The organism is Pauljensenia sp. C0170B4, from assembly GCF_056590235.1.
In genome coordinates this window covers 230,686-288,356 of sequence record NZ_JBWPVS010000002.1, presented here as the reverse complement: position 1 = coordinate 288,356, position 57,671 = coordinate 230,686, and the positions used below count along the sequence as shown (strand labels likewise).

48 protein-coding genes and 2 tRNA genes (2 of these 50 only partly in view) are annotated in these 57,671 nt (G+C 59.4%); 38 read left to right on the top strand and 12 right to left on the bottom strand.

The features are described 5' to 3' along the window. Positions 1 to 415, bottom strand: the 5' portion of a protein-coding gene (locus AC1EJ1_RS03765) for a YbhB/YbcL family Raf kinase inhibitor-like protein (protein WP_257525469.1). 125 nt of this gene lie to the left of the window's left edge; the window shows 415 of its 540 coding nt (coding positions 1-415); it begins with the start codon at positions 413 to 415; the stop codon falls past the left edge of the window. Positions 416 to 545: 130 nt separating this feature from the next. Here AC1EJ1_RS03765 and AC1EJ1_RS03760 point away from each other — a divergent pair, with 130 nt between their 5' ends. From AC1EJ1_RS03760 to AC1EJ1_RS03740, 5 genes are read left to right on the top strand one after another with little or no spacing between them, the layout of a single operon-like run. Continuing rightward, positions 546 to 1,067: a hypothetical protein gene (locus tag AC1EJ1_RS03760; RefSeq protein WP_285014157.1), complete on the top strand. Its 522-nt coding sequence runs from the start codon at positions 546 to 548 to the stop codon at positions 1,065 to 1,067. Between the two features lies 1 nt (position 1,068). Beyond that, positions 1,069 to 2,625 carry a DNA polymerase Y family protein gene (locus tag AC1EJ1_RS03755; RefSeq protein ID WP_092648537.1) on the top strand — a complete coding sequence of 519 codons (1,557 nt, stop codon included), beginning with the start codon at positions 1,069 to 1,071 and terminating at the stop codon, positions 2,623 to 2,625. Between the two features lie 57 nt (positions 2,626 to 2,682). Further along, on the top strand, positions 2,683 to 3,273 hold the full coding sequence (locus AC1EJ1_RS03750) for a thymidine kinase (protein ID WP_285014156.1): 591 nt from the start codon (positions 2,683 to 2,685) through the stop codon (positions 3,271 to 3,273). A 33-nt stretch (positions 3,274 to 3,306) separates the two neighbouring features. Then, on the top strand, positions 3,307 to 6,468 hold the full coding sequence (locus AC1EJ1_RS03745) for a DEAD/DEAH box helicase (protein ID WP_285014154.1): 3,162 nt from the start codon (positions 3,307 to 3,309) through the stop codon (positions 6,466 to 6,468). 41 nt (positions 6,469 to 6,509) lie between these two features. Next, positions 6,510 to 9,683 carry an error-prone DNA polymerase gene (locus AC1EJ1_RS03740; RefSeq protein ID WP_285014152.1) on the top strand — a complete coding sequence of 1,058 codons (3,174 nt, stop codon included), beginning with the start codon at positions 6,510 to 6,512 and terminating at the stop codon, positions 9,681 to 9,683. Here the strand turns inward: AC1EJ1_RS03740 and AC1EJ1_RS03735 are convergent. The 3 genes from AC1EJ1_RS03735 to AC1EJ1_RS03725 form a co-directional block, all read right to left on the bottom strand. Next, positions 9,666 to 11,081 (bottom strand): AI-2E family transporter, encoded by a 1,416-nt coding sequence (locus AC1EJ1_RS03735; protein ID WP_285014150.1) that lies wholly within the window; start codon positions 11,079 to 11,081, stop codon positions 9,666 to 9,668. The two genes, AC1EJ1_RS03740 and AC1EJ1_RS03735, sit on opposite strands and share 18 nt — an antisense overlap. Next, complete coding sequence (locus tag AC1EJ1_RS03730) at positions 11,078 to 11,737, bottom strand: HAD hydrolase-like protein (protein ID WP_285014148.1); 660 nt, start codon at positions 11,735 to 11,737, stop codon at positions 11,078 to 11,080. The genes AC1EJ1_RS03735 and AC1EJ1_RS03730 overlap by 4 nt, the downstream gene beginning before the upstream one ends. 69 nt (positions 11,738 to 11,806) lie before the next feature. Next, positions 11,807 to 11,892: transfer RNA gene (locus tag AC1EJ1_RS03725), tRNA-Leu, on the bottom strand. 69 nt (positions 11,893 to 11,961) lie between these two features. Here AC1EJ1_RS03725 and AC1EJ1_RS03720 point away from each other — a divergent pair. From AC1EJ1_RS03720 to AC1EJ1_RS03705, 4 genes are read left to right on the top strand one after another with little or no spacing between them, the layout of a single operon-like run. Then, complete coding sequence (locus AC1EJ1_RS03720) at positions 11,962 to 12,735, top strand: DsbA family oxidoreductase (protein ID WP_227469308.1); 774 nt, start codon at positions 11,962 to 11,964, stop codon at positions 12,733 to 12,735. Positions 12,736 to 12,759: 24 nt separating this feature from the next. After that, complete coding sequence (locus AC1EJ1_RS03715) at positions 12,760 to 13,836, top strand: GNAT family N-acetyltransferase (RefSeq protein ID WP_480295348.1); 1,077 nt, start codon at positions 12,760 to 12,762, stop codon at positions 13,834 to 13,836. Between the two features lie 42 nt (positions 13,837 to 13,878). Further along, complete coding sequence (locus AC1EJ1_RS03710; RefSeq protein ID WP_058236623.1) at positions 13,879 to 14,976, top strand: NAD(P)/FAD-dependent oxidoreductase; 1,098 nt, start codon at positions 13,879 to 13,881, stop codon at positions 14,974 to 14,976. A 42-nt stretch (positions 14,977 to 15,018) separates the two neighbouring features. Beyond that, positions 15,019 to 15,357 (top strand): hypothetical protein, encoded by a 339-nt coding sequence (locus AC1EJ1_RS03705; protein WP_058236624.1) that lies wholly within the window; start codon positions 15,019 to 15,021, stop codon positions 15,355 to 15,357. Here AC1EJ1_RS03705 and AC1EJ1_RS03700 read toward each other — a convergent pair. Continuing rightward, positions 15,354 to 16,298, bottom strand: a complete 945-nt coding sequence (locus AC1EJ1_RS03700; protein ID WP_480295347.1) for an aldo/keto reductase — start codon at positions 16,296 to 16,298, stop codon at positions 15,354 to 15,356. The two genes, AC1EJ1_RS03705 and AC1EJ1_RS03700, sit on opposite strands and share 4 nt — an antisense overlap. A 73-nt stretch (positions 16,299 to 16,371) precedes the next feature. Here AC1EJ1_RS03700 and AC1EJ1_RS03695 point away from each other — a divergent pair, with 73 nt between their 5' ends. Then, complete coding sequence (locus tag AC1EJ1_RS03695; protein WP_480295346.1) at positions 16,372 to 17,223, top strand: undecaprenyl-diphosphate phosphatase; 852 nt, start codon at positions 16,372 to 16,374, stop codon at positions 17,221 to 17,223. A 10-nt stretch (positions 17,224 to 17,233) separates the two neighbouring features. Here AC1EJ1_RS03695 and AC1EJ1_RS03690 read toward each other — a convergent pair whose 3' ends face one another. Beyond that, positions 17,234 to 18,079 carry a RecB family exonuclease gene (locus AC1EJ1_RS03690; protein ID WP_480295345.1) on the bottom strand — a complete coding sequence of 282 codons (846 nt, stop codon included), beginning with the start codon at positions 18,077 to 18,079 and terminating at the stop codon, positions 17,234 to 17,236. A gap of 70 nt (positions 18,080 to 18,149) precedes the next feature. On the opposite strand from AC1EJ1_RS03690, the gene AC1EJ1_RS03685 reads away from it, so the two are divergent. From AC1EJ1_RS03685 to AC1EJ1_RS03615, 15 genes are all read left to right on the top strand, one after another. After that, entirely contained in the window at positions 18,150 to 19,196 is a 1,047-nt protein-coding gene (locus tag AC1EJ1_RS03685) for a tRNA (adenine-N1)-methyltransferase (RefSeq protein WP_480295344.1), read from the top strand. A gap of 50 nt (positions 19,197 to 19,246) precedes the next feature. Beyond that, positions 19,247 to 20,806 carry a proteasome ATPase gene (gene arc, locus AC1EJ1_RS03680; RefSeq protein WP_480295343.1) on the top strand — a complete coding sequence of 520 codons (1,560 nt, stop codon included), beginning with the start codon at positions 19,247 to 19,249 and terminating at the stop codon, positions 20,804 to 20,806. Next, positions 20,803 to 22,326, top strand: coding sequence for a depupylase/deamidase Dop (gene dop, locus AC1EJ1_RS03675; protein WP_480295342.1), 1,524 nt, complete (start codon positions 20,803 to 20,805; stop codon positions 22,324 to 22,326). The genes arc and dop overlap by 4 nt, the downstream gene beginning before the upstream one ends. A gap of 9 nt (positions 22,327 to 22,335) precedes the next feature. After that, positions 22,336 to 22,515: a ubiquitin-like protein Pup gene (locus tag AC1EJ1_RS03670; protein WP_058236631.1), complete on the top strand. Its 180-nt coding sequence runs from the start codon at positions 22,336 to 22,338 to the stop codon at positions 22,513 to 22,515. 1 nt (position 22,516) lies between these two features. Further along, positions 22,517 to 23,905, top strand: a complete 1,389-nt coding sequence (gene pafA, locus AC1EJ1_RS03665; protein WP_058236632.1) for a Pup--protein ligase — start codon at positions 22,517 to 22,519, stop codon at positions 23,903 to 23,905. 4 nt (positions 23,906 to 23,909) lie between these two features. Further along, positions 23,910 to 24,857: an FKBP-type peptidyl-prolyl cis-trans isomerase gene (locus AC1EJ1_RS03660; protein WP_480295341.1), complete on the top strand. Its 948-nt coding sequence runs from the start codon at positions 23,910 to 23,912 to the stop codon at positions 24,855 to 24,857. Positions 24,858 to 24,899: 42 nt separating this feature from the next. Continuing rightward, entirely contained in the window at positions 24,900 to 25,673 is a 774-nt protein-coding gene (gene hisF / locus AC1EJ1_RS03655; RefSeq protein WP_480295340.1) for an imidazole glycerol phosphate synthase subunit HisF, read from the top strand. Further along, positions 25,670 to 26,023 carry a phosphoribosyl-AMP cyclohydrolase gene (gene hisI, locus AC1EJ1_RS03650; RefSeq protein WP_092648551.1) on the top strand — a complete coding sequence of 118 codons (354 nt, stop codon included), beginning with the start codon at positions 25,670 to 25,672 and terminating at the stop codon, positions 26,021 to 26,023. The genes hisF and hisI overlap by 4 nt, the downstream gene beginning before the upstream one ends. Then, a complete protein-coding gene (locus AC1EJ1_RS03645) occupies positions 26,020 to 27,573 on the top strand; it encodes a chorismate-binding protein (RefSeq protein WP_480295339.1) in 1,554 nt (517 codons plus the stop codon). Before hisI ends, AC1EJ1_RS03645 begins: the two co-directional genes overlap by 4 nt. A gap of 76 nt (positions 27,574 to 27,649) precedes the next feature. Further along, positions 27,650 to 28,504 carry an indole-3-glycerol phosphate synthase TrpC gene (gene trpC, locus AC1EJ1_RS03640; protein ID WP_058236637.1) on the top strand — a complete coding sequence of 285 codons (855 nt, stop codon included), beginning with the start codon at positions 27,650 to 27,652 and terminating at the stop codon, positions 28,502 to 28,504. 12 nt (positions 28,505 to 28,516) lie between these two features. Further along, complete coding sequence (gene trpB, locus AC1EJ1_RS03635; protein WP_285014122.1) at positions 28,517 to 29,794, top strand: tryptophan synthase subunit beta; 1,278 nt, start codon at positions 28,517 to 28,519, stop codon at positions 29,792 to 29,794. Continuing rightward, entirely contained in the window at positions 29,791 to 30,594 is an 804-nt protein-coding gene (gene trpA, locus AC1EJ1_RS03630; RefSeq protein WP_070726672.1) for a tryptophan synthase subunit alpha, read from the top strand. The genes trpB and trpA overlap by 4 nt, the downstream gene beginning before the upstream one ends. A gap of 18 nt (positions 30,595 to 30,612) precedes the next feature. Then, on the top strand, positions 30,613 to 31,647 hold the full coding sequence (lgt, locus tag AC1EJ1_RS03625; RefSeq protein ID WP_285014121.1) for a prolipoprotein diacylglyceryl transferase: 1,035 nt from the start codon (positions 30,613 to 30,615) through the stop codon (positions 31,645 to 31,647). Positions 31,648 to 31,656: 9 nt separating this feature from the next. Further along, positions 31,657 to 33,114 carry a pyruvate kinase gene (pyk, locus tag AC1EJ1_RS03620; protein ID WP_092648555.1) on the top strand — a complete coding sequence of 486 codons (1,458 nt, stop codon included), beginning with the start codon at positions 31,657 to 31,659 and terminating at the stop codon, positions 33,112 to 33,114. A 280-nt stretch (positions 33,115 to 33,394) separates the two neighbouring features. Further along, a complete protein-coding gene (locus AC1EJ1_RS03615) occupies positions 33,395 to 33,619 on the top strand; it encodes a hypothetical protein (RefSeq protein ID WP_058236642.1) in 225 nt (74 codons plus the stop codon). A gap of 497 nt (positions 33,620 to 34,116) precedes the next feature. On the opposite strand, the gene AC1EJ1_RS03610 is transcribed toward AC1EJ1_RS03615, so the two are convergent. Next, a tRNA-Leu gene (locus AC1EJ1_RS03610) sits at positions 34,117 to 34,190 on the bottom strand. Between the two features lie 65 nt (positions 34,191 to 34,255). On the opposite strand from AC1EJ1_RS03610, the gene AC1EJ1_RS03605 reads away from it, so the two are divergent. Then, positions 34,256 to 34,861, top strand: a complete 606-nt coding sequence (locus AC1EJ1_RS03605; RefSeq protein WP_058236643.1) for an ANTAR domain-containing response regulator — start codon at positions 34,256 to 34,258, stop codon at positions 34,859 to 34,861. Between the two features lie 76 nt (positions 34,862 to 34,937). On the opposite strand, the gene AC1EJ1_RS03600 is transcribed toward AC1EJ1_RS03605, so the two are convergent. Together AC1EJ1_RS03600 and AC1EJ1_RS03595 are read right to left on the bottom strand one after the other, a co-directional pair. Then, positions 34,938 to 35,795: a YsnF/AvaK domain-containing protein gene (locus AC1EJ1_RS03600; protein ID WP_058236644.1), complete on the bottom strand. Its 858-nt coding sequence runs from the start codon at positions 35,793 to 35,795 to the stop codon at positions 34,938 to 34,940. A 154-nt stretch (positions 35,796 to 35,949) separates the two neighbouring features. Beyond that, positions 35,950 to 36,432, bottom strand: a complete 483-nt coding sequence (locus AC1EJ1_RS03595) for a PaaI family thioesterase (protein ID WP_227469353.1) — start codon at positions 36,430 to 36,432, stop codon at positions 35,950 to 35,952. 18 nt (positions 36,433 to 36,450) lie between these two features. Here AC1EJ1_RS03595 and polA point away from each other — a divergent pair, with 18 nt between their 5' ends. Beyond that, positions 36,451 to 39,312, top strand: a complete 2,862-nt coding sequence (gene polA / locus AC1EJ1_RS03590) for a DNA polymerase I (protein ID WP_480295338.1) — start codon at positions 36,451 to 36,453, stop codon at positions 39,310 to 39,312. 185 nt (positions 39,313 to 39,497) lie between these two features. Then, complete coding sequence (rpsA, locus tag AC1EJ1_RS03585; RefSeq protein ID WP_058236645.1) at positions 39,498 to 40,955, top strand: 30S ribosomal protein S1; 1,458 nt, start codon at positions 39,498 to 39,500, stop codon at positions 40,953 to 40,955. A gap of 83 nt (positions 40,956 to 41,038) precedes the next feature. Here rpsA and AC1EJ1_RS03580 read toward each other — a convergent pair whose 3' ends face one another. Both AC1EJ1_RS03580 and AC1EJ1_RS03575 read right to left on the bottom strand, forming a co-directional pair. After that, entirely contained in the window at positions 41,039 to 42,370 is a 1,332-nt protein-coding gene (locus AC1EJ1_RS03580; protein ID WP_058236646.1) for an alpha-L-fucosidase, read from the bottom strand. 40 nt (positions 42,371 to 42,410) lie between these two features. Then, positions 42,411 to 43,529: an ROK family protein gene (locus AC1EJ1_RS03575; RefSeq protein WP_480295381.1), complete on the bottom strand. Its 1,119-nt coding sequence runs from the start codon at positions 43,527 to 43,529 to the stop codon at positions 42,411 to 42,413. 285 nt (positions 43,530 to 43,814) lie between these two features. Between AC1EJ1_RS03575 and AC1EJ1_RS03570 the strand changes: the two genes are divergently transcribed. From AC1EJ1_RS03570 to AC1EJ1_RS03540, 7 genes are read left to right on the top strand one after another with little or no spacing between them, the layout of a single operon-like run. Next, positions 43,815 to 45,092, top strand: a complete 1,278-nt coding sequence (locus tag AC1EJ1_RS03570) for an ABC transporter substrate-binding protein (protein WP_480295337.1) — start codon at positions 43,815 to 43,817, stop codon at positions 45,090 to 45,092. An 11-nt stretch (positions 45,093 to 45,103) separates the two neighbouring features. Further along, on the top strand, positions 45,104 to 46,021 hold the full coding sequence (locus AC1EJ1_RS03565) for a carbohydrate ABC transporter permease (protein WP_058236649.1): 918 nt from the start codon (positions 45,104 to 45,106) through the stop codon (positions 46,019 to 46,021). Beyond that, the gene (locus tag AC1EJ1_RS03560; protein WP_480295336.1) at positions 46,011 to 46,934 is read left to right on the top strand and encodes a carbohydrate ABC transporter permease; all 924 of its coding nucleotides are present in this window, start codon (positions 46,011 to 46,013) and stop codon (positions 46,932 to 46,934) included. The genes AC1EJ1_RS03565 and AC1EJ1_RS03560 overlap by 11 nt, the downstream gene beginning before the upstream one ends. A gap of 26 nt (positions 46,935 to 46,960) precedes the next feature. After that, entirely contained in the window at positions 46,961 to 48,418 is a 1,458-nt protein-coding gene (locus AC1EJ1_RS03555) for a M81 family metallopeptidase (protein WP_480295335.1), read from the top strand. A 5-nt stretch (positions 48,419 to 48,423) separates the two neighbouring features. Next, the gene (locus AC1EJ1_RS03550; protein WP_480295380.1) at positions 48,424 to 49,350 is read left to right on the top strand and encodes an ROK family protein; all 927 of its coding nucleotides are present in this window, start codon (positions 48,424 to 48,426) and stop codon (positions 49,348 to 49,350) included. Further along, on the top strand, positions 49,325 to 50,020 hold the full coding sequence (locus AC1EJ1_RS03545) for a copper homeostasis protein CutC (RefSeq protein ID WP_480295334.1): 696 nt from the start codon (positions 49,325 to 49,327) through the stop codon (positions 50,018 to 50,020). Before AC1EJ1_RS03550 ends, AC1EJ1_RS03545 begins: the two co-directional genes overlap by 26 nt. Before the next feature lie 9 nt (positions 50,021 to 50,029). Further along, on the top strand, positions 50,030 to 50,230 hold the full coding sequence (locus AC1EJ1_RS03540; RefSeq protein WP_058236654.1) for a DUF6199 family natural product biosynthesis protein: 201 nt from the start codon (positions 50,030 to 50,032) through the stop codon (positions 50,228 to 50,230). Positions 50,231 to 50,234: 4 nt separating this feature from the next. Here AC1EJ1_RS03540 and AC1EJ1_RS03535 read toward each other — a convergent pair whose 3' ends face one another. After that, positions 50,235 to 51,941 carry an alpha-glucosidase gene (locus AC1EJ1_RS03535; RefSeq protein ID WP_480295333.1) on the bottom strand — a complete coding sequence of 569 codons (1,707 nt, stop codon included), beginning with the start codon at positions 51,939 to 51,941 and terminating at the stop codon, positions 50,235 to 50,237. Between the two features lie 129 nt (positions 51,942 to 52,070). On the opposite strand from AC1EJ1_RS03535, the gene uvrB reads away from it, so the two are divergent. From uvrB to AC1EJ1_RS03520, 3 genes are all read left to right on the top strand, one after another. After that, a complete protein-coding gene (gene uvrB / locus AC1EJ1_RS03530) occupies positions 52,071 to 54,179 on the top strand; it encodes an excinuclease ABC subunit UvrB (protein WP_480295332.1) in 2,109 nt (702 codons plus the stop codon). Between the two features lie 169 nt (positions 54,180 to 54,348). Further along, a complete protein-coding gene (locus tag AC1EJ1_RS03525; RefSeq protein ID WP_480295331.1) occupies positions 54,349 to 55,452 on the top strand; it encodes a TerC family protein in 1,104 nt (367 codons plus the stop codon). Continuing rightward, a protein-coding gene (locus AC1EJ1_RS03520) for an HAD-IC family P-type ATPase (protein WP_480295330.1) crosses the window boundary here: on the top strand, positions 55,452 to 57,671 show its 5' portion. Its footprint extends 180 nt past the window's final position; the window shows 2,220 of its 2,400 coding nt (coding positions 1-2,220); its start codon is at positions 55,452 to 55,454; its stop codon lies beyond the right edge, outside the window. The genes AC1EJ1_RS03525 and AC1EJ1_RS03520 overlap by 1 nt, the downstream gene beginning before the upstream one ends.

The window sequence follows — 57,671 nt, the reverse complement described above, 5'->3', positions numbered from 1 at the left end:
CGTGAACGGCAAAAATGTAGCGGTGCGGGCGATCTCCAGGCGGCGGGGCGGCTCCGTAGTACGAATGGTCGCCGTGGTCTGCGCGAATATGGAAAGCGGCGCCGTCAAGGTCAAGGTCGGAGGATCCGGCACCTTGTGGAAGTTCGGTCTGCGTGGCAGGAATGTCCACGATTATCCAGTGCCACCAACCTGACGGTGTGGGGGCGTCCGGATCGAAACATGTGACGACGAATGAGCGGGTCTGCTCGGGGAAGCCGCTCCACGCCAGATGGGGTGAGACGTTTCCTCCCTCGGCGCTGTGGATGGCGGGAAGAGTCTGGTTGTCAACAATGTCGTTGGAAGTCACGGGAAAAGTAGCGTCAACAGGCAGGAGATCGTAGGGATCGGGGGCTGTTGGGCGATCGTTGAGGTTCACCATTGCTCCTTTCGTTTGAGATATCCACCATAGTCGTGCTGTGCGTGATTTTCGAGGGCGACTGGCGGATGAGCTCCAGATGCCGGGGGAGTGTCCTATGATATCGAACATCTGTTCGAAAGGAGGGGGAATGGCATTGAGTGCACGCGAACGACTGGAGGGCGCACGCGCAGCGCTTGCTCAGGCGGAAGAAGAAACTGGCGTGCGTCATCGCGACGAGTATGACATCCAACGCCATCTGAACTCACGTGCTCACGACGCCGAGGCTCCGGTGGGCTGTATTTTTCACGTTGAGCCCTCTGCGACTCACCTGATCCGCGCCGTTATTGACCTGGCACCGCACGGAGCGTGGTGCGCATTTGTCGGCGTGGCGAATATGGGGTGGGAAGCGGCATCGAACATGGGACTTGAACTCGAACGCGTCATCGATGTGCCGCACCCGGATCGCTGTGCTGTCCAGATCCTGAGTACCCTGATCGACGGCGTGGATGTCGTCGCAGTGGGGCGGGTCGAACTGACCGTGCGCGAACAGCGCCAACTGGCAGGCAGAGCGCGCACACGCGGGATACGGATCGTCACTGCCTACCCGTGGATCGGTCTTTCGCGTCCGCTGGCTGCAAGTCTGGTGGCTCCAACGAAGCAGGCGGTCTGAGATGGCGGCCAGCAGACGCGTGGTGGTGTGGGTTCCCGACTGGCCTACCCAGTCACTTGCAGTTAACACGCCGCCAGGAGGGCGAGCCATTATTGCGTCAAATGGTCGCGTGCAGGCTGCGACACTGGCTGCGCGCCGCGCAGGTGTGCGCACGTCGATGCTCTTGACGACTGCGCAGTATCTGTGCCCCGACGCACTGATCTACCCAGATGATCCGCTTGAGCAAAATGCCGCATTCGAACATGTGCTCGATGCATGCGACCGGGTGGCCGCACATGTGACGTGCCTGCGGCCAGGACTGGCATGGGCGCCTGCTGCAGGCCCGGCGCGGTGGGTTGGATCGGAAGAAAAACTCGCACAAAAACTGACTGAAACGATCGTTGAGGAATGCGGGGTCGAATGCCACGTGGGGATTGCGACGGGGATACTGACAGCAATATGGGCCGCCCGCTCTGATGAGATCGTTCCCGCCACCTGTGCCGAACAGTATGTGAGTGAAATACCGCTGGCGCATATTCCACGCATCGTGCCGTGTCAACGCACACAGGACGCACATCATGCGATCGAGGTGCTTGAGGACCTGGGGGTGACAACGTGTGCTGATGTGCTGCGTGTCGGCAAGAAAGCGCTGCTGTCACGATTCGGGCGCTCAGGGGAGGACCTGTGGAGCCTGGCCAGCGGGGGCGACCTGTTTATTGCGCCGCGTGCACGCACCACCTCAGCGGTGAACGTGGAACGCACATTCGATGACCCAGTGACCAGTCTTGACATGGTTGCCTTGCAGCTTCGAGCAGTGGCGGAAAATCTGCGGCAGAAACTGTGGAGCCAGGGTGTCAACGCGCACGCGCTGAGTATCCGCGTCGCGACGACAACAGGACAGGACTGTGAGCGCACATGGTGTGGGGTGAACTGCCTGGACCCCAGTGAAGTTGTTGATCGTCTGCGCTGGCAATTACGCGGCTGGCTTGACCGCCTGCTTCCACAGGACGATGGCGATGCCGGTGGGTTGAGCACGATGCAGGTGGTGGCCTGCGACCTGTACGACACAGTAATGCCGGACCAGCTGTGGGCAGGGCCGGAGAGCAGTCGACGCGCTGAACGGGCCGCTTTGCGGGTGCAGTCAGTGGTCGGCACCGAGGGAGTGCGCGCGGTATGTATGCAGGGAGGATTCGATCCACGGTCGCGTGTGCACTCTTCCCCTTGGGGAAGCCCGGGACAAGAGCCCGTCAGGAGCGAAGGAGAATGGGACGGCGCTCTGCTGCGCGCGCCCACAGTGATGCTGGACAAACCCGAGCAGGTTGAGGTGCGCGCCGGGCTGACTCCTGTCGTGGTGACTGAACGCGGATACCTCAGCGCACCGCCCACACATATCGTGCGCGCCAGGGAACAGATCTCCATCGTGCAGGTGCAGGGCATCTGGGTTGTCCAAGGGCGCTGGTGGGAGGAACAGACAACAGAACGTTCGGCACGTGTCTATGTCATTGCAAGTCGGGACGGAAGCGACGTCCTGCTGAGCTTTCAGTCAGGCAGATGGTGGATCGAAGGTTTCTTTGAATAAAACGAGCTCGGGTACCATCAGGCTCAGGAGGACACGGTCGACGAGGAAAGGGAAGCTGTGGCGAAACTGTACTTCCGATACGGAGCGATGAACTCAGGCAAATCAACCGCACTGCTTCAGGTTGCCTACAACTACGAAGAACGTGGCCAGCATGTCCTGGTGATCAAACCGCGCGTCGACGTGCGCGGCAACGACACAGTGGTGTCCCGTCTGGGAGTAACGCGCACCGTTGATGTCCTTCTGGACTCCACCGATGACGTCTTTGAAGCGCTCGAGGCAACCGGCCGCATGGCTTCCACCTCCGCCATCCTGGTGGACGAAGCGCAATTTCTCACCCCACGTCAGGTTGACGATTTCCTGCGGGTAGCCGTCATCGATGGCATCCCCGTCCTGGCTTACGGCATTCGCACCGATTTCCGGACCAACGCATTTCCCGGTGCTCGCCGCCTCCTGGAAATCTCGCACAGCCTCGAAGAACTCAAAACGATTTGCCGATGCGGAAAGAAAGCAGTCTTCAACGGCCGCATCGTCAATGGCTCCTTCATCTTTGACGGCGGACAGGTCGCGATCGACGGTGTCGACTCAGGATATGAATCACTGTGCGCACGCTGCTACCTGCGTGAATCAGGCGGGAAGCTGGGAGACTGAGCATCTGCGCGCGCGGCGTCATAAACTGGAAAGATGGCTCCACGCGACATCGTGACGTATGTTCACCACCTCAGTGACGACGACATCATGATGCGAGTAGGTCCGGCAACGTGGGCAAAAGGGTTGGCGTTCTTTACCCGAGGCGACGTCCTGGACACCGACCTCACGTCAGAACGCGAAGCCCAGTGCCGCGTCAAAGGCCCCGGATTGACCTACCGCACATGGGTGAGCCTGCGTGACGGCGCCCCTGTACACCTGGATCTGAGCTGCGCGTGTGCGATCGGACGTGACTGTCCGCACAGTGTGGCAGCCTTACTTGCCGTGCGCTCCGTGCCCGCAGAATCGGAGGAGGGCCCCACATGGCGTGACAGGCTGCGCACCCTTTCCGGCACCACGGCGATGGAGGGTCAGTCACTGGCGTTACTGGTTGATACGCATAACCCTCGTGAACCTATTGCACTGACACCGCTGCGCCCTGGAATGCACAGCGCGTGGACCACGAAGCGTGCAACGTGGCAGGACCTGACCGCCACGCAGTGGGAATCGGTCACAGATGGACTCAACCCCACACACGTCGCGCTGATCAGGCAGGCCTACCGCCACTCACGTTCAGATGGAACGTACCGCTCACCAAATGACGTCACACTGGAATCGCTGGGCGTGCAGGCAGGGCCGTGGATTGAGGCAGCTACGCGAGCCGGCCTTGACATGTTCGTTGACCTCGACCCGCTCACACCACTGAGCGTCGACCCGACTCCCTGGCACGTCAGTCTCGACACCACTCGCACTGGCGAAACAGGCGACATTCTCATCAAACCCGTGCTCACCGACGGTGCGCGCATCGCCGCCCGAGTTCGCATCAGCGCAGCCACGCAGCTGGCATTCTTCAACGCCGGGCGCACAGTCGCACATATTCGTTCAGGGGCGCATCTGCTCGACGCGTTCGAAGGTGCCTCACCGCTGATCATTCCGGCTGAAGACGCGGCCGAATTCCATGCCCAGTGGCTTCCTCGGCTCAGCGGCACCAACCCGGTCATGTCCAGTGACGACTCAGTGAGCGCAGACGTTTCAGTTAAGACAAGCATCGTCGGACGCGTCAGTATGGATCACATCGAACACGTCGTGATGCGCTGGTGGGTCGATCAAGCTGTCGGCACCTCTCATGTGCGCACCGCCTACGACAGTACAGACCCCGATGTCACGCACCTGGCACGCAGCGTACAGTCTGCAATCGGCCAGATCTCGCTTCCCACCGGCGCGCCCTTGACCGTCGGCACACCCATCCATATGCCCGCCTGGAAAGCCCCGGAACTGCTTGCCACCCTCGACGAGGTGACCGCCGACGCTCTGCAATGGGACGTGGACCCTGATGTGCGGGCACTGAGCATCAGCAATGAGGAACTGACGATCCACACGGACGCTGAACCGTCCTCATCCACCGACTGGTTTGATGTCCATATACGCATCCGCATCGGTGACAGTGATGTCGCCCTATCTGATGTCCTCACCGCACTTGCCGATGGACGCGATCATATGCTGGTTGAGGGGACGTGGGTCGCCCTCGACAGCGCTCGTATCAACAGGCTGCGCGCCCTGCTCCACAACGCGCAGGAACTGGGCGGCAGCTTCACTGAATCTGACCTGCAGCTATCGAGCATGCATGTGGGGCTGTGGGAAGAATTCGACGACCTGACGGACTCGCTCACCGTGCCCAACTCCCTGCGCCGCACTATCGACGTGCTTACTGCCCGAGGTGCGCGCGATCCGTTGCCGCTGCCTGACACCCTTAATGCGGATCTTCGGCCCTACCAGGTCGACGGTCATCAGTGGATCACCTCCCACATTCACAACGGATTGGGTGGCATTGTCGCTGACGATATGGGCCTGGGCAAAACCTTGCAAATCCTCGCCTCGATCGCGTCGCAACGCGCTGGTGGCACCGAGCCGCCAGTTTTGGTGGTGGCACCGACCTCCGTCGTCGGCACATGGGTTGAACAGGCCGAACGCTTCCTACCCGAGCTGCGAGTCGTCGACATTACGTCAACCTCCAAACGTCGCGACGAATCACTTGACAGTGCCATCCGCGATGCCGACATCGTCGTCACCACATACACCATTGCGCGCCTGGAATCAGACCAATGGGCAGCGCGCGAATGGGGCGGCCTGGTGATCGACGAAGCGCAGCATGTGAAGAATCCGCGCACTGTCATCCACCGCCTGCTCATGCAGCTGTCCCGGCCGTGGACACTCGCAGTGACCGGTACACCCGTGGAGAATTCCGCAGCGGATCTGTGGGCGCTCGCAGCCCTGGTTGCTCCCGGCTTGTTGCCCGGCTGGAAAACGTTCAGCACACGTATCTTACGGCCCATTGACGAGGGGGACGCGAACGCCGCCGCAGCGTTGAGCGCAGCGATCCGACCGTTCATCATGCGACGCACCAAGGAAGCAGTGGCACCTGATCTTCCCGCCAAGACTGAAACAACCGTCGGTGTGGAGCTGGGAGTTGAACACCGCCAGATCTACGACCAGTATCTGACGCGCATACGCGTCCAATTGCTCGATCTGCTTGACGACGCTTCACGGCACCGCATCGACATTCTGGCCGCGCTGACGCGACTGCGCCAGCTGGCCCTTGACCCGGCATTGGTCGATGAACACTTCCAAGGTATTGGGTCGGCAAAGATCGACGTGCTGGTGGACCACTTGACGCAGATTCTGCCTGCAGGTCACAAGGCTCTGGTGTTCAGCCAGTTCACGTCCTACCTGGCACGAATCCGGGAGGAGCTGAAGCGGCGCTCCATTTCCTGTGTCCAGCTCGACGGTTCAACCCGCAATCGCCGCTCAGTGATTCAACAGTTTCGCGAGGGGGACGCTGACGTGTTCCTCATCTCCCTGAAGGCTGGGGGGACAGGACTGACATTGACGGAAGCGGACTACGTGTTCGTCATGGATCCATGGTGGAACCCGGCCGTGGAAGAACAGGCAGTGGATCGTGCGCACCGCATCGGGCAGGAACGTCCTGTCAGTGTGTACCGTCTGGTCGCCCTCGACACCATTGAACATAAAGTCGTCGAACTGCAGGAACGCAAACGTGAACTTGTGACATCCCTGGTTGATGCGGCTGTTGATCAGAAGGACGCGGGGCAGTGGACGCGCCTTAACGTGGCTGACCTGCGTGCGCTGATCGACGGATAAGACCGCTACAGAATCGAACAGATGTTCGATATGATGGTGGAGTGGTCGAACCTGCTCGTTACGCGGAATTACATGCTCACTGCGCATTCACATTCCTCGACGGCGCCAATACGCCCAGCGAGATGGTCGATGCTGCCTGCGCGCTGAACCTGGAGGCGCTCGCGGTACTGGATGTCGATGGTATGTATTCTGCAATACAGATGGCCACTGCCGGTCGAGCGCGCGGACTGCCGATTGTGTGCGGGGCGGAACTGACCCTGGATCCGCAGCAATTTTCAGCCCAGCCTGGATGGGGACTGGTTCCCGGAGCCGAAGAACCCGGCATCCGTCTTCCCATCATCGCCACGAATCCGTGTGGATACACGCAGCTGTGTGCGGCAATGAGTCGGCACACCCTTTCTCATCCAGGTCGGCGCACGCCGATACACATGCTGGACGAACTGGGTGCAGGGGAGTGGATAGTGCTCACCGGCACGTCGCGTGGCCCGCTGCGTCGAGCGCTGCGGGCGGGTGGCATGTCGGCCGCCCGCTCCATGTTGACACGCCTGATCAGTATCTTTGGACGTGACCGCGTCGCCGTCGAAAGCGCGCTGAGCCCCACGGAGCCACCTGAGACCCTGCGTGCACTCAGTGAATTGGCCACAGGTGCCCACGTGCCGCTGGTTGCCACAACGGCCGCGCGATGTGCCACCCCGGTATCCGGGCCCCTCGGTGATGTCCTGGCTGCCACCCGACTGGGAATGTCACTGGAAGAAGCTGAACCGCACCTGCCGGCCTTTCGCTCCTTCCTGCGCAGCGCAGAAGAAATGCTGCTGATGTACCACGACTACCCGGATGCTGTTCGCATGGCGGCAGACATCGGATCTCACGCAAGTTTTGACCTGCGCCTCGTTGCCCCCCGACTGCCTGAAACGAAGGTGCCCGAGGGATTCACGTCCGCGACATGGTTGCGTCATCTGACTGAACAGGGCGCCCTCGAACGTTACGGAACGCGGGCAGACAACCCCCATGCGTGGGAGGTGATTGACCACGAACTGTCCATCATCGAACGCATGGATTTTCCGGGATATTTCCTGATCGTCAAAGAAATCGTTGACTTTTGTGCCTCCCGCAACATCCTGTGCCAGGGACGAGGATCAGCCGCCAATTCAGCCGTATGTTTCGCCCTCGGCATCACTGCAGTTGACGCGGTGCGTCACTCAATGCTTTTTGAACGCTTCTTGTCGCCTGGACGTTCCGGCCCTCCTGATATCGATGTCGACATCGAGGCAGGGCGGCGCGAAGAAGTCATCCAACATGTCTACGAGCACTATGGGCGTGAACGCGCCGCACAGGTTGCCACCGTCATCACCTACAGGCACCGCTCAGCGATCCATGATGCTGCTCGCGCATGCGGATATGCCGCCGGTATTGCGACGAAGTGGAGCAAGAGCGAGGGCGACCCGCCCCCTGATCAGGTCACTCGAATCGCACAGAAAATGTCCGACCTTCCGCGTCACATGGGAATCCACACCGGAGGAATGGTGCTCACGCGCACACCGGTCAGTCATATCTGCCCCGTGCAGTGGGGAGCCATGGAGGACCGTTCCGTTCTCCAGTGGGACAAGGACGACTGCGCTGATGCCGGACTGGTGAAATTCGACTTGCTGGGATTAGGAATGCTCACCGCCATTCGCCGGGCATTCGACTGGCTGGGGGAGCGCGGCATTACCGGCAGGAACGGGCGCGCGCTGGGACTGCATAATCTGACAGAAGAGGATCCACGTGTCTACGACCTGCTGTGCGCAGCTGACACGGTGGGAGTGTTTCAGGTGGAGTCGCGCGCGCAGATGAATACATTGCCACGCCTTCGGCCGCGCTGCTTCTACGACATTGTGGTGGAGGTGGCGCTGATCAGACCTGGCCCCATCCAGGGGCAGGCAGTGAATCCGTATCTGCGTCGAAGACAGGGCGCAGAAGCGGTGACGTATCTGCACCCGCTGCTCAAGCCTGCGTTGGAAAAGACTCTGGGTGTTCCGCTGTTTCAAGAACAGCTCATGCGCATCGCGCAGGATGCGGCAGGTTTCACCGCGGCGCAAGCTGACCGCTTGCGCAAGGCGATGGGGTCGAAGCGTTCACTCAAACAGATGGACATGCTCAAACCTCCGCTGATGGAAGGAATGCGTCAACGCGGAATCTCTGAGCAATGCGCACACAGGATTTTTGATCAACTCCGAGGCTTCGCATCGTTCGGTTTTCCTGAGTCGCACTCCTTTTCCTTCGCTCACATCGTCTACGCGTCAGCCTGGCTGAAAGTGCACTACCCGGAGTTCTTCTACGCAGGTATCCTGTCCAGTCAGCCTATGGGGTTTTATTCTCCGGATAGCCTGATCCACGACGCGCGGCGTCACGGCGTAGCAGTTGCTCGGGCCGATGTGCAGTTTTCTGACGTATCCGCATGCGTCCAGCCCTACGACCCGGCTGTCGAGCGATGTGCAAACGAACGCGTTGAACTGGACATGGATGACGATGCCATGATTCGGATCGGGCTGGAATCGATACGCGGACTGGGGGAGGGTGCCCACCGCATCGTCGATGCGCGAGCTGACGGTCCGTTTTCCAGTATGAGTGACGTGGCGCAGCGTGCTCACCTCACCGAGCGCCAGGTGGAAGCATGCGCGCGAGCCGGTGCTTTCGATTCGCTGGCAATCAGCAGAAGAGACGCACTGTGGGGTGCCGAGCGAGTGGCAGAAGAACACGCGTATCAGCCGTATATTCCCGGTATCGAGGTGGGCACGACGCCAGGGAACCTGCCGCAGATGAGCGATGTTGACCAGATGCGCGCCGACTATCAGGCCACCGGCCTGACCGTGGCAGAACATCCGCTGGCCCTGATCCGCTCATTCCTTGATGATCGCGGCGTCGTGAAAGCGCGTGACCTGATGGAGAAAGGTGACGATGGGTCCATCGCGTCAGTCGCTGGTATTGTCACGCACCGCCAACGTCCCCACACAGCGCGCGGCCTGATTTTCGTGTCTTTAGAAGACGAAAGCGGGTTTGCCAACATTGTGTGCTCACCGGGACTGTGGACGCGTTATCGCACCACCGCCACGACAGCGCAGGCACTGATCGTCAGTGGCACTGTCGAAAGAGGCGAGGGTGTCGTCATGATCCGGGCACATTCGCTCAAAGAGCTGCACATGCCGATGCGCGTCCGATCACGAGACTTCCGCTGAAGCCTCGGTTTTCTGGCCGTCAGCCTCGGATTCGTCGTCGCCGCGGTTGCGGAAAAAACGCACAATTCTGGTGCCGATCTTGTTCTCGTGCTCTTCCTCAACGTCGGGCGCATTGCGGCGTTCAGGCAACGGATCTTCGATCGGTGCATCACGCTCATACAGTTCAGAGAAGACAGACCAGATCACGCCGATAATCGGGATCGCGATGACGGCACCCAGCAGGCCCGCCGTGAGTGTACCGACGGTGACGCCAACACCGACAACCACAGGGTGCAAAGACACCTGCTTGCCCATGATGAGGGGCTGGAGAACGTGCCCTTCGAGCTGGCCGATGCCGGCGATGCCGAGGCCAACGATGGCGGCCTGCATCAAACCGCCGCTTGCAGCAGCCACGATCATCGCAATGATCATCGCTGCGGGCGCACCAATCAGGGGAATGAAGGCACCAATGAACACCAGGACGCCCAATGCGGGCGCAACCGGCACGCCCAGGATCTGCAGGAAGATCCCCGCCAACAGACCATCGGTCGCGGCCACGATCATCGTGCCGCGCGCGTAGCCCGAGAAAGTGTCCCATCCTGCCAGAGCTGCGCGATGGATAGGCTCACGCCTGCGTGCCGGTGTGACATCCAGGAACCAGCGCCACATTTTTTCTCCCGACAGCAGGAAGAAGATCGTGATGAACAAGCCCAATGCGGCGATTGTGAACGTGATGGCAGCGGCTGAGACATTTGACAGGAGGTCGGATGCCAGCCTGCTCCAGTTTTGCTGGACGTATTGCTGGCCCTTGGCGATCATGTCGTTCATCCATGCGGACACATCCTGCGGCGTGACCTTGATGTCGAATGGCAGGGAGGACAGGAAATCGGAGATCACATCCAGACCGCGTGAGAACTGATTGGCCAGCCTCGTCCACTGTCCCATCACGGAGTTGATGACCAATGCCATCAAACCTGCGAAGATGCCGAAGAATCCCAGCAATGTCAGAACCACTGACAGGCCACGCGGAATGAAGCGCGAAAGGAAATTGACCACGGGATTGAGAATCGCAGTGACCACCAGTGCGACGAAAACAGCGATGAAGACCGGGGTGACGCGTGCCAGAGCATAGACGACGGCGGCGACGATGATCATGATGCCGATCAGGGCCCACGCTGCCAGGCCGGATTTACGCAGCCAGTCAGGCAGATCGGGTCGCTTCACGGCAGTATTGGCCCGCGAATGCTTGGTCGGAGGCGAGGAGACGCGTCGCCGTCGGGGTGTGTGATATGAGGCAGGGTGCGCCGGCGTGGATGTGCGCGTCGTGGCCGGCACCTGAGTGACGTGCGGAGAACGTACGAACCGGCTCAGGTTCTGCTTCAGATTGCCGAACTTTGAGGTGCGTGATGAATCAGTCATGAGTGATCTCCCATCAGCAGCTGGCGCAGTTCGTCGGCATCGTGGGCAACTGCCAGTGCCTGATCGAACTCGCCAGGATGCGAATAGCCCCAGCCTGCCCCGATCGCCGGCAGACCGACTTCCAGAGCACCTTCCAGGTCCCATGAACGGTCACCTACCACGACGGGGCGAGAAATGTCGAGGCCTTTTTCCTCCAGGCGCTTCAGTGCATCGCGGATCACATGAGCTTTCGAATAGGCGGGATCTGGGATGGCTCCCGCAATGACATCGATGAAGCGATCAAAACCCAGATGAACCATCTGGTCGCGCGCCATGTATTCCTGTTTTGAGGTAGCCGTAGCCAAGGCGTATCCGGCGGCATGCAAATCTTCCAGAAGCTGTCCAATGCCGGGATACGGTTCTGGCTGAAGGAACAGTTCACGATAGTAGTGACGGTAGATGGTGGCAGCATTGTCAGCCTGCTCAGCATCCATCCCCAGATCCATGAAGGAGTCCCACAACGGTGGGCCGACGTATTTCCCCAGCTCATCGCGTGAACGAGACGGATAGTTCAAGTGTGCAAGTGTGCGTTGGAACGAGTCGATAACGACACTTGCCGAATCGACAATTGTGCCGTCCACGTCGAAAAGTACACAGGTCCAGCGAGAAGTTTCCACGTCTCTACTGTAGAGCAGAGTTAAAAATAATCGCGACACCGCAAGGTGTCGCGACCATTCTGCTCATTGTGCGCGGAGGGGGACTTGAACCCCCACCCTCTAAAGCGAGGACTAGCACCTCAAGCTAGCGCGTCTGCCTATTCCGCCACCCGCGCAACGCTCAATGAGAGCGGATAGAACTTTAACACGACAATGGTACCTGTCGGCAAATCGAAACGTCCAATATGAACGAGCGACACGTCACATTTGCTCATGAGTTAGGTGACAAAGGCCCGGGCACCCTGACAATCGAGCAAAGTTATGAGACAGTTGCCAACATGCACATCGACATTTGGTCTGACGTGGCATGCCCGTGGTGCTATCTGGGTCTTCACCACCTGCGCACGGCCCTGGGCTCATTCGAGCATGCTGACGAGGTTGAGATTCGACTTCACGCCTACTTCCTTGACCCTGACTTAGCAGAACCGTTGGAGCTATCTCAAAGCGAATACCTGACAGCACATCGTGGAATGTCAGAAGAAGATGCAGACAAGAGCCTGGCTCAATTCACTGAGTTGGGGATGGCTGAGGACATCACCTTCAACTTCGAAACGATGGTGGTGGCGCCCACCTCGAACGCACACCGGCTCCTCGCCGCAGCCTACGAACACGACCTTGCGCACGACACGCTGACAGGTGCGAATACCACTCAGCTTGCTCTGGCTGAAGCGCTTGACCGTGCCCACTTCGAAATGGGTCAGGACGTCTCCGATCCGGAGGTGTTGATTCAGTGTGCGAAGCGAGTCGGTATGTCAGCAGAAGATGTGGTGGCCGCCCTCGCTGATGAGCAGCGAGCAGCAGATGTAGTTTCCGACTACCAGATCGCCGTTGAAATGGGTGTTGAGTCGGTTCCCACCATGCTCATCGATCAGAAGTTTGTGATCCAGGGCGCACAGAATGCGCAGGCCTTGGGGACTATGCTGGCGACCGCGTGGGAACACACTCACGCTGAAGCCTGAAGCGATCATCCAAAGGAGGATTCAATGTCGCTCGCTCCCTTCACGGTCACTGGCGCGCGCATCTCCCTGGTGCCACTAGCTTGTGACGATGCCAACGATATCTACCGTCTGTGCCAGGACCCTGCCATCATGCAGTGGACGACGGTTCCCTCGCCATATTCGCGTGACCAGGCCAGGGAATTCGTTGAAAAAGTCGCGAACGCCGGCTGGGAGAAGAACGAACCACACTGGGCGATCCGCACCGTGGCCACCAACACGCTCGTGGGCACCCTGTCGATGCGGATTCAATCCGAGGACGGGACGCTCGATGTGGGCTACTGGGTAGGCGCCGACAGCCGTGGATCAGGCTACGCTACCGAAGCACTTATCCTGGCTGCGCGCGTCGCATTCGATACGCTGAACGCGCCGCGCCTCGTGTGGCGCTCACGGGTCGGCAACTGGCCATCGTGGCGCGTGGCGTGGCGACTGGGCTTCCACGCAGGCAAACGAGGGCGGCAAGTCGAAAACGACAAGGGTGAAGAAATCTGGGAAGCATTCCTTGAACCAGATGACACGATGGAGCCTGCTGCACCGTGGGACGGGCCGGCTGCACCCGCACCGGTGATGGGGCGGCGCAGTGGCACCTCGCACACACCGGGCCGCAGCACGCGTAGCCCCCAGGAACTGGTCAGCGAGTTCCACTCGACCTACCACATGCCCAACCGTGTGGCAGACGGCGGGGAACCCACACTGGACTACGACCGTGTCATGATGCGCATGAGCCTGATCACTGAGGAATTCAGCGAACTGATTGGAGCCATGTGGGGACCTGACGCGAGGACACTCATCGAGCAGGCCTATCAGCAGGCAGCTGAAGGCGATCATGCCACCTCGGATATCGTCGAGACCGCTGACGCTTTGGCCGACCTGGTCTACGTCATCTACGGGATGGCACTGGAATCAGGCATCGACCTGGATGCGGTCCTGGAAGAAGTTCAGGCATCGAACCTGTCCAAACTCATGCCGGATGGGTCGGTGAAGCGTCGTGAGGACGGAAAAGTTCTGAAGGGACCGAACTTTTTCCCACCCAATATTGCTCGCGTGCTCCACCTGGACGACTGACACGTGAGATGATGGCATCATCATCAACGAAGGAGATCAACTGTGACCAAAGTGGTAGTTGTCGGCGGTGGGTACGGTGGTGTCACCGTCGCGAAAGGACTGGATCCAGTCGCTGACGTGATCCTCATTGAGCAGAAGGACCAATTCGTTCACCACGCGGCCGCACTTCGGGCAGCGGTCGACGAGGTGTGGGAGCACGCCATTTTCATGCCGTACTCGAACCTGCTGAAGAATGGGCAGGTGATCCAGGGCGTCGTCTCGTCAGTGACGGGGACGACGGTGCATGTCTTTGGGCACGACCCCATCGAAGCGGACTACGTGATCCTGGCAAGTGGATCAACGTATCCGTTCCCCGCAAAGTACTCCTCCTCGAAAGCGACTGTGGCGAAAGCGCGCCTTGAACAGCTCCACGACGCACTGACATCGGCCGGCTCGGTCATGTTGGTAGGCGGAGGCACCGTCGGCATTGAGATGACAGGTGAGTTGGCCAGCGCGTTCCCTGATCTGGAGATCATTCTGGTTGAATCCGGTGACTCCATTCTGTCCACGCCTGGCTACACGCAGGAGCTTCGCGACGCGATCACGGAACAGCTCGACGAACTGGGTGTGCGCGTGGTGACAGGCTCCCCGCTGGCATATTTGCCGCCGATTCAGGCCGGCCAGCTAGGACGCTTCAGTGTTCAGACGCATAACGGTGACCAGATCGAGGCAGATATATGGTTCCAGTGCTACGGCGCGACAGCGAACTCCGGATACCTGGCGGGAACCGAATACGAAGAACTTCTTCACCCGAACGGAACAATTCGTGTTGATCCCACGCTGCAGGTCAAGGGACACTCCAACGTGTACGCCATTGGTGATATCACCGACGTGCGTGAATCCAAGCGCGCAGATGCGGCACGTCAGCAAGCCCGAGTTGTCATTGCCAATATCACGCATCAACTGGAAGGCGGAGAGCCCGATATCTCCTACCAACCCACCAAGGAGTGGGTCATCTTGCCGCTCGGGCCGTCGATGGGTGCATCGCAGCTGATCGACGCAGACGGGAATATGCGTATCCTCGGTGCAGAACAGACAGCGGAGATCAAGGGCACTGATCTGATGGTTTCCGTTATCCGCTCGCAACTGAATCTTCCCTGAATTGAGCACGTCAATTTAGGCGTGAACAGGTAGGCTGGGAGCATGACACAAGATCCTCGCGACGCGCTGAACTTACTCATCGCAGCATTTGAGCACCACTTTGATGTCGTCCAGGGCGGCACAGCCGCGTCGGATGCCGTCATTTCGCAGGCAGAAGAACGCCTCCGTGATGCGTTCTTCACCTACGACGACGTTCTCTTCACACGATTCGACGCTGAACTGCCGTTCGACATTCTGGATGAAGATGATGACGACGACGATGATGACGACTATGAGGACGACGGCGAAGACGAAGATGATGACGATGACAGCTTCGACGGCTTCGACGATGACGAGTACGACCAGATCGACCTGGACGACGATAACGACGAGGACGACTAATCTACGCGCGGATCAGATACTTCGCTGAGTACCGTTCGGATCTGCTCAGGAAGTGGATCCTGACATTCGAGCAGCTGATCGAGCTGTCGGACCGTGCGCGGACCGACGATCGCGCTTGCCACACCCTCAGCGTCACGCACCCATGCCAACGCCACATCCATACTCGTGCGATCAAGCCCCTGAGCAGCGCGTTCGAGGGCGTTGACCGTGCCAGACAAAGCAGGATCCAGGTAGCGTTCAACGGTATAACGCAAGTGCGGTGACGCGGCGCGTGAATCTGGGGGAGTGGCATGGCGATACTTCCCGGTCAGGACGCCGCACGCCAGTGGCGAATGCGCCAGGATTCCCATCCCGGCTGAGCGCGCCGGTGCAAACACCTGAGACTCGAGGCCGCGATCCAGCAGTGACCAGGCATCTTCCAACGCAACCACAGGCATCCCCGCCAGGGCCGCCCTCGTCGATGCTGATGCCGTCGTCCACGCCGACGCGTGAGCGATCCCTACGTAGCGCGCACGACCCGAACGCCAGGCGACCTCCAGCGCGGACAGTGTTTCGTCGACCGGAATGTGCGGCGTGAACTCCGCGAGCCACAGGTCAACGAAATCGGTGTGCCACCGGGCCAGCGCATCGTCCAGACTGGCGAGCATGTCGCCGCGCGCCGCACTGGCACGCCACTTAGTGGACGCATCCAGGTGTGCGCCCCCTCGAAGTGCGATCACGAGCTGATTGCGACTGACTGTGCTGATGAGCGACCCGAGGACGTCCACCGCCGCGCCGTCTCCGTGCGTTGGTGCAATTTCGATCAGGTTCCCACCGGCATCGACAAAATGGCGCAGCATGTCTTCAGCTTCGTGCTCATCGGTGTCGCGGCCCCACGTGAGTGTGCCGAGTCCAACATCAGAGACGCTCAGGCCCGAACGGCCGCAAAAACGAGTGCGCATACTGTAACCGTAGTGTGGTGGTGACCGGGTGGCGCGGTAGGGGAATCGGCGTGGTGCCCGTACAGTAGGCCTCATGAGTTGGCTTGATGCAATCATCCTGGGGCTGGTTCAGGGCCTCACGGAGTTTCTTCCTATTTCCTCATCTGCTCACCTGCGCATTGTGGGAGAGCTGATCGGACAGGCAGATCCGGGAGCTGCCTTCACCGCGATCACGCAGATCGGAACTGAAGCTGCAGTGCTGGTGTTCTTCTGGAAAGACATCGTGAGGATCGTGTCGAAATGGGCGCGTTCCCTTCCCGTAGTCGGCCCCGCCAAGCGCGTCCGCGGTGCCGATCCCGATGCGCGCATGGGGTGGATGATCATCGTCGGATCCCTGCCGATCGGAATCCTTGGACTGCTGCTCGAAGATTGGATCGACACATCATTCCGTAACCTGTGGATCACGGTGGCCATGCTTGTTTTCTTCGGTCTGCTGCTCGGCGCGGCTGATCGCTTGGGGCGCAGGGAACTCACCCTTGACCGCATGAGCTGGCGCGATGCCATTGCTTACGGCTTTGCTCAGGCGATGGCTCTCATTCCCGGCGTCTCCCGTTCAGGTGGCACCATCACGATGGGGCGCGCACTGGGCTACACGAGAGAAGCTGCAGCGCGCTACTCATTCCTGTTGGCCATGCCCGCCGTCTTCGCATCGGGGTTCTACAAGATGGCCAAGGTGATCGGCGGTGGTGACATTGTTGCGGTCGGGCCGACGATCCTGGCCACGCTCATCGCTTTCGGCGTGGGATACGTGGTGATCATGTGGTTCCTCAAGTTGATCTCCACCCGCTCGTTCAGCCCCTTCGTCGTGTACCGCCTGGGTCTGGCCGCCCTCGTCGCGATCCTGCTGCTGACCGGCGTCCTGACGCCCGGGGGAGTCGCAGCCTGACGAGGGTGACTTACTGACTCGCACGCATGGACAGTACACGCTCGATGCCTTCTTCAGGAATATCGGGCACCTGACCGCCAAAGATGGGGCACATGGACTGCACGTGGCACCAGTTGCACAGCGGGTTTTTTGTCGGAACAAAACGACGTTGGCGAGCCGCGCTTTCGATGTGCTCCCACAGCTGTGCCACATCGGCGCGAATGTCCACCATGTCGGCGTCGGTGGGGTCCAAGGTGAGGACCTGACCGGACTTGATGTACACCAACTGCGTGCGGGCCGGAAGTTCGCGTGTGAGCTGAAGCAGCAATGCGTAGAAGCGCATCTGGTAGAGAGCTTCGTCCTGGAAACGTGGACTGGGAGCCTTGCCTGTCTTGTAGTCCACAACGCGCAGCTGGCCTGTGGGAGCCTGATCGATGCGGTCGATGAATCCGCGCAGACGAATGCCTTCCGGCATCACCACAGTGATCAGTTCTTCACGTCCAACCGGTTCAAGCCACCGTGGATCCTCGATATGGAAGTACTGCTCGATTACGGTTCGCACGTCACGCATCCATGACTGCAAATCCTCTTCAGAATCGAACAGATCCATCACTGTATGATCGTTGCTGCGTAGCACTTCCCATTGCGGGGCAACCAGTTCCTGAGCATGCTCAGGGGTGCGATCGTGCTGCGGCACGTCGAAGAGATGCTCGAGGACAGCGTGTACGAGGGTGCCCATCGCCGTGGCACGTGTGGCGGGCGAGGGAATGCGATCCACAACCAACAGACGGAACTTGAGAGGGCATTTCATGAAATCGCGGGCGCGCGACACCGACAGTGCGGGCGCCCACTGTTCAGACGATGATGAAGACGGCATGTGCCTACCGTAGCGCCGCGCACCGGCATCTGCGTGCTCGCCTGCTCCGGTTGTGGATACAATCCCAGCGATGGGTACTCATAGTGAACTAGGTCAGGAAAACCGGCGCGGGCCACTGCGCGAAGGCGATCGGGTGCAGGTACGCGACCCGAAGGGACGATTCCACACCATCACGCTGGTGGCGGGCGGACGCTTCCAAACCAATCGCGGATGGCTCGATCACGACGCCGTGATCGGTCAGCCCGACGGCCAGGTGATCACCACGCCTGAAGGACGCTCATTCCAGGTGCTGCGACCCCTGCAAAGCGACTACGTCATGTCGATGCCGCGCGGCGCAACGGTGATCTACCCCAAAGACACCGGCACCATCATTCATATGGGGGACATTTTCCCCGGCGCACGCGTAGTGGAAGCAGGTGTGGGATCAGGTGCATTGACACTGGCACTGCTCAACGCGGTAGGCGAACACGGCCACCTCCACTCAGTGGAACGCCGCGAAGACTTTGCGGACATTGCGCGCGCCAATGTGGATCTCTGGTTCGGCTCTCACCACCCCGCGTGGACCCTGGAAGTAGGCGAGGTGGCTGATGTGCTCAATCGATGCGAGGCGCATAGCGTGGATCGCATCGTCTTCGACATGCTGGCCCCGTGGGAGAACCTTCAAGCCGTGGAACACGCATTGAACTACGGAGGAGTATTGACGTGCTACGTCGCCACAGTGACCCAGATGTCCCGTCTGGTCGAAGATATCCGCGCATGCGAACGATTCACAGAGCCACTGGCGTGGGAAACGATGCAGCGCGAGTGGCATCTCGAAGGGCTGGCCGTGCGTCCCGAACACCGCATGGTGGCCCATACCGGCTTTCTGGTCAGCACGCGTCTGTTGGCACCGCACACCCGTCCGCAAACCGCCCAACGCCGCCCCGCTCCGGCTGCTGAAGGACAGGGTGGAATGTGGGACGACGAGGATGGGTGGACACCCTCGTCAATCGGGCAGCGAGTGCCCAGTGACAAGAAAGTACGGCGAGTGCGTCGTGACGCAACTGCGCGCAGCGAACATTGGGTGGGAGAAACATTACAGACCACGGTTCGGAAGGATCTGGAGGAATCCCACTGATCGTCATAGTGTTGAATGACCACTAAAACTGACTCGCGAGGAGGGTACGAGTGAGCACGTCTGCCGACCAACAGACCGTTGACGCGTTGCGGCGATCTGTCGCTTCTTTGGAAGAGAAGAACGAACGCCTCTCACGTGCCCTGTCGACGGCCCGCGGACAGCTTGTCCAACTCAACGAGAAAATCCACCGCTCTCAGCAGCCTCCACACACATTCGTCTCAGTTCTCGCGGTCGATACCGCCGCGCGTCAGATCGATGCGATGGTGGGCACCAAACGCATGCGCCTGATCGTTGACTCCAGTGTTGACCTGTCAACGGTGGCCGTCGGACAGCTGGTACGCCTCAACGAGAACATGGTCGTGGTGGGTGTGGACCACTTCGAGCGCACCGGGACACTGACATCGGTGCTGGAAGTACTGGGCGCCGATCGCGTACTGGTGTCCCTGGAAGGCGGCGCGGAACAGGTTCTGACGCTGGCCGGACCACTGCGGCACGGAAGCGTACGGGCAGGCGATTCCGTCATGGCGAATCTGCGCGCCGGTCAGGCCATCGAGCGCGTCACCCGCTCGGATGTCGAGCAGTTGCTCACCCCGCAGGTCCCGGACGTCACCTACGACGACATCGGCGGACTGGATCAGCAGCTGGCCAGTGTGCGTGACTCGATCGAGATGCCGCTGCGTCACCCGCAGCTCTACCGCGATTACGGCTTGCGCCCGCCCAAAGGCATCCTGCTGTACGGGCCGCCAGGTTCGGGTAAAACACTCATTGCCAAAGCAGTGGCAAACGCCTTGTCGCAGACCGAATCAGGCGTGCGCGGCCACTTCCTGTCTATCAAGGGCCCCGAACTGCTCAACAAATTCGTGGGGGAGACGGAGCGCCAGATTCGGGCAATTTTCTCCCGTGCTCGTGCACTGGCGGCAACCGGGATCCCTGTTGTCGTGTTCTTCGATGAGATGGAAGCTCTGTTCCGCACGCGTGGCGCAGGTATCTCCTCTGACGTGGAAACCATGATTGTCCCGCAGCTTCTGGCTGAAATGGACGGAGTGGAAGCCCTCGACAATGTCATCATCATTGGCGCATCCAACCGAGCCGACATGATCGACCCTGCTGTACTGCGGCCCGGACGCCTCGACGTGCGTATACGCATCGACCGACCCGACCGGACGGGCGCGCGCGACATCTTCACGAAGTATCTGACCACGCACGTCCCGATTGCAGCGAGCGAGATTTCCCGCTATGGGAGCCACGAGGAGGCCCTCAATCAGATGATCGACGCCGCCGTGGAGCGTCTGTATGCACGCGATCAGTCCACTGCACTGTTCCACGCGACGCTGACCTCAGGCGCGCAGACGACGCTGTACCTGAGTGACATCGTTTCAGGCGCATTGATCGCCTCGAGCGTGGAGCGAGCCAAGAAACACGCTATCCGCGCCACGCTTGGCGGGAGCGAGCAGGGGCTGAGTCAGGAACACGTGCTGCGCGGCGTGGAAGAAGAGATGCGCGAATCAATGGAGCTGGCTGCTACGTCTTCGCCAGTGGACTGGGCACGCACCGTGGGAGTGCGTGATGATATTCAATCCGTGACCCCCATTCAAGGAGATCCACAATGAGCGTCCACCGCATCATGGGCACCGAAACAGAATTCGGTGTCTATCAGCCAGGCAACCCGTGGGCAAATGCGGTCGCACTGTCCACGCAGGCAGTCGCTGCAGGCGGACAGCTGTCGCGCGAGGGCGACCCTGTTGGATGGGATTACACGGGTGAGGATCCGCTCAATGATCTGCGCGGTATGCGCCTGTCCCGTGCCGCAGCCGACCCGTCACTGTTGACCGATGATCCCTACCACCTGGCACCGTCAGGGGGCGTGGAAGCGTTGGAACGCCCCAGTGACAGTGAGCGCGCACTGCCAACCCCGACGGTGGCGGTGCTGACCAACGGTGCGCGCCTGTACGTCGACCACGCACATCCGGAGTATTCCGCACCTGAAACCTCGTCACCGCGCGAAGCAGTGCTGTGGGACAGGGCCGGTGATGAGATTGCGCGCCGAATCATGGCACATATCGATGCCAGCTCGGAGGTGCCGCTCGTCCTGGTCAAGAACAATACCGACGGTAAAGGTGCGGCCTACGGCACTCATGAGAACTACCAGGTGGAGCGTTCAGTTGATCTGGATGACCTGATCCGCGGCCTCATCCCATTCATGGTGACGCGCCCCGTCACCTGTGGTTCGGGTCGGGTCGGGCTGGGTCAAAAGTCACAGGCTCCCGGCTTCCAGCTCTCGCAGCGCGCTGACTTCGTGGAAAACGAGGTCGGCCTGGAAACCACTTTCAATCGCCCGATCATCAATACGCGCGACGAACCTCATGCCAATCCCGCACGGTTCCGTCGCCTGCATGTCATCGGAGGCGATGCCAGCCTCTTCGACATCTCGGCCTACCTCAAGATAGGGACGACCTCGATTGTCCTGTGGGCCATTGAACAGGGCACGTCGATGCACTGGGATGGACTGAGCATTGACGACCCGGTGCAGGAAACATGGAACGTCAGTCACGACCCGACGCTGAGCCACAAAGTTCCGATCGCTGCCGGACGCGCACTGAATGCCGTTGATATTCAGCAGATCTACCTGGATCTGGTGCTCGAAACACTCGACGAGACTGGCCAGAATCCGGATGAGGACACACGCGACCTGCTTGACACCTGGCAGCGAGTCCTGGACGGTCTGCGCACCGACATGTTCTCGGTGGCCAGCGACGTTGAATGGGTGGCAAAATACCAGCTTTTCGATCGCCAGCGTGAGCGGCTGAACACCGACTGGGCCGACCCACGTCTGGCGGCAATGGATCTGCAATGGGCGGACCTGCGAGAAGAACGCTCCCTGGTGAACCGCCTCGACCGTGCGGGACGAGTCCGCAGACTCTTCACACCTGACGACGTGATCCGTGCGGCCGATACGCCGCCGCAGTCAACCCGCGCCAGAGTACGCGGACACGCTGTTGCCTCGATGCCGAACGTCGTTCGGGCATCATGGACATCAGTGGTAGTCGACGACCCCGAACACAACCGCCTGGTCCGCATCTCACTGCCTGACGCATCTGATACCACAACCGACATCTCTGACCTTGTCTAAGGAGCATCCATGGTTCAGTCACACACACATTCACCTCACTCAGACCCGCTCGACGAGGACGACGCCCAGGCCGGGCAGGTTCAGGCGAACACCGATTCCCTCGATGACCTGCTGGATGACATCGACACCGTCCTGGAAGAAAACGCGCAAAGCTTCGTTCAGGGCTTCGTGCAGAAGGGCGGCCAATAAAGTGAGGCGCCGAGTCGTCGGAATCGAAACGGAATACGGGCTGACCGCAGCTTCCACCACCTCCGCGCCCTCACCAGTGGATGCGGATCAGGCGGCGCGGTACCTGTTCGCCCCGCTCATTGACCAGGGACGTTCTTCGAACCTGTTCCTGCGCAACGGCGGGCGCCTGTACCTCGACGTCGGCTCACACCCCGAATATGCGACAGCCGAATGCGACCTGCTGGAGGACCTCCTGGCCCAAAATCGTGCAGGTGACCTTCTACTGGCTGACCTCGCCTCTCGCGCAGACGAGCAGCTCCAGTCCGAGGGCGTCCCAGCCCGACTCCACCTGTTTCGCAACAACGTGGACTCCCAGGGAAACTCCTACGGCTGCCACGAGAACTATCTGCTGCACCGCCGACGTGACTTCAGAGAAGTCGCGGACGCCCTCGTCGCATTCTTCATCACCCGACAAATCGTCGTCGGAGCTGGACATATCCGCACCATTTCAGGACGCAGTACGTACGTCTTTTCCCAACGTGCAGACCAGATGTGGGACGCAGTTTCGGCAGCAACCACTCGTTCGCGCCCAATCATCAACACGCGCGACGAACCACTGGCAGATTCAGGCTCCTACCGGCGTATGCATGTGATCGTGGGGGATACGAACGTGTCCGAGCCGACAACCGCCCTGAAGGTCGGGGCAACCGAGCTGCTGCTGAGCGCGGTCGAAGATGGTGTGAAGCTGGCAGACCTGGCGCTGGCCGATCCCATGTCGGCTATTCGCTCCATCAACGCGGACCTGACGGGACAGGCACCTATCCCATTGGCCTCGGGAACATCCATGTCACCTGTGGCAATCCAGCGGGAAATCCGGCGCAGGATCCTCGACCACACGGACACCAGCGCCCTCGATCCCATGCACACCTACGTTCTGGACCTGTGGAAGCGTGGACTGGATGCGATCGAATCAGGAGACTGGTCCGGCGTCGAGACCGAACTGGATGTGGCAATCAAGCGCCGCCTGCTGCGCCAGTACTGTGAACGCCGCTCAGTGCCGCTGTCCGACACGCGCGTGGCGCGCCTGGAGCTCAGCTACCACGACATCACGGCGACAGGCCTGCGTGACCGCATGGAAGGCGGCGGATTGATGCGCCGGCTTATCGCGGCCGACCAGGTGTCAGGCGCAGTCACCACGCCTCCTGCCACAACGAGGGCGTCCCTGCGCGGCCGGATCATCGGTGCAGCACAGGACGCGCGCCGGGATCTGTCGGTCGACTGGGTGCACGTGCGGCTCGGAGATATTTCAGCCACACCACTGACACTCAATGACCCGCTCTCGAACGAGGATGCGCGAGTGGATGCGCTGATCGAGCACATTAACCAGTCAGCTCCTGACTTGCCGGCGTGATCACATGACACTGTCTTCGAGCAGAACGGTTGCCACAGTGACTGTGCTGGTGGTGGTCGTCCTCATCATGGTCGGGTGGTGGACCCTGGGGCGCCGCAGCTCACCTGACGTGGTGCAAAGCGCTGATGACGCACAGTCAGTGGGCAATCAGGTTGAAGTATTCGGTAACCACGGCGCCATACCGACTGTGACCATTCACGGTACCTTGACGGTGACGGCACCTTTCGTGAGAACGATTATCGAGGGGCAAGGACGGGAAATTACCGAGGGGTCGCCCGTGATCGCCGCGATCACGCCGTTTGACGGAGACACGGGGGAAGTCATCACGGCCGACGGGCAGCCCGCGATCTTTACGGAGCGTGCAACGAGTGACGAACTGGATGCCACGCTGGTTCAGGCCCTGATCGGGTCTCGCGAAGGGACGCGTCTCCTGTTCGTCAGACCACTGACACCGGCGGCGGATAAGGACGGGGAGACACTTGCCGGAACGACCCCTGCGCAGCCACGCATTGAAATTGACGTCGTCGATGTGATCTCCTCGACTGCTACTGGCACACCGATTGATCCCGAACCAACCCAGCCATTCAGCGTCGAATTCGCAGAAGATGGCTTCAAGGTCACTCACACGGGGGAGGCCCCCAGCCAGATCGTCATCGCCCCACATATCAAAGGCGACGGTCCTCAGGTCGGGCCCGATGACCGGGTCCTGGTGCAATACGTGATTGCGGGGTGGAACAATCCGGACAAGCGTCGATCAACGTGGAACGACGGAATGCCGGAACGGTTGGACATGGCGACCATCATGCCGGGCCTGCAGCAGGGGCTGGTCGATCAAAGAGTCGGCTCACGCCTGGCGATCACCATTCCTCCTGATCTGGCCGAAGGTGACGACACGCTGTGCGTCCTGGTCGATATCCTTGCCACCTACCCGCCGTCGTCATCCACTTCCTGAGCCGGTGCCAACCAAGAGCGTGCACATGGCTACGATGGAAGCATGTCAGTGACCTGCCGAATCATTCCATGCCTGGACGTCAACGCCGGACGCGTCGTTAAAGGTGTCAACTTCGCAGATTTGAAAGATGCGGGCGATCCTGTTGAGCGTGCCCGTCACTACAGCGACGAGGGCGCTGATGAAATCACTTTGCTCGACGTATCTGCCTCGACCGAGCAGCGCTCGACAATGCTCGATGTCGTCTCTGCCGCTGCGAGCCAGATTTTTGTGCCGCTCACTGTCGGTGGCGGTGTACGCAGTGTGGACGACGTGTCACGCCTGCTGGACTGCGGAGCCGACAAAGTATCAGTCAATACGGCGGCGATCGCTGACCCGAGCCTGATCGAACGGGTCGCCTCACGCTATGGCGACCAGATCATCGTGCTGTCTCTGGACGCACGGCGCACGCCCGAGGGTGTCTCAACGACCTCCGGATTCGAAGTCACGACACACGGTGGAACGCGCTCAACCGGCATCGACGCGGTCGAGTGGGCAAACCGGGTCGCCGAACTGGGAGCAGGCGAAATCCTGTTGAACTCGATGGACGCAGACGGGGTTCAGGGCGGATTCGACCTGGAAATGCTCGGCGCGATTCGATCCACAGTGTCCATTCCTCTGATCGCTTCGGGCGGGGCCGGCACAACTGACGATTTCGTTCAGGCAGCTCAGGCAGGTGCGGACGCAGTTCTGGCTGCCTCAGTGTTCCACTTCGATACCTTGACGATCACGCAAGTCAAGGACGCGATGGCGCGTGCCGGAATCGCGGTGCGACTGTGAAACGGTCGGCTGAGAACCTCGACCCGCGCATCGCGCAGCGACTGAAGCGAAATGAGCAAGGTCTCGTGGCAGTCATCGTCCAGCAATACGACACTGACGAAGTTCTGATGCTGGCATGGATGGACGACGAAGCACTGCGACGCACACTGGAAAGCAGGCGTGCCACCTACTGGTCACGCTCCCGTCAGGAGTACTGGCGCAAAGGCGACACGTCAGGACACGTGCAGCACGTCAAGAGCATTCAGATTGACTGCGACGGGGATGCCCTGTTGATGAAAGTCGATCAGATCGGTGCTGCGTGCCATACGGGGACACATTCATGTTTTGAAGCGGGAGGAACAATTCAATGACACGTCACGCCACTGACCTGCATCTGGGACAGATATGGCCATCGCGTGAAGAGTTCCATGAGCTGGCGCGCAACCGACGCCTCATTCCCGTGGCGCGTAAAGTCCTGGCGCCCGATATTACACCGGTGGGCCTGTACCGTCACCTGTGCGCCTCGAAGCCGGGGACGTACCTGTTTGAATCAGCCGAACACGACGGCAGGTGGGGACGCTGGTCGTTCATCGGAGTGGATTCCGCCTCGTCAGTGATCACCCGTGATGGCGTCACGTCCTGGCAGGGGGTGTGCCCGAGGGGCGCAATGGAGACCGGATCATTTCGCGAGGTGATGCACTCGGCTCTCGAGGTGCTGCGAGCTGATCCCATCGAAGGTCTGCCACCCTTGACGGGCGCTTTTGTCGGCTCGATTGGCTGGGCAATGGCCCGCGAATGGGAGCCGAGCATCACGATGTCGGCTCCGCGCGAGATGGACGTACCGGATGCATCGCTCATTTTGGCGCGCGACGTGGCTGCTATCGATCACAGTGACGGCTCACTGTGGCTGGTGTCGAATGCGTGGAACATGGACGGTACCGATGAACGAGTCGACTGGGCGTATGACGAAGCGTGCCGTCGAGTGGGCGACATGTGTCATCGCCTGGAATCCAGCATGAATCCAGCTGTATGGGTCAGTGCATCCCCCTCGTCGGATGATCTGGCGATCCAGCACCGCACACCGCAGGACGATTTTGAACAATCCGTCAGGGATGCGAAAGAGGCGATCGGGCGAGGCGACGCTTTCCAGATTGTGCTGTCGCAACGCATGGATGTGTCCACCCAGGCGGATGCGCTGGACGTGTACTCGGTGCTGCGCACCCTCAATCCTTCGCCGTATCTGTACCTGCTGCGCCTGCCCGATGGCGTGGGCGGTGACTTCGACGTGGTGGGTTCCTCGCCTGAAACACTGGTGCGTACGCAGGGACAGCGCGTGTGGACCTATCCGATTGCCGGGTCACGCCCACGCGGAGCGAACGGGAGCGAGGACCACGACCTGGCCGTAGACCTGCTGAAGGATCCGAAGGAGCTGGCCGAACACGCCATGCTGGTGGACCTGGCGCGCAACGACCTGTCGAGAGTCTGCAGGCCTGAATCGGTGGAAGTGTCTACGCTGATGGAAATCAAGCGCTACTCCCATATTCAACACATTTCCTCCACCGTTACGGGCATCGTGAACGAGGGGGTGGACGCGCTGGATTGCTTGGTGGCAACGTTCCCGGCCGGAACACTGTCAGGTGCGCCCAAGACGCGCGCCATTCAACTGATCGACGAGCTTGAACCGTGTGCGCGCGGCGTGTACGGGGGAGTGGTCGGCTATTTTGACCTGGGCGGCGACACAGATTTTGCGATCGCGATCCGCACGGCATGCCTGAAAGACGGCCGCGCCAGCGTGCAGGCGGGAGCTGGAATTGTGGCCGATTCGGTTGAACACACGGAGTATGTGGAGACCCGTAATAAAGCGGCCGCGGCACTGGCATCCGTACTGACCGCAGCGAAGCTGACGGGGGACCTGGACTGAGCCCATCATGTGAGCCAATTGGGGAAAACACCCTGACTTTGGTTAGCATCGCAGTAGGCAACGGTGAGGAGGAGCGATGGCAACAGTCCTCGATGGGATCATCGCGGGAGTGCTGGAAGATCTGCGTGAGCGGGAAGCACGCGTGCCGATGGATGACATCAAGAAGCGTGCGCAACGCTGCGCCGACGCGAAAAACGCGGTGTCAGCACTGCGCAGCAGTGGTGCCGTCTCGCTGATCGCGGAGGTCAAGCGGTCCTCGCCCTCGAAGGGCGCGCTGGCGCATATCGACGATCCGGCAGCACTGGCCCACATCTACGAGGCGAACGGTGCGGCTGCAATCTCGGTGCTTACTGAACAGCGTCGCTTCTCGGGGTCACTGTCCGATCTTGACTCAGTGCGCGCAGCAGTCGATATCCCTGTGCTGCGCAAGGATTTCATTGTCACCCCGTATCAGGTCCATGAAGCGCGCGCTCACGGCGCTGACATTGTGCTGCTGATTGTTGCCGCACTTGAACAGCCGGCGTTGGTGTCGTTGCTGGAACGAACGGAATCACTGGGAATGACGGCGCTGGTCGAGGCGCATTCGCGTCTGGAAGTGCTGCGGGCGCTCGATGCCGGAGCGCGCGTCATTGGCGTGAACGCACGCGACCTGACCACCCTGGATGTCGATCCAACTGTTGTCGAGCAGGTGATCGATGTTATCCCGCCCGACGTGATCGCTGTAGCCGAATCCGGTGTGCGCGATCGCCACGACGTCATCCAGTACGCCAACTGGGGCGCTGATGCTGTGCTGGTCGGAGAAGCACTGGTAACGTCCGGTGATCCAGCGACCGCCGTCAGCGATATCGTCAGCGCCGGCCAACATCCGGCACTGCTCACCGATAGAAAAGCTCGCGTGCGCATGGCACGCAATGAATCTTCTGACGAGTAAGGAGGAGTCGGCATGTCGAGTACCGCATCGCCGCGCTCGGACGACCTGAGAGGCCCGTATTTTGGAGCCTTCGGTGGTCGTTTCGTGGCCGAATCGCTGATGGCTGCACTGGAAGAACTTGATGAAACGTGGCAGCGTCTGTGGCATGATGACGGTTTCCAGAAACGACTCCATGACCTGTTCGTCAACTATGCCGGACGCCCCTCATTGTTGACAGAAGCATCGCGCTTTGCTGCCGATCTGGGGGGAATCCGAGTCTTCCTCAAGCGCGAGGACCTTAACCATACCGGATCCCACAAGATCAACAACGTGCTGGGACAGGCGTTGCTCACACAGGAACTGGGCAAGACCCGTATCATCGCTGAGACCGGAGCCGGACAGCACGGCGTTGCCACCGCAACGGCCGCGGCGCTGCTAGGCCTGGACTGCACGATCTATATGGGCGCGGAAGACACCGAACGTCAGGCACTCAACGTAGCCCGCATGCAGATGCTCGGCGCGGAAGTCATTGGTGTGACTCAGGGGTCTCAAACGCTCAAGGACGCCATTAACGAAGCGTTCCGTGACTGGGTGACGAATGTGGAGACCACGAACTACATTTTCGGCACTGCTGCAGGTCCGCACCCGTTCCCCGGCCTCGTCCGTGACCTCCAACGCGTCATTGGTGACGAAGCCCGCGAGCAGATCCTGGAGCGCGAGGGGCGCCTGCCGGATGCCGTGACCGCGTGCGTGGGCGGTGGTTCAAATGCGATTGGATCCTTCACTGCTTTTATCGATGATGAGGACGTCGAGCTGATCGGATGTGAAGCCGGAGGCGACGGCATCGAGACCGGTCGCCACGCTGCATCGATTTCAGCGAACGAAGTCGGTGTTCTGCACGGTGCGCGCACATTCGTGCTGCAGGAACGCGACGGGCAGACCAAGGCCTCCCATTCGATTTCTGCGGGCCTGGACTACCCGGGTGTGGGACCCGAACATGCATGGCTGGCCCGTTCCGGACGAGCACGCTACATTGCGATTGACGACACGCACGCCATGGACGCATTCGTGCGCCTGTGTCGCACCGAAGGTATCATTCCCGCCATTGAATCGGCACACGCACTTGCAGGGGCAATTCAGTGGGCCCACGAGCGACTCGAAGCAGGACCGATTGAAAAAGGCAAGGAACCCATTATCGTGGTGTGCCTGTCTGGGCGCGGCGATAAGGACGTGACAACCGCTTCGAAGTGGTTCGGCCTGGGTGAACCCACATACCAGAACATTGATCCGAGCAGGGAGGCCGACAAATGATGCACAGCGCAGATGCGATTGATCGCGCCAATAATGCCGGGCACGCCGCCCTGATCGGATATTTGCCCGTCGGTTTCCCCACTGTGGAAGACTCGGTGCGTGCAGCGAAAGTTCTGGCAGATAACGGCGTTGATGTCCTTGAATTTGGTTTCCCGTATTCCGACCCTGGGATGGATGGCCCCACGATCCAGCGCGCAACCGTGGCCGCCCTCGAACATGGAACACACCTGGAGGACCTGCTGGAAGCGACCAGGGAAGTTGTGGACTATGGTCTGACCACCGTGTGCATGACGTACTGGAACCCGGTCGAATGGTACGGCGTGGACCATTTTGCCCGCGACTTTGCCCAGGCCGGCGGATCAGGCCTGATCACGCCGGACCTGCCGCCCGAAGAAGGCGAGCAATGGGAAAATGCCGCTCGCGAAAATGACCTGGAATGCATCTACCTGGTGGCACCGTCGTCAACTCGCACGCGTTTGGAACTGATCAGTTCCCACGCACGCGGATGGGTGTACGCCGCGTCAACGATGGGCGTGACAGGGGCACGATCCTCGGTCGGCACTCACGCGCGCGAACTGGTCGCACGCACGCGTGAAGCCGGTGCAAAGCGCGTGTGCGTGGGTCTGGGCGTTTCCAGCGGCACGCAGGCACATGAAATAGGCTCCTACGCCGATGGCGTTATTGTGGGTTCTGCACTTGTGCGCACACTTTTTGACGAGGACAGGGAACAGGCTTTCGAAGCGCTCGGAACTTTGGCCCGTGAACTCAGTGATGGCGTTAAGAACTCACGAACTGTCTAACCGGAAGGCGCGGTGACGATGAACGATCTGACTGTGGCAAGCTCACTGATTGGCTCAGCGATACCGTCTCCGCCGCAGGGAGCGTGGAACATTGGTCCACTGACCATCCATATGTACGGCATCCTCATTATGGTGGGGATGGTCGCTGCAGTGTGGATCACCGGCCGGCGGTACGAGCGGCGCGGTGGCGTGGCCGACTTCATGTACGAAATTGCGTTGTGGGCGATCCCGCTGGGAATCATCGGAGCGCGAATCTACCACGTGGTGTCCTCACCTGATGCTTACTTCGGCCCCAACGGTAATCCCATTGACGCGTTCAAAATCTGGAATGGCGGTCTTGGAATCTGGGGCGGCGTCGCTCTGGGCGCTGTTGGTGCCTACATTGCGCTGCGACGCGCCGGCCAACGAATGGGACCTCTGGCAGACTCCATTGCACCGGCCCTCCTGGTGGCACAGGCAATAGGCCGGTGGGGGAATTGGTTTAACCAGGAACTGTTCGGCGCGCCGACGACACTACCGTGGGGGCTGCAGGTCGACGCGGCTCACATGCCTGCCCAGTATGCCGCCGGCACGCTCTTTCACCCGACATTTCTCTATGAATGCCTGTGGAATTTGGTTATTGCCGCACTGATCGTGTGGGTGGATCGACGCGCACGGTTCGCTTCAGGTCAGGTCTTCGGGCTGTATCTGATGGGATACACGCTCGGGCGTGTGTGGATCGAGATGCTCCGCGTTGACGAAGCGCAGCACATTCTGGGGCTGCGTCTGAACGTGTGGACATCGATCGCGGTCTTCCTCGCGGGCCTGGCCGTTTTCTGCGTGGCAGGACGCCTCGGCAGGTCAACGACTGTCAGCGAAGACGAGCATGAGCGCCTGCGGGCACACCTGGGCCTCGACAAGTCGGATGGCGCAGATAATGAGGCCGACGAATCTTTAGATGAAGAGGATGTATCGAAACTCGCGGACGAATCGGGCAGCGTGCAGGGCGCGAAAAACGTCTTTGATAGCGCCGAAGCCGGTGAGGGTTCCCCTGAATCGAGATCGGCACTGTAGAGTAAGAGTATGCGTCGAGCAAAAATCGTGTGTACGTTAGGCCCAGCCACTGAATCTGCCGAACAAGTACAGGCACTCGTGGACGCGGGCATGGATGTGGCCCGTATCAACTGCTCACACGGAACTCACGAAGGACACGAACGTGTCATTGAGCGTGTGCGTCGTGCAGCGATGACGTCGGGCCGGGCCGTAGCTGTTCTTGCGGACCTCCAGGGCCCGAAGATTCGTCTGCAGACATTCAAGGACGGCCCGCAGTTCCTTGAGATGGGAGACACCTTCACGATCACGACTGAAGATGTCGAGGGCACCAAGGAACGCGTCGGCACGACGTTCAAAGGCCTGCCGGGGGATTGTCGTCCTGGTGACCGTCTCCTGATCGACGATGGAAACGTCGCCGTGCGTGTCATGGAAGTAACGGACACCGACGTAACCACCAAGGTAGAGGTCCCCGGATTTGTGTCCGATCACAAGGGCCTGAACCTTCCGGGTGTTGCGGTGTCAGTGCCGGCGCTGTCGGAAAAGGACCGCGATGACCTGCGGTGGGCACTGAGGATCGGTGCGGACTTTATTGCATTGTCCTTTGTGCGCAACGCCCGCGACATTGACGAAGTGCACGCGATCATGGACGAGGAAGGCCGCAGGCGCCCTGTCATCGCGAAGATTGAAAAGCCGCAGGCCGTTGAGGTGCTCGAGGAGGTCGTCGACGCCTTCGATGGCATCATGGTGGCGCGCGGTGACCTGGGTGTGGAGATGCCGCTTGAAGCTGTGCCGCTGGTTCAAAAACGCGCCATTGAGTTGGCACGCCGGGCAGCCAAACCGGTTATCGTTGCGACCCAGGTACTGGAGTCGATGATCAAGAACCCGCGTCCGACCAGGGCTGAGGCATCGGACTGTGCGAACGCGATCCTTGACGGTGCTGATGCCGTCATGCTGTCGGGTGAAACGTCGATTGGTCAGTATCCGATCGAGGCTGTACGCACGATGGCACGCATTGTGGAGAACATCGAAGAAAACGGTGGTGAGCGCATCGCGCCGTTGGGTGGTTTCATCGCAGACCGCTCGGCCGTGATCTCCCAGGCCGCCGTGTCAGTGGGAGAGAAGCTCGATACGAAGTTCCTGGTGACCTTCACGCAGGCAGGAATGACGGCGCGCTATATGGCGCGTCTGCGTAGCCCTATCCCAATGCTGGCTTTCACGCCGCTCGAAGAGACACGCAGGCAGTTGGCACTGACGTGGGGAGTGCAGACCTACCGTGTGCCCTCGGTGATGCACACCGATGACATGGTCTGGCAGGTCGATCAAATCTCACAGACAGCCGGGCTGTGTAAGCAGGGTGACCAGCTGGTCATCGTGGCCGGTATGCCGCCGGGCGTGTCGGGCTCGTCGAACCTGATTCGTGTTCACTCAGTGGGTGACGATATTGATTACTCCATTGGTGGCCGAGTCGGAATGCTGGGCAGACAGTAGATGATCGCGTCGAGCCGTCAGCATCAACGGCGATGCTGCGGGGAGGACGTTTTCTCTAACGGCCGCCGAGGCTTATTCTCACGCGACCCGATGATGTGTTATCGTTGACGTGGATGCAAACTGTCAACCTGGTGTTGAGAGTTGCGCTGATATGACTTCACACTTTCCACCTGATGAGGGGTGGGCGAGTGTGATTGAGAACTGAATGCCTGACGGGGCGGCCTGTGCGCAAAGAGTACATACCCCGTTATGGCGTGAGGAAGAAGAAGAGGATAGAAATATGACAATTGAAGATCGCAATGCAAAGACCGTGTCAGTCCATGACCGGAATTCGGATCGGCAGGCAAACAACGTTCTGCTTGATCAACTTTCCAATGCGGTACGCCCGTGGTTTGCTGATTTCACGAACGGCGACGTACGTCGCGCCATCGAGGCTCTGCGTGTGCCTGCCAGCCGCATCGCTGCAGCAGACTTTCTGGGTCTTGAACTCATTGAAGCTGCATAAGGGAAAGCTACCACAGACGCAGTGTTGGGGGTCGGCCACATGTGGCCGACCCCCAACACTATCCCATCAACACAGTGCGAGTCCTTCGAAAACAGAGCCCCTTCCTTCAGATCCCCGAGCGTAACGGCCAGTCGCACCAGCACGTGTCGTGCTTCATGTTCTGTCCGGCTCGGATAGCTTGAGCATAAGAAACGATTCTTGGGAGATACTTCATTCCACCTGTCAGTTTGCTGGGAATGTGACCAGGCGCAGCGGTTGTGTTCCATTGGTCCACGGCGCTGCCCTGCTTCTCGGCCGTATCGAGTGAGATCTTTCTTGCTTCGGGGGTGAAAAGACATTCACATTGTCGTAGCCTGCTGCAGGACTTTTTCCATCCCATTACGAGCGGATACTGCAGTGAAACACAGCTCAGAAGGGTGATTCCAACTGGTGTGATAAACGCACCCTAAACGCCCTCGTCGAGGGAGTTTTCAGCCGAATAATGCCGAATACTTCTGTACCCCGGGTGGGATTCGAACCCACAACAAGCCGGGTTTGAGCCGACCGCCTCTGCCAATTGGGCTACCAGGGCACACGCGAACGTGCTCATCAAGGATAAGATATTTATTGATCAGACACCAATTGAAGGAATTTCAGATGAGCACAGACGAAAACAAGCCGCGAAAAGTGTTAGTAGCTGAAGACGAATCCCTGATCCGCCTTGATATTGTCGAGACGCTGACCGCAGCAGGTTTCGACGTCGTCGCAGAGGCAAGTGACGGAGAAGAGGCTGTTCGGCTGGCACTGGAGCCCGACAACGAGGATGACACTCCTGATCTGTGTGTGATGGATGTCAAGATGCCCAAAATGGATGGCATCACAGCTGCAGAGAAGATTCTGCGAGAGCTCTCCTGCGCTGTTGTCATGCTGACTGCCTTTTCACAAAAAGAACTGGTCGAACGTGCGCGCGACGCAGGAGCTATGGCGTACGTTGTGAAGCCTTTCAGCCCTGCCGACCTGATTCCCGCAGTTGAAATCGCCCTGTCCCGTCACCGTGAAATCGAGTCACTGGAAGAAGAAATCTCCGACATGTCGGAGCGTTTCGAGACGCGCAAGCGCGTTGACCGCGCCAAGGGACTCCTGATGGAAAAGATGGACATGACTGAGCCTGAGGCGTTCCGATGGATCCAGAAGACGTCCATGGATCGTCGCCTGTCCATGCGTGAGGTCGCAGACGCAGTGATCGATCAGGTGGATGACTGAGACTGCTTGAGATATGTGTATGCGGGTCTTGCACGAAGTTGCAAGACCCGCATTGTTGAGTGAGAGTCGCGCTCAATCAGTCGAGACGCTCTTCGCCGTCGACGTTGCTTTCAATGCGCTCCTTCTTGAGGTCTTCAGACACGGTCTGCGTGTCCTGAACGGTTTGCGTCTCGAGTGACACGCGCTCAACAGGCACGCTCTCCTTGGAGACAACGACACGGTCCTCATGCAGGGTCACGGAAGCAGCACCCTCGGAGATGTCCTGGCCATCCAGGTTCTTTGCCTCTTCCTCACTGATGGGGGTGCGAACCACACGTACTTCCTCGCGCTCGACGGGAACCTCGACAGTCTCGGTTTCGGTGACGACCGTCTTGCGGAGCTGAGCTTCACCAGTCGCGACGCGTTCCTTGGCAACGTTGAGCTGTTCTTCGGAACGAATGATTTCGCCTTGGTCTGCTTCGTCGTGGATCGGCTCCTGGTCAGCCAGGTGACGCGCCTCAGCGGCGCGATCCTCCTCGTGAACTTCCTCGTCGGCCACAGGCGCAACGGGGGCGGCGGCAGGAACGTCTGATTCCGGTGCAGTGCGCGGAGCTTGGTCCTCGATCGGTGCTGCACCATCGGCCAGAGAACCGACACCGTAGTGGCGGTACAGTGTGTCCTGATCCTCAGGAGTCAGGTGACCTTCATCAGCGAGGTCAGGCGCATCCTTGATGCGATCCTTTTCAAACGCGAGGTGCAGGCCTTCCTCGTCGAGGCGGTATCCACGCAGTGGGACAAGGCTGGAGCCCATGCCAAAGAGGCCGTGAGCAACTTCGATGAAATCGGGCTCACCCGTCGCATCGTTGGTAAATACCTGCTTCACGTCGCCCAGCTTGTCGCCGTTGGAGTCGAAAGCTATTGCGTTGGCAAGTTCTTCGATTGAGTGTGTGGTCATGACAATGTCCTCTCAATTGGAGTTTAGGTAGGTGTGACGTAAGTCCCTATCCCAAAAATGAGATTAACAGTGTCTGTGGCATTCGTCTCAGTGAACTCAAGAGGTGTAGACCGCGTATTTTCGTCGCCCTTGTCAGTCTCGCTCAAGACCGAGATCAGCGTCGCTTCAGCACACGATTGGAAATACGTGCGGTTCCAATGAGGCGTTCATCTCCATCGGTGATCGAGACCAGATGAACCGTTGATGAGCCACCCAGATGGGCCGCACGGGTCGTCGCCGTAATCGGCCCCTTGGTGCCTGCTCGAAGATGCGAGATGGACAGTTCCACGCCCACCACGTAGGCATCCGGGCCGCCCACACTGTAGGCGTGTGCTCCCGCCGCAAGCGATCCGGCTGTCTCAGCCAGAGCCGCCGATGCGCCGCCATGCAGAATTCCAATTCGCTGCGTATTGCCCTCAAGCGGCATTGTGATCGACGTGCAGTCAGGGCCATACTGTGTCACTTCCATGCCCATCGCGTCCATCAGCGTCCCAGGCCAATGCTGACCCACCATCGTCGGCCCATAGTCACTGTGAGATTCCTGATGGTCATCAGATTGATGTGAATGTGTGTCATTGGCGTGATTCGTCTCGCTCATACCTCTAGGGTGTCATGTGTGGACGGAAAACTGCTGATTATTGATGGACATTCGATGGCCTACCGCGCGTTTTACGCGATGCGTTCGGGTAATTTCCAGACCTCGACCGGTCAGGACACCAGTGCTGTGTTCGGATTTATCCGCATGCTCACGAAGATCCTCAAGGATGAGAATCCGACACGTGTCGCTGTTGCCTTCGACGTCTCGCGTCATTCGTTCCGCACGGATAAGTACCCGGAGTACAAAGGCACGCGCGATGAGACTCCTCCTGAATTCCACGGACAGGTTGATCTGATCGACGCGTTCCTGGAAGCCATGGGTATCTGCCGTCTGCGCAAGGAGAATATAGAGGCTGACGACATTCTGGCCACCCTTGCACATACTGCGTCTCAACAGGGGCTGGATGTTGTCGTGGCATCAGGTGACCGCGACGCCTTCCAGATGGCGAACGAACACGTCACGATTCTGTACCCCGGTCAGTCGATGTCGGACCTGCGTCGCATGACACCGGAAGCCATTGAGGAGAAGTACGGCGTGCCGCCTCAGCGTTACCCGGAGCTTGCCGCGCTGGTGGGGGAGACCGCCGACAATCTGCCAGGAGTGCCTGGCGTCGGCCCCAAGACCGCTGCCACGTGGATTAACAGATTCGACGGACTGGAAAATGTCCTGGCTCGCGCAGATGAGATCGGTGGCAAACGCGGAACAGATCTGCGCGCCCATATCGATGACGTGCGCCGCAACCGCTCGCTGAACCGCCTGCTCACTGACGTTGATCTGGGAATCACCCTCGATGACCTTTACCGTCGTCCCACCGAACATTCAGAGGCGATGAGTCTGTGCGACAGCCTTGAATTCGGACCCGGCACGCGCCGCGAGATCGTCTCGGTCGCATCGATCGCACTCAACCCCTCTGCTCCGGACGCCCTCGTCAATTCCGGGGGCAGCACGGCCGACGAGGGTGGCGCGGAAGAATCACTCATCCTTGATGACGTGGAAATTATCCGAGCCGATGCGAACACGAATGTCCAGCAGGTCCTTGCAACCTTTGAGGCAGAGACGTCAGTGGGAATCTGGTGCGAAGGCGTCGCGAACCCGCCCCTGCCTGACCTGGAACATCTTGCGATCGCGAGCGGCATGAAGGTACTCCTCATTGATGCTCGAGAGGTCACCACCGAGCAGACGGCTCAGTGCACGCAATGGCTGGCGCACCTGACACGACCCCTGATTGCCCATGACCTCAAAACACTGGTGCATATGATGCGCGCCTGGGACGTGGAGACCCTGCCGGTGACCTTCGACGTTGCATTGGGCGCCTACCTGCTGCGGCCCGAGCAGCGCTCCTACGCGATCGACGATCTGGCTGAGCAGTATCTGGGCGTGCACATCACGGCCCTGGAAGAGGAAGAATCCGGTCAACAGATGCTGGATCTGGACGGTGAATCGGAGGAGAAACAGGCTGCGGCGCGTAGACAGATGGCGCAGCGCGCAGCCGTCCTGCCGTATGTGGCTGATGCTCTCAGGCGGGCGATGAATGATGATGAACGAACATTGCTTGACGATGTGGAACAGCCTGTCGCGCGCATGCTGGAACGCATGGAACACGTGGGGATCGCGATTGACAGTGCGGAACTCGACCTGCAACGTCAGGAGCTGTCGAAAGCTGTTGAAGGTGCTGCGCAACGCGCCTATGACGCAATCGGCCACACGGTGAACCTGTCGAGCCCCAAGCAGCTCCAGCAGGTCCTGTTTGATGAACTCGATATGCCTAGGACTAAGAAGACGAAGACGGGGTACACGACGAATGCGGAAGCGCTGGAGACACTGTTCGCGAAGACGCGCCACCCGTTCCTGGAGCATTTGCTCACGCACCGCGACCGCATCAAGCTGTCCCAGATGACGCAGTCCCTGCACAGCGCGATTGCTGATGACGGCAGGATTCACACGACGTTTTCTCAGATTGCGACTGCCACGGGGCGGCTCGCCTCGTCGGAACCGAACCTGCAGAATATCCCCGCGCGCACACCCGACGGCATGCGCATCCGGCACGCGTTCGTTGCAGGGGAGGGGTGGCAGTCCCTGATGAGCGTGGACTATTCGCAGATCGAGATGCGCATCATGGCGCACCTGTCCAACGATGAAGGACTGATTGACGCCTTCAACTCGGGTGAGGATTTGCACCGCACGATGGCGTCGATGGTGTTCGACACGCCTGTCGATCAGGTGACATCCGAGCAGCGTTCGCGCATCAAGGCCACGTCCTACGGTCTGGCCTACGGGTTGTCATCGTACGGTCTGTCTGCGCAGCTCGGAATCGGTGTGCCGGAGGCGGCGGAGCTGCGCGAACGCTACTTTGAGCGTTTCGGCGGCGTGCGTGACTACCTGGACGGCATCGTGGAGCAGGCCCAGAAGGATGGCTTTACCCAGACAATGTTCGGTCGTCGCCGCTACCTGCCCGATCTCACCTCCGACAACCGTCAGCGCCGTGAAATAGCCAAGCGTGCCGCACTGAACGCGCCGATCCAGGGATCGGCAGCCGACATCATCAAGATCGCGATGGTTGGAGTCGACAGTGCCTTGCGCGACGAGAAACTACGCTCGCGCATACTGCTGCAGATTCACGATGAATTGATTCTTGAAATAGCCGAGGGAGAAGCTGTGCACGTGGAAGAGCTGGTACGTGAGAACATGGCCTATCCTCCATTGCCGCATGGCCTGCAGACTGCTCGCGCCCCGCAATCCGATGACGATGGCGATGTGGAACCCACCGGCCAGGAGGAATCCACCGACCATACGCGCGCCGAACACCCGGTGCTGGCGCTGCGCGTGCCGCTGGATGTAGCGGTGGGGATCGGCCATTCATGGAAAGAAGCTGCTCACTAAGTGCACCAGTTGTGAGATTGGTCAAATATGTCACTGCTCACACATCTTTTCAGGAGCTGAGGGTAGATCTTTGATCCTGAACTGGTAAACTTTCTCGGGTGTGTGTCAGTTGCCTTCGCGGTGACTGACGGACACACTCAATTTTGTCCATCTACTAGATCGTCCGTTTCGGAGTACATAACTACATGACCACCAGCACCGAGCAGCCGAGCATCTCTACGCCTCAGGTTGCAGTGAACGACATTGGGTCTGAAGAAGACCTGCTCGCCGCCATCGACAAGACCATCAAATACTTCAACGATGGGGACATTGTCGAGGGAACAGTCGTCAAGATTGACCACGATGAGGTCCTCCTCGACATCGGCTACAAGACCGAAGGAGTCATCCTTTCACGCGAATTATCCATCAAGCATGACGTCGATCCTGATGACGTCGTCGCGGTGGGTGATCAGATCGAAGCTTTGGTACTCCAGAAGGAAGACAAGGATGGCCGCCTGCTTCTGTCGAAGAAGCGCGCACAGTACGAACGCGCATGGGGCCAGATCGAAAAGGTCAAGGAAGAAGAAGGTGTTGTCACCGGCACTGTCATCGAGGTCGTCAAGGGCGGCCTGATCCTCGACATCGGCCTGCGCGGCTTCCTGCCCGCATCCCTGGTTGAGATGCGTCGCGTGCGTGACCTGCAGCCCTACATCGGCCGCGAGCTTGAAGCCAAGATCATCGAGCTCGACAAGAACCGCAACAACGTGGTCCTGTCGCGCCGCGCATGGCTCGAGCAGACGCAGTCCGAGGTTCGCACCAACTTCCTCAACACCCTGCAGAAGGGACAGGTCCGCAACGGCACCGTCTCCTCGATCGTCAACTTCGGCGCATTCGTCGACCTGGGTGGCGTGGACGGCCTGGTGCACGTCTCCGAACTGTCCTGGAAGCACATCGATCACCCGTCAGAGGTTGTCGAGGTCGGCCAGGAAGTCACCGTCGAGGTCCTCGACGTCGACATGGACCGCGAACGCGTCTCCCTGTCCCTGAAGGCCACCCAGGAAGATCCGTGGCAGGCATTCGCCCGTACCCACGCAATCGGCCAGGTTGTGCCCGGTAAGGTCACCAAGCTCGTTCCGTTCGGTGCGTTTGTGCGCGTCGAGGACGGAATCGAAGGCCTTGTTCATATCTCCGAGCTCGCCCAGCGCCACGTTGAGATGCCGGAGCAGGTCGTCAAGGTCGGTGAAGAGGTCTTCGTCAAGGTCATTGATATTGACCTGGAACGTCGCCGCATCTCGCTGTCGCTTAAGCAGGCCAACGAGGGCGTCGACCCGAAATCGGAAGACTTCGATCCGTCACTGTACGGAATGGCTGCCGAATACGACGAAAACGGCAACTACAAGTACCCTGAAGGCTTCGATCCGGAAACCCAGGAATGGATGGAAGGATACGACGAGCAGCGCGAGGCCTGGGAAGCCCAGTACGCCGAAGCGCACGCCCGTTGGGAAGCCCACCGTGCCCAGGTTGCCAAGGCACTGGAAGAAGACGCAGAGGCTGCTCCGTCAGTCGAGGAACAGGCGTCCTACTCCTCGCCGGTTGACAACTCCGGCACGTTGGCATCGGATGAGGCACTCGCCGCTCTGCGCGAGAAGCTGACGAACAACTGATGCTGATGCGGTAAGAAGCTGCACCAAAGATCCCGACTCGCCAAGCGAGTCGGGATCTTTCTATATGACAGCGACGGTGGTGCTTACTTCATGCGCACTGCGCACACCGCGAGGGAACCTGAACGTAGGCTGTCCGGAATCTGTACCGCGAGACCGTTGCGCTCAGCCGGTGACGAATTACCGAGCCAGCGAACAGACGCATCGCTCGGGCACCCTGACGGAATCTCAACGTCGCTGCGCTGAGAAGGATCCACGAAGATGAAGAGTTCACCATCATTGCGCGTGTAGCGTTGCGAGGCTTTCCTACTGTCAGCATCGATAAAGACGCGCGTGCCGTAGATCGCCTCGCCGTTCGTCTTCAACCACTGTCCCAGGCCGCGCAGCGAGTTTTGCTGGAGCTCCGGGATCGTGCCATCGGCGCGTGGTCCGACATTGATGAGCAGATTGCCGTTCTTGGAGACAGTGTCGACGAGAAGATCAATCAGGGCTGGTGCCGACAGGGTGTTGTTCTCGTCTTCATTGGTGTTGTAGCCGAATGAATGCCCCAGACCACGTGTTGCTTCCCACGGCTCGGGGATCACTGAGTCGATGATGCTGTACTCGCGCGTCAGGTAGCCATGGTAGGGAATACCCCAACGATCGTTCACGACACCATCGGGAACAGTCGAGAAGTATTTGCGGAAAAGCGAGGCCAGAGCGTAATCCTCATTCGATTTTCCGCTGTCGGGCCATTCGATGTCGTTCCAGAGAATGTCGGGATGGAAGCGGTCAATCAGCTCGCGCAGCTGATCGGCCGCGTAGCGCGCAAATTCAGGGTCATTGCGACGGTAGACGAACAGATCTCTGTCCGATTCGATCGGCGGGAAATGCGCAACGTGCCAGTCATGGGCGCCCGAGAAGTAAACGCCGAACTTGAGTTTCGCCTCGCGCGCACTGTCATGAAACTCCTGAATGATGTCGCGCTGGGGGCCTCGCTGCGCGGCTGAGAAGTTCGTGGTGTCCGTGTTCCACAGGCAGAAACCGTCGTGGTGCTTGGTTGTGGGAACGAGGTAGCGCGCACCTGCCTCAACGAAAAGATCCACCATCGCGCGCGGATCGAACTTCTCCGCGTGCCACATGTGCGCAAAATCCTCGTAGGAGGTTCCGATTCCGTACTTCTTGTTGTGGCGAATATGCGCCGGGCTGTGCGGAATCCGCACTGTATTGGCATACCACTCGGCGTAGGAATGCATTGCGTATTCGTCATCGGGCTGTACGCCTTCTTCAGGCAGCGATGCCCAGGCGGGAACAGAGTAGAGACCCCAGTGAACGAAAATGCCGAGTTTGGCATCCTGGAACCAGTCGGGCACATCGCGTTGTGGGTAGGTTGGCTCAGGAGAGAAAACCGGGCCGGTGCGATGTTCGAAATTAATCATGAGCACTATCCTTTGTCATTTGTTGATTTCTTCGGTGGTCTTAATGAATGAGGTCAGGAAGATGAAAGACGGTATCTCGAATCAGCTCAAAGCCGCCGTAGATACCGGCGTCAGCGCCCAGAGTTGCCTGCGATATCAGCAAGTTGCGAGTGACGAGGGGGTGGCATCCGCCGTAAAGCTCACTGCGTATGGAGGCGATGAAGATCTCCAGCGTGGAAAGCCTGCCGCCGATAAACAGTGCATTAGGATTGGCAAAACCGACCACGCCGCACAGAACTTCACCGAGCGCGCGACCGGCATCGCGTATCAAAGTGGTCGCCGCTGAATCACCCTCGTGCGCACGCGCGACAAGTTCGGGTAGCGAGGTGATCGACATCCCGTTGGCGCGTGCACGCTCCACGAGGGCGACTCCAGAGGCGATCGTTTCGAGGCACCCGATATTCCCGCATCCACACGGCCGGTCGGTACTGCGATGGGAGCGCACGTGTGAAATGTCACCTGCCATGCCGGAGGCGCCGTGATAGATCTTTCCGTCCACCACGATGCCGCTGCCGATGGCGGCACCAGCTTTAACAGTAATGGAGCGCTCGATTTCCGGATGGTGACGGGCTTCGCCCAATGCCATGAGGTTCGCGTCGTTCTCGACCGCGACGGGCACATCGATGTGAGATTCCATCCATTCGCGAATAGGGAAGTGAGTCCACCCTGCCATGCGTGCCCCCACGTCGATGCGTTGGAGTTCCTGGTTCACAGGTGCCGGAACGCCAAGGCTGATGCCACGAAGCGTCGCGTCAAGGTCGACGTCCAGATCGGCTCCTGTAAGTGAGTCAAGGGCGCTGGACAGAACATCCCGGGGCGGTAAAGACAGGTCAAGAGACGCTTCCCACGAGGCCAGCAGGTTCCCTTGCGTGTCGAACACTCCGAAGCGAACATGGGCGCCGCCCATGTCGATGGCGGCGAACGTGCTGGGGGTGCCAGCCGTCTCAAGAACCTGAGGACGCCTGCCACCTTTGGACTTACCCGCTCCGGCCTCACGTAACACGTTGTTCTCGAGAAGTGCCTGCACTCGCACCGAAACGGTAGAAGGCGATAACTTAAGGAGAGTCGAGAGGTCTGAACGTGTCGTCGCAGAACCACTTGCAACCGCTTCGATAATCATCGCATCAGTTGTGCTTGTCTCCTGTGGAGTAAATGTCTGGTTCGTCAAGAGGACGCTTCTTTCGGTTTGAAGGATCGGACAGCGGGACTACGTCATCGATTTGTTACCTGTCTGGTTCGAATTTTACTAGAAAGTCATATATAGTTCTATTGGAAACGATGATAGTTTCTTCGATGCCGTTAAAAGAAGGCTGAAGTATCGTTGACGACGCGAAGACTTCTTGGAATCAGCATCTCGATGCACAGGTCAAGTCCTATGTGGGACTCACCGAAGAAAGGTCTCTCAATGCAATCTCTACAGAAAAAAGCAGCAGCGGCGCTACTAGCTACAGGTATGACATGTTCCCTCGTTGCATGTTCTGGGGGCGGTGACAACGCATCGGCATCTGGGAATGGATCAGGCGGATCGATCACATGGGATATGTGGGGCGGCTCCGACGATGATCTGGACTGGATCAGCCAAACTGCCGACATCGTCCGCAAACAGAACCCGGATATCGAACTGAAGACACAAACCGCCGCGTGGAATGACTACTTCACCAAGCTCACCTCCAACATGTCCTCAGGCAACCTCGCCTGCATCACGTCGATGAACGGTCAGCGCCTGTCCGGCTTCTACCAGGCCCTGTCGCCTCTGACCGATGAGGACCTCGAAAAAGCGGGGATCAAGAAGGAGGACTTCACCGACGGAGCCCTCGACATCATGACCTTCAACGACAACCTGTACGGCATTCCCTACGACGTGTCAGCGATGATGGTCTTCTACAACAAGGACATGTTCGCTGAAACCGGCGCGAAGGAACCGACCCTGGACTGGACCTTCGACGACTTCAATGAAGCTGCGAAGAAGACCACGACCGACCAGCACAAGGGCTTCGGTATCGGCATGGGTGAATTCCAGTGGATGGCACTGCCGATCGCACTGTCCGGCACCCAGCCTGTGACCGCTGATGGCAACATCGACCTGACGAACCCTGACTTCGTCAAGGCCGCTGAATGGTATGCCGACCTTGTTCTGACGGAAAAGGTTGCCGATCCGGTCCCGTCAGCATCTGAAGCTGGCTGGGGCGAAGAACAGTACCAGAACGGCAACGTTGCAATGGCTGTGGACGGCACCTGGAACGCTTACGGCTACTTCAACAACGAAGCAGGCTTCAAGGCCGGCGCAACACGTCTTCCTCAGGGAGACAACGGATCTCTGGGCCTTATCCTTGGCTCCGGTTTCGGTATCTCGGCCAACTGTGACAACCGTGACGCCGCACTGAAGGTACTGGGTTCACTGGTGTCGAAGGAAGCACAGGACCTCCTGAGCTCCTCGGGCCGTTCTTACCCCTCACGTATCGAATCTCAGGCGCAGTACTTCGATTCCTTCGATGAAGCTGTCCGGGAAGAAGTGAAGGCCGCATTCGACGCTGCATTCAAGGATCAGCAGGGTCAGAACTCCGCCCCTGTGTGGTCGCAGGTTAGCAACTACATTCAGCCCAACCTCGTGTCGGTCTACACTGGCCAGACGCCAATGTCTCAGATGCTTGAGCAAGCTCAGGCACAATTTGGCAATAAGTGAGGTTGACCGCAATGACCGCACAACCTGCCGTCACGAATCGGCGGAGTTCACTGCGGAAGATTGAGTCCCGTCAAGCGCTGGGCTTTGTCAGCCCAGCGCTTGCGGGCCTCTGCCTCTTCACAGTCGTTCCCGTCGTCCTGTCGGTCGTGATGAGTCTGTTCAACTGGCCAGCCTTTGGCGAACGAACCTTCATTGGCCTTGAGAATTATCGCAACCTGCTGTCAGGTCAAAATCCTGACTTCTATCCTGCTCTGCGAAATTCCATCATCTTCACGGTCACCTACGTACCTGTCAACATCGTTGTCGCACTGACGCTGTCACTGCTCCTCGGCCCGAGAATCAAGGGACGCAACGCTTTCCGCGTTCTCTTCTTCATTCCAGTAGTGACGCCGATGGTTGCCAACGTCCTGGTCTGGAAGATGCTGCTCCAGCCTCAGGGTCTCTTCAACGGCATAGCGGTATCAGTATTCGGTTTCCAACTGCCGAACTTCCTTGCTGATCCCGTATGGGCAATGGTCATGATCGTTGTCATGTCGGTATGGCAGGGCGTGGGCTACAACATGCTGATCTTCTCAGCAGCACTCGAGCAGCTTCCCGAACCCGTTATCGAGGCAGCACGCCTCGACGGAGCCAAGGGAGCGCAGATGCTCTTCCGCGTCATCCTTCCCATGATGTCGCCGTCAATTTTCTTCGCTGCAGTCATGACGATCATCACCTCGCTTCAGGTCTTCGTCCAGCCGCAAATGCTCACCGGTGGTGGGCCTGGAAATGCAACACTGCCGCTGGTCATGTTCATCTACAACCAGGGCTTCAAGTTCCAGCAGCTCGGTGTTGCAGCTGCCGGCGCATGGATTCTGTTCATTCTGGTCATCCTGGTCACAGCTTTCCAGTTCAAGGCTCAAAAGAGGTGGGTCCACTATGAGTACTGATGTCGCAACAACCACGGCACCCCAGAAGGGGACACAGAAAAAGCAGGTTGCCAACAGGCACAGTCAGCCCGGACTTCTGGGCGGTGAACCCTCGCGCGTCAAGGACATCGTGGCGAATGCGACCGTATGGCTCGCAGCCATCCTCTTTGCGTCCCCACTGATCTACGCATTCTTCTCATCACTGAAGTCGAAGGACGAGATTTTCTCGATGCCCCCGACTTTGGTTGGTGAGAAGCTGCGGTGGAGCAATTACGTCGAAGTTTTCACCTACGGCCCGTTCCTGACCTACATTAAGAACTCCTTCATCGTCTCCATCGCAGGAACGCTGCTGGTGCTGTTCGTATCCGCGACAGCCGGTTACGCATTCAGTCGACTACGCTGGCGCGGGCGAGAACTCGTCTTCGTCCTGTTCCTTGGAACCATGATGGTTCCGCAGGAAGTTCTGGTCGTTCCGATGTTCACCGTGATGAAATGGTTTGGCTGGGTTGACACCTATCAGGCATTGATCTTCCCATTCGCATTCGGCGCATTTGGCACATTCCTGATGCGTCAGTTCATGCGCGGTATCCCATTCGAACTGGAAGAAGCGGCACGTGTTGATGGTGCCGGTCCGATCCGCACGTTCGTTCAGATCATTCTTCCTTTGACCAAGTCGGCAATCGCCGTGCTGGCGGTCTTCACATTTATGTCTTTCTGGAACTCATACCTGTGGCCGCTGATTGTGACCGTCGACTATTCGCGCTTGGGAACTTTGCCAATTGGTCTTGCCTCGTTCTCAAGCCAGACCGGGACGCGATGGGATTTGCAGATTGCTGCAGCGATTATTTCAATGATCCCGACAACAGTCCTGGTCATGATTCTTCAGAAACACCTGATTAAAGGTATCGCCATGTCCGGCATGGGTGGTCGCTAAACAGAACTGGTGAAATAGGAAAAAACATGACTCTTCCGCGAATAGCAATTTGTGGGCTCCACATCGAGTCCTCGACTTTTACCCCATACGTTTCAACTGAAAAGGATTTCCAGGTCAGCCGCGGTGACGAGCTGCTCGCACGTTACACGTGGATGGACGAGGACTGGGCGCGCCAGGTCGAATGGATCCCGATCCTTCACGCCCGCGCACTGCCGGGCGGCCAGGTGCTGCGTTCAGACTACGAAGCCTGGCGGCAGGAAATAGTTGATGGCTTAACCGCCGTTGCACCTGTCGACGCAGTCTTCTTCGACATCCACGGCGCCATGACCGCTCAGGGATACGACGATACCGAGGGTGACCTGATCACAGCCGTCCGTGCAGTTGTCGGAGATAAACCCCTGATCTCGACCTCCATGGATCTGCACGGAAACGTGTCCCGAGCCCTGTTCGCAGGATGCGATCTGCTCACCTGCTACAGGATGGCACCCCATGAGGATGCGTTCGAATCGCGCAAGCGAGCAGCGGTGAACCTAGTGGAACGACTGATCAGTGGCAAAGGCAGGCCGGCTAAGGCACTGGTTCACGTGCCAGTGCTGCTGCCTGGTGAGAAGACATCGACACGTATTGAACCAGCCAAGTCGCTGTATGCCATGGTTCCGGAGGTTGAAAAACGTCCCGGTATTCTTGACGCGGCAATCTGGGTCGGATTCGCATGGGCGGATCAGCCACGTTGCCAGGGAGCCGTTGTGGTCACAGGCGATGACGCTGAGGACGTGAAAGCTCAGGCTCTGCGTCTGGCTCAGCATTTCTGGGATGTACGCGATCAGTTCGAATTCGTTGCACCCGTGGGGACCATGAGCGAATGCCTTGAGCACGCCCTCGACGCTCCGCGTCCGTTCTTCATTTCGGATTCCGGAGACAACCCCGGTGCTGGCGGTGCTGACGACTGCACGGCCGCGCTGTCGGAGCTCCTGGAGTGGGCACCGGTAAAGGATGAGGCGCTCAACGTTCTGTATGCATCGCTGGTTGATCCGAATGCCGTGGAGGTGGCGGATCAGGCCGGTGAAGGGGCACAGGTCGATGTTGAGCTGGGCGCGCACATCGATACGCGTGAACCTGGACCGCAAAAGGTCCACGCGACAGTGCTCCGAGTAATCGATGATCCTGAGGGTGGTCGCACCTGTGCGTTGAAGATCAATAGCCTGACTGTCATTGTGACCTCTCAGCGCATGCAATACCATTCCCGCGTGCAATATGAGCGACTGGGGCTGTCGATCGATGATCCCGATGTCGTGGTAGTCAAGATCGGCTACCTGGAACCGGATCTGTACAAGGCACAGGCCGACTGGATGATGGCACTGACTCCAGGCGGAGTTGATCAGGATCTGATTCGTCTGGGACATCGCCGCATTGACCGACCGATGTTCCCATTCGATGAGGATGTGACCGACGCCAAACTGGACGTAGAGGTGTTTATCTCTTGAACACCGTGGTTGCGGGGGTTGATGTTGGCGGTACGTCCATCAAGTCATTCCTGGTGGACTCAGCTGGACACGTCACCGATGCTGTACACCTGGACACGCGTCCGGGCAACGTGGTCGAACAAGCGTGCCACGTCGCCCGGACGATCGTGGACAAGTGGCCAGAGGTCGCCGGAATCGGTGTCATCACACCTGGTGTGGTGGACGAAGAGGCCGGCGTTATCAAGTATGCGTCTAACCTCGAACTGAAGAACGTGAACCTTGCCCAGCGCATGCAGGAAGCATGCTTACGGCCGGTGCGCCTCGGACATGACGGGCGGGCAGCAGGATTGGCTGAAGGTCTCCTGGGCGCTGGCCAGGGCGCACCCACCTTCATCATGGTTCCCATCGGCACCGGCATTTCGGCAGCCATCTGCCACGGTAACCGACCGTGGGCAGGTGATGCCTTCAGCGCCGGAGAAGTTGGCCACACGCCGGTCATTCCGAATGGTGAAACATGCACGTGCGGACAGCGAGGCTGCACGGAGGTGTACGCATCAGCAAAAGCCATCGCGCGACGCTTCACGCAGAAGACCGGCAAAGAGGCAACAGCTCGCACGGTAGAGGATCTGCTGGGAATCGACCCCATTGCAGATGAGGTATGGGATACCGCCACTTACGCGCTGGCCCTGTGTTTCGCGCACCTCACCTTCGCCCTCGACCCCACCCGCTTCGTTGTCGGCGGGGGCCTGTCCAACGCCGGTGAGACGTTGCTGGAACCGGTGCGCTGTCACCTGCGTGACCTGATGGCGTGGCGAACACCTCCCGAAATTGTGACGGCCCGCCTGGGCGCAGAGGCAGGGAAGTGGGGAGCCGCGATCCTGGGTGCCCAGGCTGCGAACCGGCAGATGTGGAACGACTGGAAGATCAATGACGGTTATCGAGCTATGTGTTGAAGACACTGAGGGAGTGCAGATTGCCTCACAGATGGGCATCGACAGAGTCGAGCTGTGCGATGACCTGAGCTGCGGAGGCCTGACTCCTTCTGATCGAGTGGTGGACAGCGCGCTCAGCGTCGCACCGTCAGGCGGGATGCAGGTGCTGATCCGCCCCCGTCCCGGCACATTCGTGATGCCCTCCGGTGAGGAACGCGACATTGCCGAGGCGATGCGACGCCTGCGTGAACGCACCGACCACACCGACATACCGGTGGGTTTTGTCGTCGGTGGGCTGACCAGTGACCACGAGATCGATCAGGATGTGCTGTCACTGTGGCGCGACGCGGCCGGGGAGAGACCACTGACTTTCCACCGTGCCTTCGACACCGTGCAGGATATGGACCGAAGCCTCGACCAGCTTATTTGTGCGGGATTCGATCGAGTGCTTACCACCGGCGGTGATGCGTCTGTGGTCAACGTGGAGAATATTCGCCACCTGACAGACCGCGCAGCTGGAGAGATGATCATCCTCGTGTCAGGCGGTTTGCGCTCGCACAATGTCGCCTCTGTGATCCACCGCACCGGAGCGGCCGAAGTGCATATGCGTGCTCCGGCACAGCAGCCAGGACGCACCGATCCTGACGAGGCGGAGCGAATCGTCGCTGTGGTTCGCGGGCAGAATTTGTAAAATCACCTTATGTTGTGGTTTTTCGTCGTCCTTTTTGGCGCCCTTGGCCTCCTGATGGTCATCCGCCCGCAGATCATCTGGAAGCTTCTGGTACGCGGCACGCAAGCATCGGAACAGCCCGCCCCTTCGCGAGCACTGATCTCTCAGCGCATCGCCGGGGTCGGGCTGATTCTCGTGGCCGTTTACCTGGGCAGCACCCTGGTCGGGTGAGCACTTAAGCTGGGTGGATCACCCACCGGACTTCCCACGGGGCCAGAGCCGCGTACTCCCAGTCATCCCCGTTGTCGTGACGACGGTTCGACAAGATCACGTCGCCGTCGGGGACAGCGCAGGCAATGGAATGCGAGGACATATTCGCCACCGCATCGAGCACCTGGCCGCCCAACGTGCGCCGCACCCACCACATTGATGGATCATCTGGCTCGACCAGCTCGAAGTCACCCTCGACCAGAATCGGATACTCCTTGCGCAGCGCGATCATCGCGCGGTAGAACTCGAACGTGGAGCCTGCCTGGTCAACCTGTGCCTGCGCGTTGACCGTCTCATAATTCGGGTTCACCGGCAGCCACGGTTCACCGGTCGTGAATCCGGCGTTCTCGGTCGCATCCCACTGCATCGGGGTGCGGGCATTGTCGCGGCTCATCTTCACGATCGCCGGCCACACTGCCTGAGGATCCTGGCCGTCGAGGGTGACTGACTGGCGCCACTGACCAATCGTTTCCACATCCTTGAACTGGTCGATACCGGACCACGGGTAGTTCGACATGCCGATCTCTTCGCCTTCGAACACGAACGGTGTGCCCGGGTGAGCGTGCAGCATCGCGCCCCATGCGGTGGCTGAATGGTAGCGGTGATTCTCCTCATCGCCATAGCGCGACAGGGGACGCGGCTGATCGTGGTTCGACAGGTACAGGGAGTTCCAGCCCTTTCCAGCCAGTTCCTGCGACCAGCGCGCAAGGTTGCGCTTCATGTCAGGCAAATGCAGATCGCGAATGTGGTACTTGTCCCCGTCAGCACTGTCCAGCCCCATGTGCTCGAACTGGAAGATCATATCCAACTCGCGGCGCGCCGGATCAGAGGTCAAAATCGCATCATGGGGTGTGGCACCCGGTGTCTCACCGACGGTGAAGAACACGCGGTCGGGATAGCGGTCGAACACCTCGCGGTGCATTTGCTGGATGTACTCGTGGAAGTGCGGGCCGAAAGCGGCCGATGTGATAGAGCCTTCGCCAGGCTGGTCGAATCCTTCAGGCTTGGAAATCAGGTTAATGACGTCCATGCGGAAGCCGTCAACGCCTCGGTCAAGCCACCAGCGCATCATCTCGAAGATCGCCTGGCGCAGCTGAGGGTTGTCCCAGTTCAAATCCGGCTGCTCAGGCGCAAACAGGTGCAGGTAGTATTGCTGGGAGGCTTCGTGCCACGTCCATGACGGGCCGTTAAATGCCGCAGTCCAGTCGTTAGGCTCATCACCGCGGCGCTGCCCTGCCGGCACCTCGTGGGGGGTTGCTCCCGGGCGCGGGTCGCGCCAGATGTACCAGTCGCGCTTGTCTGATGCGGGGTCGAGCGCCTCCTGGAACCAGGGGTGCCGGTTGGAGGTGTGATTAACTACAAGATCCATGATCAGGCGCATGTCGTGTGCGTGCAGCTGCGTGATCAGCTCATCAAGATCATCGAGGGTACCGAACATCGGATCAACATCCTGATAATCCGCAATATCGTATCCCATGTCGGCCATAGGGGAGCGGTACAGGGGAGACAGCCACACGATGTCAACACCGAGTTTCTTCAGATACGGCACTCGCGAGGTAATGCCGGGAATGTCACCGATGCCGTCACCGTTGGAGTCTTGAAAAGACCGAGGATAGATCTGGTAAACAGTCGAGGACTTCCACCATTGGGGCTGATCAGCAGTATGTGTCACGGTAATCCACCTTCATCGAAGACAACTCTGGTCTTATGGCGCATGCAGGCACTCATATAGATACGAGTCTAGGACACTTGCTCCATGGGCGGGAGGCGGTAGCAGTCTGCAGCGACTACGGTGGGACGTATGAGCGGGCAACGAATCTTACGCCAGGAACATCCTTTCGAAGTGATCGCGGAGTATTCCCCTTCAGGCGACCAGCCACACGCGATTCGTGAGCTTGCCGAACGCATCAACGGTGGGGAACAACATGTCGTGCTGCTGGGCGCGACCGGCACCGGCAAGACGGCAACGGCCGCCTGGCTCATCGAACAGATTCAGCGTCCCGCCCTGATCATGGAGCCCAACAAGACGCTGGCCGCTCAGCTCACCGCCGAGTTCCGCGAATTCCTGCCCAGGAACGCGGTCGAATACTTCGTGTCGTACTACGACTACTACCAGCCTGAAGCATACGTGCCCCAGACAGACACCTATATTGAAAAAGACTCCTCCATTAATGACGAGGTTGAACGCCTGCGACATTCGGCAACCAACTCATTGCTGACGCGTCGGGACACGGTTGTGGTCTCATCGGTGTCCTGCATTTACGGCCTGGGCACGCCTGAAGAATACGTGGCACGTATGGTGGATTTGCAGCGAGGAATGGTCATTGACCGCGACGATTTGCTGCGCGCCTTCGTGGATATGCAGTACGTGCGCAACGACATGTCATTCACCCGCGGCACGTTCCGTGTGCGCGGGGACACCATCGAGATCATCCCGGTGTACGAGGAACTCGCCATCCGCATCGAAATGTTCGGTGATGAAATCGACCAGCTCGCCGTATTGCACCCGCTGACAGGTGACGTAATACGTGACGTTGACCAGATCTACCTGTTTCCGGCCTCTCACTATGTCGCTGGCGAAGAGCGTATGAAGCGTGCGATCAAGTCGATTGAGGATGAACTGGCCGAACGCCTCGAATGGTTCGAATCTCAGGGCAAACTTCTCGAAGCGCAGCGACTGCGCATGCGCACAACCTATGATCTGGAAATGCTCAAGGAAGTCGGCACCTGCTCGGGTGTGGAGAACTATTCACGCCATATTGACGGTCGCGGCCCCGGCACGCCGCCGCACACTCTCCTGGATTATTTCCCGGACGATTTCCTGCTCATTATCGATGAATCTCACGTCACGGTTCCGCAGATCGGTGCCATGTTCGAGGGTGACATGTCGCGTAAACGCACCCTCGTCGATCATGGTTTCCGTCTTCCCTCGGCAATGGACAACCGGCCACTGAAGTGGGATGAATTTGTTGAGCGCATCGGGCAGACCATGTATCTGTCGGCCACACCCGGCCCCTACGAGCTCGAGCGTTGCGACGGAGTTGTTGAACAGATCATTCGCCCAACTGGCCTGGTCGATCCGAAGGTGATTGTGAAGCCTACCTCGGGACAGATTGATGACCTGCTCGAAGAAGTCCGGGTGCGTGTGGAACGCAATGAACGCGTCCTCGTCACCACATTGACCAAAAAAATGGCAGAAGACCTCACCACGTATCTGGCCGAACGCTCCGTTCGCGTCGAATATCTGCACTCGGATGTCGACACGTTGCGCCGCGTGGAACTGTTGCGGGAACTGCGTCAGGGCAAGTTCGACGTCCTTGTCGGGATCAACCTGCTTCGAGAAGGCCTCGACCTGCCCGAAGTATCGCTCGTGTCCATTCTGGATGCGGACAAGGAAGGGTTCCTGCGCTCAACGCGTTCCCTCATTCAGACGATTGGCCGCGCAGCCCGTAACGTGTCGGGCGAGGTTCACATGTACGCCGACAACATCACCGATTCGATGCGTGCGGCGATTGAGGAAACCGAAAGGCGCAGAGCCAAGCAGATTGCCTATAACGAAAAACATCACATTGATCCGACACCTCTGCGCAAGAAGATCGCTGACGTGACAGACATGCTCGCACGCGAGGACATTGACACGGAATCACTGCTGGAAGGTGGGTACCGTCAGGAACGCTCCGGCAAGCCCATCGGACATGCCCGAGCCAGCGACGACGTGTTGCGCCACGCCAGGGATACCCGTGAACGACTGGGACTTCAGGCTGAAGCTGAACTGGCGCAGCTCATTGACGACCTGTCAGCGCAGATGCATGCGGCGGCAGGCGATCTTCAGTTCGAGCTGGCCGCCCGGCTGCGTGACGAGGTGGCGGATCTCAAACGTGAGCTTCGACAGATGAAGGAAGCAAACTGATTCCGGGGCGTCTGAACGCGGTAGTATGAGATCCACGAGGGGAGTAATCCTTTAACCCGGTATCGTCATCTCGGGACGCTACGTGCGCGCAGCGAACCCGGTACCGAGGCCTGTCGCAGACAGGCGGACCAGACCTCGGCTGTATCACCCCGAACACGGAAGGTTTTACGTGGACGTTCACGCGCTCGGCTGGGTCGGCCTAGGCCTCGTCGTCATTGTGCTTATTTCTATCGACATCATCGGTCATGTCCGTACACCGCACGCCCCCACCATGAAAGAGGCGGCATTGTGGACTGTGGGCTACGTTTCTCTCGCGATGCTATTCGGAATCGGGATCTGGGCGATTTATGGCGGCCAGTATGCCGGAGAGTTCTACGGCGGCTGGATCACCGAATGGTCCCTGTCGCTCGACAACTTGTTCGTCTTTGTCATCATTATGAATTCGTTTAGAGTGCCGCGAGAATATCAGCAAAAAGCGCTGCTCAGCGGCATCATCATTGCGCTCATCATGCGCCTGATCTTCATCCTGATCGGTGCCGCACTGATTGAGCGCTTCTCCTGGGTCTTCTTTATCTTCGGTGCATGGCTGCTATGGACGGCATACTCTCAGGCACGCCAGGGGACCGGCGGAGACGAGGAAGAATCCGAACAGGGTGAAAACGGGTTCATCCGCCTCGTGCGCCGCATCGTTCCCGTCACCGACGGGTATTACTCGGACCGGTTCCTCTATCGCCATGGCGGAAGGACTGCTGTGACACCGCTGCTGCTGGTGGTCCTCGCTCTGGGGTCAGCCGACCTCATGTTTGCGTTTGACTCCATTCCGGCAATCTTCGGCCTCACGAAAGAGCCGTACCTGGTCTTCGCGTGCAACGCCTTCGCCCTGCTGGGCCTGCGTCAGCTCTACTTCCTGATCGACGGACTGCTTGATCGTCTCGTGTACCTTCACTACGGCCTGGCCGTCATTCTTGGCTTCATCGGCGTGAAGCTCATTTTGCACGCCCTGCATGAGAACACGTTGCCGTTCATTAACGGTGGACAGGGCTTCGAAAGCGTCCCCGAGGTGGGCACACCGCTCTCACTTGCCGTCATCGCCGGAACGCTGATCATCACGGTGATTGCCTCGATCCTGAAGTCACGCCACTCAAACGCCCAGCGGGCACCTCAGCCGATTAATCGCAGTGCCAAGGCCGAGCAGGATGCGGCACGCTCCTCGGTGCGTGAGGTCGCTGACTCCGACGAGCAGCATACTGAGCCTCGTCCGTCAGTGGACTGATGCCAGTACCCGGGCCATCCGGCCTCACGGCCGCGCAAGTGGAAGAACGCACCCGTCAGGGTGAGGTCAACCATCACCATACGAAGACGTCCCGCTCGCTCGGATCAATAGCGCGAGCGAATGTTTTCACCCTGTTCAACACGATCCTTACCTCCGCAATTGTTGTGGTACTGATTGTGGGGGACTGGCGGGACGCAGTGTTCGGCGGCGTGATGGTACTCAACGCCATCATCGGTATCGCGGCGGAATACCGCGCGAAGAAAACGCTCGATTCTCTGGCGATTGTCGACGCGCCGCATTCGCTGGTGTGGCGGGATGGTGAAGAGCGCGAGGTCCTGTCGGAAGACGTGGTACGCGGCGACATCATCGAGCTGCGCCTGGGGGACCAGGTTCCCGTCGATGGAATCGTGCAGTCTTCCCACAGCCTCGACATTGACGAATCTTTGTTGACGGGCGAATCCGTACCGATCAGAAAAAAGCAGGGTGACCGCGTCCTGGCCGGCACCGCCGTCGTCTCAGGCGGCGGCCTTATCGAAGCCACTGTTGTCGGCAACGCCGTTTACGCCCACACACTCACTGAACAGGTCCGCCGGTTCACGCGCACCACCTCCGAGATTCAGCAGGGCATTAACCGCGTCCTGCGGGTCATTTCGTGGCTGATTGTGCCCGTCACCGCGCTGATCGTATGGTCGCAGATCCGCCTCGATCCACTCAGTGGTGGATGGCGGCACGCACTCGTCCTGGCGGTCGCGGCAGTTGTCGGTATGATCCCGCAGGGCCTGGTTCTGCTGACCTCCATGAACTTCGCCCTCGGCGCGGCAACACTGGCACGGCGCAAAGTCCTCGTCAATGAGCTTCCCGCGGTGGAAGTCCTCGCGCGTGTGGATGCCCTTTGCGTTGACAAAACGGGAACGCTGACCACTGGCGGAGTGAGCGTCGATTCCATGATTCCCCTAGGCGCGGGTGACAGCGGTGACCGAATTGACGAGGGTGCCGTCCGCGCACTGTTGACACTCAATGCTTCCACACACAACGCAACTGCGGAAGCGATCGTTGCTCATCTGAAGGCGCAGGCACTCGAGGTGGAGCCAGCTGACCTGTCTGCCAACTGGAGCGTCCCATTCAATTCGACACGCAAATGGTCGGGATTCAGTGATGGAGAGCAGGCCTGGGTGCTGGGCGCTCCGGAAATGACGGTGACTGACGCGAATGTGCTGGATCACGTCACGCGCGTTGCCGACCAGGGACTTCGCGTTGTGGTGCTCAGCTGTGCGCCGGCAGCGCCCTCGTTAATGGGGGAGGAACTGCCGCAGGGACTTCAGCCGAACACGCTGATCGTCCTGCGTGAACAGATCCGCCCCGACGCTGCTGACACAATGGAGTATTTCCGTCGGCAGGGCGTGCGGGTACGTGTGATATCAGGTGACAATCCCGCGACTGTGCAGGCTATTGCGAACGTGGCCTCATTGCGTGAGGACCAAGCGACGATTCGCGGGATTGATGCGCGCACCCTGCCTGAGGACATGGACAGCGACGCGTTCGTGCAGGCCGTGATGGATCATGATGTGTTCGGACGTGTCACTCCGGAGCAGAAACGCGCAATGGTGCGGGCATTACAGTCTCGCGGGCATACTGTCGCGATGACGGGTGACGGCGTCAATGACGCACTTGCCCTGAAAGATGCCGACCTGGGAATCGCGATGGGCAGCGGTGCCCGCGCCACGAAAGCGGTGGCGCAGATCGTGCTGGTCGATGGAGCGTTTGCAGCTCTGCCAGGGGTCGTCGCTGAAGGGCGGCGCATCATGGCGAATATGGAACGTGTCTCCGCGCTCTTCCTGGCCAAGACGGTCTACGCCAGCCTCATTGCCGTCATCTGTGCCCTTGCCGCCTGGCACTACCCGTTCCTGCCCCGTCACTTCACTTACATTGATGCGCTGACCATCGGAATCCCGGCATTCTTCATCGCGCTGGGACCGAACAGGCGACGATACGTCAGCGGATATTTGAAGCGCGTGCTCGGCCTGGCCGTTCCATCAGGGTGCGTGTTGGCTGCAGCTGCGTTGATTGCGTACTGGATGGTGGGCGTAGGACAAGTGGAGGGCCAAACCGCTGCCGCGTTGTCGTTGATGTGTGGTGCACTGTGGCTCCTGTCCATTACCGCACGCCCGGTCAATTCGTGGCGCGCCGGACTGATTGCATTCATGCTGACCTGCGCTGTC

What these genes read in the sequence shown, in the direction of transcription:
- trpA (WP_070726672.1), top strand. Translation starts at nt 29,791, where the DNA reads ATGATGCACAGCGCAGATGCGATTGATCGCGCCAATAATGCCGGGCAC.
- AC1EJ1_RS03570 (WP_480295337.1), top strand. Translation starts at nt 43,815, where the DNA reads ATGCAATCTCTACAGAAAAAAGCAGCAGCGGCGCTACTAGCTACAGGT.
- AC1EJ1_RS03720 (WP_227469308.1), top strand. Translation starts at nt 11,962, where the DNA reads ATGAACGAGCGACACGTCACATTTGCTCATGAGTTAGGTGACAAAGGC.
- AC1EJ1_RS03580 (WP_058236646.1), bottom strand. Translation starts at nt 42,370, where the DNA reads ATGATTAATTTCGAACATCGCACCGGCCCGGTTTTCTCTCCTGAGCCA.
- uvrB (WP_480295332.1), top strand. Translation starts at nt 52,071, where the DNA reads ATGAGCGGGCAACGAATCTTACGCCAGGAACATCCTTTCGAAGTGATC.
- AC1EJ1_RS03760 (WP_285014157.1), top strand. Translation starts at nt 546, where the DNA reads ATGGCATTGAGTGCACGCGAACGACTGGAGGGCGCACGCGCAGCGCTT.
- AC1EJ1_RS03645 (WP_480295339.1), top strand. Translation starts at nt 26,020, where the DNA reads ATGACACGTCACGCCACTGACCTGCATCTGGGACAGATATGGCCATCG.
- AC1EJ1_RS03715 (WP_480295348.1), top strand. Translation starts at nt 12,760, where the DNA reads ATGTCGCTCGCTCCCTTCACGGTCACTGGCGCGCGCATCTCCCTGGTG.
- AC1EJ1_RS03540 (WP_058236654.1), top strand. Translation starts at nt 50,030, where the DNA reads ATGTTGTGGTTTTTCGTCGTCCTTTTTGGCGCCCTTGGCCTCCTGATG.
- AC1EJ1_RS03745 (WP_285014154.1), top strand. Translation starts at nt 3,307, where the DNA reads ATGGCTCCACGCGACATCGTGACGTATGTTCACCACCTCAGTGACGAC.
- AC1EJ1_RS03595 (WP_227469353.1), bottom strand. Translation starts at nt 36,432, where the DNA reads ATGAGCGAGACGAATCACGCCAATGACACACATTCACATCAATCTGAT.
- AC1EJ1_RS03575 (WP_480295381.1), bottom strand. Translation starts at nt 43,529, where the DNA reads ATGATTATCGAAGCGGTTGCAAGTGGTTCTGCGACGACACGTTCAGAC.
- AC1EJ1_RS03555 (WP_480295335.1), top strand. Translation starts at nt 46,961, where the DNA reads ATGACTCTTCCGCGAATAGCAATTTGTGGGCTCCACATCGAGTCCTCG.
- AC1EJ1_RS03545 (WP_480295334.1), top strand. Translation starts at nt 49,325, where the DNA reads ATGACGGTTATCGAGCTATGTGTTGAAGACACTGAGGGAGTGCAGATT.
- trpC (WP_058236637.1), top strand. Translation starts at nt 27,650, where the DNA reads ATGGCAACAGTCCTCGATGGGATCATCGCGGGAGTGCTGGAAGATCTG.
- AC1EJ1_RS03615 (WP_058236642.1), top strand. Translation starts at nt 33,395, where the DNA reads ATGACAATTGAAGATCGCAATGCAAAGACCGTGTCAGTCCATGACCGG.
- AC1EJ1_RS03695 (WP_480295346.1), top strand. Translation starts at nt 16,372, where the DNA reads ATGAGTTGGCTTGATGCAATCATCCTGGGGCTGGTTCAGGGCCTCACG.
- dop (WP_480295342.1), top strand. Translation starts at nt 20,803, where the DNA reads ATGAGCGTCCACCGCATCATGGGCACCGAAACAGAATTCGGTGTCTAT.
- AC1EJ1_RS03600 (WP_058236644.1), bottom strand. Translation starts at nt 35,795, where the DNA reads ATGACCACACACTCAATCGAAGAACTTGCCAACGCAATAGCTTTCGAC.
- rpsA (WP_058236645.1), top strand. Translation starts at nt 39,498, where the DNA reads ATGACCACCAGCACCGAGCAGCCGAGCATCTCTACGCCTCAGGTTGCA.
- lgt (WP_285014121.1), top strand. Translation starts at nt 30,613, where the DNA reads ATGAACGATCTGACTGTGGCAAGCTCACTGATTGGCTCAGCGATACCG.
- hisF (WP_480295340.1), top strand. Translation starts at nt 24,900, where the DNA reads ATGTCAGTGACCTGCCGAATCATTCCATGCCTGGACGTCAACGCCGGA.
- AC1EJ1_RS03565 (WP_058236649.1), top strand. Translation starts at nt 45,104, where the DNA reads ATGACCGCACAACCTGCCGTCACGAATCGGCGGAGTTCACTGCGGAAG.
- trpB (WP_285014122.1), top strand. Translation starts at nt 28,517, where the DNA reads ATGTCGAGTACCGCATCGCCGCGCTCGGACGACCTGAGAGGCCCGTAT.
- AC1EJ1_RS03670 (WP_058236631.1), top strand. Translation starts at nt 22,336, where the DNA reads ATGGTTCAGTCACACACACATTCACCTCACTCAGACCCGCTCGACGAG.
- AC1EJ1_RS03700 (WP_480295347.1), bottom strand. Translation starts at nt 16,298, where the DNA reads ATGCGCACTCGTTTTTGCGGCCGTTCGGGCCTGAGCGTCTCTGATGTT.
- AC1EJ1_RS03735 (WP_285014150.1), bottom strand. Translation starts at nt 11,081, where the DNA reads ATGACTGATTCATCACGCACCTCAAAGTTCGGCAATCTGAAGCAGAAC.
- AC1EJ1_RS03755 (WP_092648537.1), top strand. Translation starts at nt 1,069, where the DNA reads ATGGCGGCCAGCAGACGCGTGGTGGTGTGGGTTCCCGACTGGCCTACC.
- AC1EJ1_RS03705 (WP_058236624.1), top strand. Translation starts at nt 15,019, where the DNA reads ATGACACAAGATCCTCGCGACGCGCTGAACTTACTCATCGCAGCATTT.
- AC1EJ1_RS03690 (WP_480295345.1), bottom strand. Translation starts at nt 18,079, where the DNA reads ATGCCGTCTTCATCATCGTCTGAACAGTGGGCGCCCGCACTGTCGGTG.
- pyk (WP_092648555.1), top strand. Translation starts at nt 31,657, where the DNA reads ATGCGTCGAGCAAAAATCGTGTGTACGTTAGGCCCAGCCACTGAATCT.
- AC1EJ1_RS03605 (WP_058236643.1), top strand. Translation starts at nt 34,256, where the DNA reads ATGAGCACAGACGAAAACAAGCCGCGAAAAGTGTTAGTAGCTGAAGAC.
- AC1EJ1_RS03560 (WP_480295336.1), top strand. Translation starts at nt 46,011, where the DNA reads ATGAGTACTGATGTCGCAACAACCACGGCACCCCAGAAGGGGACACAG.
- AC1EJ1_RS03660 (WP_480295341.1), top strand. Translation starts at nt 23,910, where the DNA reads ATGACACTGTCTTCGAGCAGAACGGTTGCCACAGTGACTGTGCTGGTG.
- AC1EJ1_RS03685 (WP_480295344.1), top strand. Translation starts at nt 18,150, where the DNA reads ATGGGTACTCATAGTGAACTAGGTCAGGAAAACCGGCGCGGGCCACTG.